At 73.2% G+C, this 57,671-nt stretch carries 40 protein-coding genes (2 of these 40 cut by a window edge); 20 read left to right on the top strand and 20 right to left on the bottom strand.

The features are described from left to right. The 3 genes in view from ACQP2H_RS18505 to ACQP2H_RS18515 are tightly spaced (each overlapping or abutting the next) and all read right to left on the bottom strand, a layout consistent with a single transcriptional unit that may run on beyond the window. Nucleotides 1-365 carry the 5' portion of a LutC/YkgG family protein gene (locus ACQP2H_RS18505; protein WP_219462952.1) on the bottom strand. It extends 157 nt beyond the left edge of the window, so 365 of the gene's 522 nt are visible here — the first part of the coding sequence; it begins with the start codon at nucleotides 363-365; the stop codon falls past the left edge of the window. Further along, complete coding sequence (locus ACQP2H_RS18510) at nucleotides 355-1,806, bottom strand: lactate utilization protein B (RefSeq protein WP_219462954.1); 1,452 nt, start codon at nucleotides 1,804-1,806, stop codon at nucleotides 355-357. The genes ACQP2H_RS18505 and ACQP2H_RS18510 overlap by 11 nt, the downstream gene beginning before the upstream one ends. After that, nucleotides 1,803-2,489 carry a (Fe-S)-binding protein gene (locus ACQP2H_RS18515; RefSeq protein ID WP_208566784.1) on the bottom strand — a complete coding sequence of 229 codons (687 nt, stop codon included), beginning with the start codon at nucleotides 2,487-2,489 and terminating at the stop codon, nucleotides 1,803-1,805. Before ACQP2H_RS18515 ends, ACQP2H_RS18510 begins: the two co-directional genes overlap by 4 nt. 201 nt (nucleotides 2,490-2,690) lie before the next feature. On the opposite strand from ACQP2H_RS18515, the gene ACQP2H_RS18520 reads away from it, so the two are divergent. Continuing rightward, the gene (locus ACQP2H_RS18520; protein WP_219462955.1) at nucleotides 2,691-3,428 is read left to right on the top strand and encodes an SDR family NAD(P)-dependent oxidoreductase; all 738 of its coding nucleotides are present in this window, start codon (nucleotides 2,691-2,693) and stop codon (nucleotides 3,426-3,428) included. A 162-nt stretch (nucleotides 3,429-3,590) separates the two neighbouring features. Here the strand turns inward: ACQP2H_RS18520 and ACQP2H_RS18525 are convergent, their stop codons facing one another. Beyond that, nucleotides 3,591-4,430 carry a fumarylacetoacetate hydrolase family protein gene (locus ACQP2H_RS18525; protein WP_219462958.1) on the bottom strand — a complete coding sequence of 280 codons (840 nt, stop codon included), beginning with the start codon at nucleotides 4,428-4,430 and terminating at the stop codon, nucleotides 3,591-3,593. A gap of 71 nt (nucleotides 4,431-4,501) precedes the next feature. On the opposite strand from ACQP2H_RS18525, the gene ACQP2H_RS18530 reads away from it, so the two are divergent. After that, nucleotides 4,502-5,152: a hypothetical protein gene (locus ACQP2H_RS18530; protein WP_219462961.1), complete on the top strand. Its 651-nt coding sequence runs from the start codon at nucleotides 4,502-4,504 to the stop codon at nucleotides 5,150-5,152. 163 nt (nucleotides 5,153-5,315) lie between these two features. On the opposite strand, the gene ACQP2H_RS18535 is transcribed toward ACQP2H_RS18530, so the two are convergent. Beyond that, entirely contained in the window at nucleotides 5,316-6,245 is a 930-nt protein-coding gene (locus tag ACQP2H_RS18535) for a sulfite exporter TauE/SafE family protein (RefSeq protein ID WP_208566788.1), read from the bottom strand. Nucleotides 6,246-7,080: 835 nt separating this feature from the next. Here ACQP2H_RS18535 and ACQP2H_RS18540 point away from each other — a divergent pair. The 12 genes from ACQP2H_RS18540 (at nucleotide 7,081) to ACQP2H_RS18595 (ending at nucleotide 30,517) form a co-directional block, all read left to right on the top strand. Then, nucleotides 7,081-14,985 (top strand): SDR family NAD(P)-dependent oxidoreductase, encoded by a 7,905-nt coding sequence (locus ACQP2H_RS18540; protein ID WP_357534235.1) that lies wholly within the window; start codon nucleotides 7,081-7,083, stop codon nucleotides 14,983-14,985. A gap of 52 nt (nucleotides 14,986-15,037) precedes the next feature. Continuing rightward, complete coding sequence (locus ACQP2H_RS18545) at nucleotides 15,038-20,026, top strand: beta-ketoacyl synthase N-terminal-like domain-containing protein (protein ID WP_433228227.1); 4,989 nt, start codon at nucleotides 15,038-15,040, stop codon at nucleotides 20,024-20,026. A gap of 59 nt (nucleotides 20,027-20,085) precedes the next feature. After that, on the top strand, nucleotides 20,086-20,394 hold the full coding sequence (locus ACQP2H_RS18550; protein ID WP_208566792.1) for an acyl carrier protein: 309 nt from the start codon (nucleotides 20,086-20,088) through the stop codon (nucleotides 20,392-20,394). A gap of 2 nt (nucleotides 20,395-20,396) precedes the next feature. Continuing rightward, entirely contained in the window at nucleotides 20,397-21,221 is an 825-nt protein-coding gene (locus ACQP2H_RS18555; protein WP_433228228.1) for an alpha/beta fold hydrolase, read from the top strand. Between the two features lie 26 nt (nucleotides 21,222-21,247). Then, on the top strand, nucleotides 21,248-22,210 hold the full coding sequence (locus tag ACQP2H_RS18560; RefSeq protein WP_219462966.1) for a sulfotransferase domain-containing protein: 963 nt from the start codon (nucleotides 21,248-21,250) through the stop codon (nucleotides 22,208-22,210). Between the two features lie 89 nt (nucleotides 22,211-22,299). Continuing rightward, nucleotides 22,300-24,129 (top strand): hypothetical protein, encoded by a 1,830-nt coding sequence (locus ACQP2H_RS18565; RefSeq protein ID WP_357534466.1) that lies wholly within the window; start codon nucleotides 22,300-22,302, stop codon nucleotides 24,127-24,129. Between the two features lie 191 nt (nucleotides 24,130-24,320). Beyond that, complete coding sequence (locus ACQP2H_RS18570) at nucleotides 24,321-25,316, top strand: extracellular catalytic domain type 1 short-chain-length polyhydroxyalkanoate depolymerase (RefSeq protein ID WP_357534233.1); 996 nt, start codon at nucleotides 24,321-24,323, stop codon at nucleotides 25,314-25,316. A gap of 83 nt (nucleotides 25,317-25,399) precedes the next feature. Next, the gene (locus ACQP2H_RS18575; protein WP_219462968.1) at nucleotides 25,400-26,560 is read left to right on the top strand and encodes an ABC transporter ATP-binding protein; all 1,161 of its coding nucleotides are present in this window, start codon (nucleotides 25,400-25,402) and stop codon (nucleotides 26,558-26,560) included. Beyond that, entirely contained in the window at nucleotides 26,557-27,384 is an 828-nt protein-coding gene (locus tag ACQP2H_RS18580; protein ID WP_307799143.1) for an ABC transporter permease, read from the top strand. Before ACQP2H_RS18575 ends, ACQP2H_RS18580 begins: the two co-directional genes overlap by 4 nt. Nucleotides 27,385-27,444: 60 nt before the next feature. Continuing rightward, nucleotides 27,445-28,302 (top strand): 3'(2'),5'-bisphosphate nucleotidase CysQ, encoded by an 858-nt coding sequence (locus ACQP2H_RS18585; protein ID WP_357534231.1) that lies wholly within the window; start codon nucleotides 27,445-27,447, stop codon nucleotides 28,300-28,302. Further along, complete coding sequence (gene cysD / locus ACQP2H_RS18590; RefSeq protein WP_208566797.1) at nucleotides 28,299-29,213, top strand: sulfate adenylyltransferase subunit CysD; 915 nt, start codon at nucleotides 28,299-28,301, stop codon at nucleotides 29,211-29,213. Before ACQP2H_RS18585 ends, cysD begins: the two co-directional genes overlap by 4 nt. Continuing rightward, nucleotides 29,213-30,517, top strand: coding sequence for a sulfate adenylyltransferase subunit 1 (locus ACQP2H_RS18595; protein ID WP_357534229.1), 1,305 nt, complete (start codon nucleotides 29,213-29,215; stop codon nucleotides 30,515-30,517). The genes cysD and ACQP2H_RS18595 overlap by 1 nt, the downstream gene beginning before the upstream one ends. Nucleotides 30,518-30,576: 59 nt before the next feature. Here the strand turns inward: ACQP2H_RS18595 and ACQP2H_RS18600 are convergent, their stop codons facing one another. From ACQP2H_RS18600 to ACQP2H_RS18640, 9 genes are all read right to left on the bottom strand, one after another. Further along, a complete protein-coding gene (locus tag ACQP2H_RS18600; protein ID WP_219462975.1) occupies nucleotides 30,577-32,136 on the bottom strand; it encodes an FAD-dependent monooxygenase in 1,560 nt (519 codons plus the stop codon). Nucleotides 32,137-32,406: 270 nt separating this feature from the next. After that, nucleotides 32,407-33,027, bottom strand: a complete 621-nt coding sequence (locus tag ACQP2H_RS18605; RefSeq protein WP_219462978.1) for a TetR family transcriptional regulator — start codon at nucleotides 33,025-33,027, stop codon at nucleotides 32,407-32,409. 68 nt (nucleotides 33,028-33,095) lie between these two features. Further along, complete coding sequence (locus ACQP2H_RS18610) at nucleotides 33,096-34,088, bottom strand: DUF916 domain-containing protein (protein ID WP_219462981.1); 993 nt, start codon at nucleotides 34,086-34,088, stop codon at nucleotides 33,096-33,098. Nucleotides 34,089-34,101: 13 nt separating this feature from the next. Then, nucleotides 34,102-34,641, bottom strand: coding sequence for a hypothetical protein (locus tag ACQP2H_RS18615; protein ID WP_433228233.1), 540 nt, complete (start codon nucleotides 34,639-34,641; stop codon nucleotides 34,102-34,104). Between the two features lie 57 nt (nucleotides 34,642-34,698). Continuing rightward, the gene (locus tag ACQP2H_RS18620) at nucleotides 34,699-35,229 is read right to left on the bottom strand and encodes a hypothetical protein (RefSeq protein WP_219462985.1); all 531 of its coding nucleotides are present in this window, start codon (nucleotides 35,227-35,229) and stop codon (nucleotides 34,699-34,701) included. A 120-nt stretch (nucleotides 35,230-35,349) separates the two neighbouring features. Further along, on the bottom strand, nucleotides 35,350-37,626 hold the full coding sequence (gene katG / locus ACQP2H_RS18625) for a catalase/peroxidase HPI (RefSeq protein WP_433228235.1): 2,277 nt from the start codon (nucleotides 37,624-37,626) through the stop codon (nucleotides 35,350-35,352). Nucleotides 37,627-37,649: 23 nt separating this feature from the next. Further along, a complete protein-coding gene (locus ACQP2H_RS18630) occupies nucleotides 37,650-38,078 on the bottom strand; it encodes a Fur family transcriptional regulator (protein ID WP_219462990.1) in 429 nt (142 codons plus the stop codon). A 314-nt stretch (nucleotides 38,079-38,392) separates the two neighbouring features. After that, the gene (locus ACQP2H_RS18635) at nucleotides 38,393-39,433 is read right to left on the bottom strand and encodes a LacI family DNA-binding transcriptional regulator (protein ID WP_219462991.1); all 1,041 of its coding nucleotides are present in this window, start codon (nucleotides 39,431-39,433) and stop codon (nucleotides 38,393-38,395) included. 10 nt (nucleotides 39,434-39,443) lie between these two features. After that, the gene (locus ACQP2H_RS18640; RefSeq protein WP_219462993.1) at nucleotides 39,444-41,051 is read right to left on the bottom strand and encodes a glycoside hydrolase family 43 protein; all 1,608 of its coding nucleotides are present in this window, start codon (nucleotides 41,049-41,051) and stop codon (nucleotides 39,444-39,446) included. 765 nt (nucleotides 41,052-41,816) lie between these two features. On the opposite strand from ACQP2H_RS18640, the gene ACQP2H_RS18645 reads away from it, so the two are divergent. Then, nucleotides 41,817-44,663: a glycosyl hydrolase family 95 catalytic domain-containing protein gene (locus tag ACQP2H_RS18645; protein WP_219462995.1), complete on the top strand. Its 2,847-nt coding sequence runs from the start codon at nucleotides 41,817-41,819 to the stop codon at nucleotides 44,661-44,663. Nucleotides 44,664-44,779: 116 nt separating this feature from the next. Next, the gene (locus ACQP2H_RS18650; RefSeq protein ID WP_357534219.1) at nucleotides 44,780-46,441 is read left to right on the top strand and encodes a cellulose binding domain-containing protein; all 1,662 of its coding nucleotides are present in this window, start codon (nucleotides 44,780-44,782) and stop codon (nucleotides 46,439-46,441) included. A gap of 132 nt (nucleotides 46,442-46,573) precedes the next feature. Here the strand turns inward: ACQP2H_RS18650 and ACQP2H_RS18655 are convergent, their stop codons facing one another. Continuing rightward, nucleotides 46,574-47,452 carry an SGNH/GDSL hydrolase family protein gene (locus tag ACQP2H_RS18655; RefSeq protein WP_208570836.1) on the bottom strand — a complete coding sequence of 293 codons (879 nt, stop codon included), beginning with the start codon at nucleotides 47,450-47,452 and terminating at the stop codon, nucleotides 46,574-46,576. Between the two features lie 388 nt (nucleotides 47,453-47,840). Between ACQP2H_RS18655 and ACQP2H_RS18660 the strand changes: the two genes are divergently transcribed. The 4 genes from ACQP2H_RS18660 to ACQP2H_RS18675 all read left to right on the top strand — a co-directional run bounded on the left by ACQP2H_RS18660 (nucleotide 47,841) and on the right by ACQP2H_RS18675 (nucleotide 54,568). Then, the gene (locus tag ACQP2H_RS18660; RefSeq protein WP_433228237.1) at nucleotides 47,841-49,394 is read left to right on the top strand and encodes a cellulose binding domain-containing protein; all 1,554 of its coding nucleotides are present in this window, start codon (nucleotides 47,841-47,843) and stop codon (nucleotides 49,392-49,394) included. Nucleotides 49,395-49,737: 343 nt separating this feature from the next. Then, nucleotides 49,738-51,048 (top strand): cellulose binding domain-containing protein, encoded by a 1,311-nt coding sequence (locus ACQP2H_RS18665; protein WP_357534215.1) that lies wholly within the window; start codon nucleotides 49,738-49,740, stop codon nucleotides 51,046-51,048. Nucleotides 51,049-51,345: 297 nt separating this feature from the next. Then, the gene (locus tag ACQP2H_RS18670) at nucleotides 51,346-51,717 is read left to right on the top strand and encodes an ArsR/SmtB family transcription factor (RefSeq protein ID WP_219463000.1); all 372 of its coding nucleotides are present in this window, start codon (nucleotides 51,346-51,348) and stop codon (nucleotides 51,715-51,717) included. Between the two features lie 748 nt (nucleotides 51,718-52,465). Continuing rightward, the gene (locus tag ACQP2H_RS18675) at nucleotides 52,466-54,568 is read left to right on the top strand and encodes a HelD family protein (RefSeq protein ID WP_357534212.1); all 2,103 of its coding nucleotides are present in this window, start codon (nucleotides 52,466-52,468) and stop codon (nucleotides 54,566-54,568) included. A gap of 104 nt (nucleotides 54,569-54,672) precedes the next feature. Here ACQP2H_RS18675 and ACQP2H_RS18680 read toward each other — a convergent pair whose 3' ends face one another. The 5 genes in view from ACQP2H_RS18680 to ACQP2H_RS18700 are tightly spaced (each overlapping or abutting the next) and all read right to left on the bottom strand, a layout consistent with a single transcriptional unit that may run on beyond the window. After that, the gene (locus ACQP2H_RS18680; RefSeq protein WP_307799991.1) at nucleotides 54,673-54,981 is read right to left on the bottom strand and encodes a DUF2470 domain-containing protein; all 309 of its coding nucleotides are present in this window, start codon (nucleotides 54,979-54,981) and stop codon (nucleotides 54,673-54,675) included. After that, nucleotides 54,978-55,655, bottom strand: coding sequence for a heme oxygenase (biliverdin-producing) (locus ACQP2H_RS18685; protein ID WP_357534210.1), 678 nt, complete (start codon nucleotides 55,653-55,655; stop codon nucleotides 54,978-54,980). The genes ACQP2H_RS18680 and ACQP2H_RS18685 overlap by 4 nt, the downstream gene beginning before the upstream one ends. Continuing rightward, a complete protein-coding gene (locus ACQP2H_RS18690; RefSeq protein ID WP_357534208.1) occupies nucleotides 55,656-56,564 on the bottom strand; it encodes a heme ABC transporter ATP-binding protein in 909 nt (302 codons plus the stop codon). It abuts the gene before it with no gap. Then, a complete protein-coding gene (locus tag ACQP2H_RS18695) occupies nucleotides 56,561-57,658 on the bottom strand; it encodes a FecCD family ABC transporter permease (RefSeq protein ID WP_219463004.1) in 1,098 nt (365 codons plus the stop codon). Before ACQP2H_RS18695 ends, ACQP2H_RS18690 begins: the two co-directional genes overlap by 4 nt. Next, nucleotides 57,655-57,671: the 3' end of a heme/hemin ABC transporter substrate-binding protein gene (locus ACQP2H_RS18700; RefSeq protein WP_357534206.1), read on the bottom strand. 1,000 nt of this gene lie beyond the right edge of the window; only the last 17 of its 1,017 coding nucleotides appear in the window; its start codon lies off the right edge, out of view; the stop codon is at nucleotides 57,655-57,657. The genes ACQP2H_RS18695 and ACQP2H_RS18700 overlap by 4 nt, the downstream gene beginning before the upstream one ends.

The following is a 57,671-nucleotide window of genomic DNA, read 5'->3' on the forward strand; positions in this document are numbered from 1 at the left end:
ACGATCTGCGCGGCGCGGACCACGCAGACGTGGTGGTCGGGGACCAGGGTCAGCAACCGGCGGCCCTGGGCCGCGCCCCCGTCGAGGACCAGGGTGCCGGTCTCGGCGACGGCGAGTGCGCAGCCGGTGAGCACGGACAGGCCGGGGGCGTCCAGCTCGGTGGCGGTGAGCGTGTCGCCGGCCAGGGTGGGCGGGCCGAGCCGGGTGGTCCACTGCGGTGGTGTCCCGGGCGGCAGCACCACGGCGGTCGCCCCGGCGAGCAGGGTGGCGAGCAGCCCGGGCAGTTCCGCCGGGGTGCAGGGGTGCACCCCGGCGTGGTGGTCCCCGGCCCGGGCGACGAAGAGCGCGGTCAGCTCAGGAGTCATGGGTGCGGTGCCACCAGTCGCGGAAGGACTCCTCGGCGGGCAGTGGGGCGTCGCGGTGCGTCGTCCACGCCGACAGGGGCCACGGGGCGCGGCGCAGCCGCCCGTCGTGCCGCCGGCCCAGCACCCGCAGGGGCCGGCCGCCGGAGCGGGCCGCCCGCAGCGCCGCCCGCCACCGCCGACGGTCACGCATCGTCCAGGCGAGCCACGCCATCGCCACGCGTTCGGCGGCCGGCTTCGGCCCCGTCTGGCGCAGGTGGACCAGGATGGCCGGGATGTCGATCTTGACGGGGCAGACGTCGTAGCAGGCCCCGCAGAGCGTCGAGGCGTACGGCAGGGTCGCGTTGTGGCCGGCGTCCTGCCCGGTGAGCTGGGGCGACAGGATCGCCCCGATCGGCCCGGGATAGACCGAGCCGTAGGCGTGGCCGCCGACCCGCTCGTAGACCGGGCACACGTTCAGGCAGGCCGAGCAGCGGATGCAGCGCAACGCCGCCCGGCCCACCGGGTCGGCCGCCACCCGGCGTCGGCCGTTGTCCAGCAGCACGACGTGCAGCCGACGCGGCCCGTCGCCGGGGGTCACCCCGGTGAAGATCGAGGTGTACGGGTTCATCCGTTCGCCGGTCGACGAGCGCGGCAGCAGCCGCAGGAAGTCACCGAGATCGGCGAAGCGGGGCAGCAGCTTCTCCACCCCGACCACGGCGATCAGGGTGTCCGGCAGGGTCAGGCACATCCGGCCGTTGCCCTCGGACTCGACGACCACCAACGAGCCGGTCTCGGCCACCGCGAAGTTGGCCCCGCAGATCGCCACCCGGGCCGCCAGGAAGGTACGCCGCAGATAGTCCCGGGCGGCACCGGCCAGCACCGCCGGATCGTCCGAGTCGGCGTGGAAGCCGGGCATCCGCCGGGCGAACAACTCCCGGATCTGCCCCCGGTTGTAGTGGATCGCCGGCACCAGGATGTGCGACGGGGTGTCGTCGGCGAGTTGGACGATCAGCTCGGCCAGGTCGGTCTCCACCGCCGTCACCCCGGCCGCCGCCAACGCCTCGTTGAGGCCGATCTCCTGGGTCGCCATCGACTTGACCTTCACCACCTGGTCGACGCCCTGCGCCCGGACCAGGTCGGTGACCACCGCGTTGGCGGCGGCGGCGTCCGTGGCGTGGTGCACGGTCGCCCCGGCGGCGGTGGCCGCCCGCGTGAACCGGTCCACCAGCTCGGGCAGCCGGTCGAGCACGTCGTCCTTGACCCGGGCCGCCCGGTCGCGCAGCTGCTCCCAGTCGGGCACCTCGGCCACCACCGCGGCCCGCTTCTCCCGGATGGTGCGGGTGGCCCGGCCCAGGTTGGCCCGTAGTTGGGCGTCGCGCAGCGCACCGGCCGCCGCCCGGGGGAACGGGGTGACGGCCACGATGGGCAACTGCCGGCCCGGCGGGGGGTGTCGGGTGCTCATCCCACCGCTCCGGCCCCGGTCGCGGCGAGGATCTCGGCGTAGTGGACGGGTCGCGGGGCGCCGGGCCGGCGGGCCAGACCACCACCGATGTGCGCCAGGCAGGAGCTGTCGGCGGCGGCCAGGTAGTCGGCCCCGGTGGCCACCGCGTGGGCGCACTTGTCGGCGAGCATGGCACCGGAGACGGCGGCGTTCTTGAGCGCGAAGGTGCCCCCGAAGCCGCAGCACTGCTCCGGCTCGGGCAGGCCCAGCAGTTCCAGGTCACGCACCGCGCCGAGCAGCCGCAGCGGCCGGTCGCCCAGCCGCAGCATCCGCAGCCCGTGGCAGGTCGGGTGATAGGTGACCCGGTAGGGGAAGCGGGCCCCCACGTCGGTGACCGCGAGCACGTCCACCAGCAGCTCCGACAGCTCGTACACCGGCAGTCGGGTGTGCGCCCGCAGGTGGGCCACGCAGGAACCGGACGGGGAGACGACGACGTCGTGGCCGGCGAACGCCGCCTCGGTGCTCTGCTCCAGCGCGCGGGCCGGGCCCGGATAGCCGGTGTTGGCGTGCAACTGGCCGCAGCAGCTCTGCCCGGCGGGAAAGGTCACGGTGTGGCCGAGCCGCTCCAGCACCGTCACGGTGGCGATGCCGACGCGCGGGAAGAGCGCGTCGTTGAGGCAGGTGACGAACAACGCGATGCGCACCGTGCCCCCTCACCGCTCCCGGCCGCGATCGAAGAAATCGTATATGATCTATGGCGTCCGGTGCGAGGTGCGATGTGCTGCGGTCCCGGCGGCCGGGCGGGCGGCTGGCCCGCCGATCGCCACGGCACACCGGCCCCGGTGGACGTCCGGTGCGGGTGGGGCGTCCGCCGGTCCCTGTCGCCCGTGCTACGAGGTGCCGAGATGACGGATTTCCACGGTCTGGTGGCGGCGGTCACCGGCGGCGGTTCGGGCATCGGCGCGGCGGTCGCCGACCTGCTGGCCGCGCGTGGGGCCCGGGTCGCCGTCCTCGACCGCGACCCCGGTGCGGGCGGCGGGCACCTGCGGCTCACCGCCGACGTCACCGGCCCGCTGGACGGGGTCATGGACCGGGTCGCCGCGACCCTGGGCGGTCTCGACGTGCTGGTGAACTGCGCGGCGGTCAGTGCGGTGGGGGCGGTGGAGGCCGCTGACGACGCCGAGTGGCACCGCTGCCTCGACGTCAATGTCGTCGGGGTCGCCCGGGCCTGCCGGGCCGCCCTGCCCCACCTGCGGCGTTCGACCAGCGCCGCCATCGTCAGCATCACCTCGATCGCGGCGACGGCGGGGCTGGTCGACCGGGCCGTCTACTCCGCCACCAAGGGTGCGGTGCACGCACTCAGCCTGGCCATGGCCGCGGACCTGGTGGGCGACGGCATCCGGGTGTGCACGGTGGCGCCGGGCACGGTGGACACCCCGTGGGTGACCCGGCTGCTCGCCGGGGCCGGGGACCCGGCCGCGGAGAAGCGCCGGCTCGCCGCCCGGCAGCCCACCGGCCGGCTGGTCACCGCCGACGAGGTCGCCCAGGCGGTGGCCTTTCTCGCCTCCCCGCTGTCGGGGGCGACCACCGGCACCGCGCTGGCCGTCGACGGCGGCATGTCGGGCCTGCGGCTGGTCCGCTGATCCGGGCGGACGGCAGGGCCACCCGGGCAGCGGTCGCCGGCTCCCGTCGGGCCGGTGCCCGCTCCCGTGGGGCTGGCGCCCGGCTCCCGTCGGACCGGTGCCCACTCCCGTCGGGCCGGTGCCGGCCCGTCAGAATCGCCGGCAGCGGCTCCCCGCCGCCGGTCAGGCCGCCGCCATGGTGACCCGTTGCCGGCCCAGCCCGTCCACCTCGACCTCCACCACGTCACCGGGCCGCAGGTAGGGGAACCGGCCGGACAGGGCCACCCCCTCCGGCGTACCGGTGTTGATCACGTCACCGGGGTCGAGCACCGTGTACTGCGACAGGTGCCAGATCAGGTACGCCACATCGAAGACCATGTCCGAGGTGCGGGAGTCCTGCCGGGGCTCGCCGTTGACCCAGGAACGCAACCCGAGATCCTGCACGTCGGCGATCTCGTCCGGGGTGACCAGCCACGGGCCGAGCGGCTGGAAGGTCTCACAGGACTTCCCCTTGGACCACTGGCCACCGGAGTCACGCAGCTGGAAGTCGCGCTCGGACACGTCGTTGGAGACCAGGTAGCCGGCGACGTGGGCGAGGCTCTGCGCGGGCGACTCCAGGTAGCGGGCCCGCCCGCCGATGACCACGGCCAGCTCGACCTCCCAGTCGGTGGCGGTCGCGCCCCGGGGCACCAGCACGTCGTCGTACGGGCCGACCACCGTGTTGGGTGCCTTGTAGAAGATGATCGGGGTCTCGGGCGGGGCGGCACCGGACTCGGCGGCGTGCGCGGCGTAGTTCTGCCCCACGCAGAGCACCGCGCCGGGCCGGGCCACCGGCGGACCGACCCGCAGGCCGGTGACGTCCACCTCCGGCAGGTCGCGGGCCGCCCGGACCCGGGCCGGGCCGTCGGAGGCGAGGAAGGCGGCGTCGATGTCCGTGGTGAGCGGGGACAGGTCGTAGTGCCGGCCGTCGGCGTGCAGCACCGGCCGCTCCGCGCCGGCCGGGCCCACCCGCATCAGTTTCATCCGGTCCCCCTCCACTGACGACAGTGCACGCTATCCTGCCCGATGCCACTGCGACCGGGGACGAGGCACACATGGATCCGCAACCCAGCACGGGGTTACGGCAGGCGGTACGCACGGGTGCGCTGGTCCTCGCGGGCCTGCTGACGGCGACCGGTTGTTCGGGCACCGCCGAGCCCGTCGCCGCGAGGTCGGCCGGGGCGTCGCCGCCACCCCCCGACCCCGCCGTGCCGCGGTTGGACAAGCCGACGACGGTGCTGGGCACCTGGAACGAGTCGCTCGACCGGCGACTGACCATGGTCGCCCAGAGCACCATGTCAGGGCTCAAGCCGCTGCTCGACGGTGAGCCGGGCAGCGCGGTGGGCACCGCCTACATCCCGGTCAAGGAGGAACACTCGGCCGAACTCGGGCTGTACCGACCCGGCGACCGTCGGGTCGTCCTGCTCAGTGGGGTCTCCGGCACGGTCCCCGACCCCGAGCGGGCCCTGGACCAGATCTTCGCCCGGCTCACCGCCATCACGGATGTGACGCCGGTGCCCCCGGGGCCGGTCGGTGGGTCCGCCCGCTGCGGGCACGGCCGCAGCGGGGGTGTCTGGTTCGACGTCTGCGCCTGGGCCGACCGGCACACGCTCGGTGTGGTCCACCTCGCCGACTTTCCGCAGACCGCCCAGCCGCAGGAGATCTTCCGGCAGATCCGGGCCCAGACCGAGCACGCCGCGCCCTGAACCACGCCCACCGGCGGCACCACGGTCGGCGGCCCGACCCCAGCAGCAGTCGCCGGCCGGACTGCGACGCCCGGGGTTGCCGGCCGGACTGCGACGCCCGGGGTTGCCGGCGGCTCCCCGACCTGCCCGGGGCCGGGAGATCGGGGAGCCGCCGGCCGCCCGGTCAGCTGGACGTGGTGGCGGGTTCCCCGGCACCGGCCTCCGGTCCGACGGCGACCGGGGTGGCCTGCCGGTCGGCCAGGTGCCGACGCAGTGACCAGGTCACCGCGGCCACCCAGAGCACCACGACGATCAGGTAGCTGGCGTAGCGGACGGCGTCCGGCGCACCGATCCAGTCGCTGCGCAGCAGGGTCCGGATGTTGGTCAGGACGATGACCCCCCCGACGGCGGAACCGAGCACGCGGGGCGGGACCAACCGGACGAGCCAGGCGGCGATCGGCGCGGCGATCATGCCGCCGAGCAGCAGCGCCCCCACCCAGCCGAAGTTGATGTTCTCCGAGCCGATGCCGACCAGGAAGCCCAGGCTCGCGGCGACCGCCACCAGGAACTCGCTGGTGTCGATCGAGCCGATCACCCGGCGGGGCTCCAGTCGGCCGCTGGCCAGGATCGCGGGCGTGCCGACCGGGCCCCAGCCCCCGCCACCGGTGGCGTCGACGAAGCCGGCGACGAGCCCCAGCGGCCCGAGGAAACGCTTGCGCAGGGGCAGCCCGACCCGGTCGCGGGGCAGCCCGGCGACGGTGAACCGGATCAGCACGTAGAGGCCGAGGGTGAGCAGGATCAGCGACATGATCGGGGCCGCGGTCGCGGTGGAGAGGCTGGACAGGAAGGTCGCGCCGGCGAACGCCCCCACGGCGCCCGGCACACCGACCCGGCGGACCACCGTCCAGTCGACGTTGCCGAACCGCCAGTGCGCGGCACCCGAGACCAGGGTGGTGCCGATCTCGGCCAGGTGAACGGTCGCCGAGGCGCTGGCCGCGCCTGTGTTGAGGGCCAACAACAATGTGGTGGATGTCACGCCGTACGCCATCCCGAGGCTGCCGTCGACCAGTTGCGCACCGAGGCCGACGAGGGCAAGAAGAAGCAGGCTACGCACAATTACCGCCGATCCGGAAGGTGAATGGGGAAAGTCGGCCCGGCTAGGGCGGATCACCGTGGCGGTGACGGACGTCCCGGCTGGTCGGGGCCTGTACGGGGGTGGGCACCGCTGGCGGAATCCCCCGCAGATCGCTTGCGCCGACCCGCAGGAGGGGGATCGGCAGACAGCGCGTGAAACGTTCGTTAAGTGAGTACGTCGACTGTCGTCAAAGCTTGGCGTTTGACCAGCCCAGAGCCGTTATCGGCGACACCGGCGGGGCATCTTCGCGCGGCCGGTGGTCACCGCCGAGGTCAGCGGCGATGGGCGAGGCGGGAGCCCGGGTGACCGACACCCCGCCCCCGACCAGGGATTCTAATGATCGAAGCCAATCTCACCTCGCCTCACGAATGCCATATCAAATCGATGGGTAATGACGGCAAGAATGCCGATACGGATCTTTAATGTTCACCGCAATCCATGGCAAGGCCCGTTCCACATCGTGGGATGCGCGGCGAGTTGATCTCCGCTACCAGGAGGTTCTCGATCAGCAGAAAACAGTTTGGAAATAAACCCGCAAATGAACTGGCAACTCACCGTGGCACGATCTGGCGACAGCGTCGACTCACCGGCCGACATTTTGCCTGGTGACCCCGAGGGCATATCCGGTAGCCTTGGTAGGAAATCTTCACCGCGGCGGCTCCGACGGTTGGATTTAACCGGGATGTAACTGAGCCACACTAGATTGTGACTCAGCGCGACATTGACTGCCGCAAATCAGAACCGCGCTCGCTGGCGTTCGGCCGGCAGATCCCCCCGTCACCACGCGATCCTTCGCGACCGAAGTGGGAGCCCGATGAGTAGCGCACCGTACACGCGTGACCTGATCCTGGTCGTCAATCCTGTCGGCGTCCTGGAACCCGGCCCACGGATCACGGCCGCCACCACCGCCGGTGGTGGGCGCGGCATCATCGACCTGGCCGCCGGCGACGACTGGTCGTTACGGGCACTCACCCGGGCGGCGAACTGGTCGGCCGACCCGATCGGCATCCGGGTGCCCGCCGGCTGCCGGGCCACCCCCGCCGACGTGGCACGCGCCGCGGCCGGCCGGGTGGATCTGGTCGTGGTCGAGCCGGCGAGCCCGTGGCCGCTTGCCGAGATCACCGGGCACCACCGGGTGCTCGTGGAGGTCACCAGCCGGGCCGAGGCGCACGCCGCAGCGGCGGCCGGGGCACACGGGCTGATCGCCCGGGGAATGGAGGCCGGCGGCCGGGTCGGCGAGCTCAGCTCGTTCGTCCTGCTCCAGCAGCTCGTCGCCGACGACACCCTCGACCTGCCGGTCTGGGTGGCCGGCGGGATCGGCCCGCGGACCGCCGGCGCCTGCCTGGTCGGCGGCGCGGCCGGCGTCGTCCTGGACACCCAGCTCGCCCTGATGCCCGAGTCGGAACTCCCGGCCGACGTCCAGGCCGTGATCCGGCGGATGGACGGCTCGGAAACCGTGCTGCGCGACGGGGTCCGGGGCATCCGCCGGGGCGGGCCGCACCAGGCCGACGCCGAACTGCTCCCCGTCGGCCAGGACGGCTGGCTGGCCGCCGCCTTCGCCGACCGCTGGCCGGACACCGCCGCCGCCGTACGCGGCATGCGCGCGGCGATGCTCGACGCCGTCGACGGCCCGGACGCCGCCGACCTGCTCCAACCCGGTGCGCCCCTGGCCGAGGCCCTCGGGGTGCGGGTGCCCGTCGCCCAGGGCCCGATGACCCGGGTCAGCGACGAGGCCGCCTTCGCCGCCGCCGTCGCCGACGGCGGCGCGCTGCCGTTCATCGCGCTCGCCCTCAACTCCGCCGACCAGTGCCGCCGGATGCTCACCGAGACCGCCGCCCAGCTCGGTGACCGCCCGTGGGGCGTCGGGGTGCTCGGTTTCGCCCCCGAGGAGCTGCGCGCCGCCCAACTGGCGGTCATCCAGGAGATCCGGCCCGCCTGCGCGATCATCGCCGGTGGCCGCCCACCGCAGGCCCGCGCCCTGGAGGAGCAGGGGATCAGCACCTTCCTGCACGTGCCCTCCCCCGGCCTGCTGCGCCAGTTCCTGCGCTCCGGCGCCCGTAAGTTCATCTTCGAGGGCGCCGAGTGCGGCGGGCACGTCGGACCCCGGGCGAGCTTCCCGCTGTGGGAGGCCCAGCTCGCGGTGCTCGACGAGCACCTCGACACCGACCCGGCCGCCGGCGCCCAGCTCCAGGTCTTCTTCGCCGGTGGGGTGCACGACGCCCGGTCGGCCGCGATGGTCGCCACGATGGCCGCGCCGCTGGCCCGCCGGGGCGCCCGGGTCGGCGTCCTGATGGGCACCGCCTACCTGTTCACCGCCGAGGCCGTGACCCACGGCGCGGTCCAGCCGTTGTTCCAGCGTGAGGCGCTCACCGCCGAGCACACCGCGCTGCTGGAGACCGCCCCCGGGCACGCCACCCGCTGCCTGCACACCCCGTTCGTCGACGACTTCCACCAGTTGCGCAACCAACTGGAGGGCGCCGGGGCGGAGAACCGCGAAGTGTGGGAACAGTTGGAGCTGCTCAACGTCGGCCGGCTGCGGATCGCCAGCAAGGGCCTGCGCCGCTCCGGCGACGTCGTCGAGTCCGTCGACGAGAGCGTCCAGGCCAGCGACGGCCTGTTCATGGCCGGCCAGGTCGCCGTACTGCGCAACACCGCCACCACCGTCGCCGCGCTGCACGACGAGGTGACCACCGAGGTACGCGGCTTCCACGCCGACCGGCTCGACGCGCTGCGGGCCCGGCTCACGCCGCCGACCGCCGACCTCGACGAGTCGCCCGCCCCGCTGGACATCGCCATCGTCGGGATGGCCTGCATGCTGCCCGGCTCCCCCGACCTGGACAGCTTCTGGCGTACCGTGCTCAGCGGTGTCGACACCGTCACCGAGGTGCCGGCCGACCGCTGGGACACCGACCACTACTACGCCCCCGAGGTCGGTCCGGGGCAGACCGGCCGGATCAGCGTCTCCAAGTGGGGCGGGTTCATCGACCCGGTGCCCTTCGACGCCATCGGCTACGGCATTCCGCCGGCCGCGCTGAGCAGCATCGACCCGACCCAACTGCTCGCCCTGGAGGTCTCCCACCGGGCGCTGGTCGACGCCGGTTACGCCTACGACGCCCCCGGCGCGGACCACGCCCGCACCGGCGTGGTCTTCGGCGCGGAGGCCGGCAGCGACATGGGACACGCGCAGACCCTGCGCACCATGCTCCCGGCGTACCTCGGTGAGGTGCCCGAGCAGATGCAGGAGCTGCTGCCCACGGTCACCGAGGACAGCTTCCCCGGCGTGCTGGCCAACGTGATCGCCGGCCGGGTCGCCAACCGGCTCGACCTGGGCGGGCCCAACTACACCATCGACGCGGCCTGCGCCTCGTCCCTGGCCGCGATGGACGCCGCGTGCAAGGAACTGGTCGCCGGGGACAGCGACCTGATGATCTGCGGCGGAGCCGACCTGCACAACGGGGTCAACGACTACCTGATGTTCACCTCGGCGCACGCGCTGTCCCCCACCGGCCGGTCGCGCCCCTTCGACAGCACCGGTGACGGGATCGCCCTCGGCGAGGGCGTCGCCTGCGTCGTACTCAAACGGCTGGCCGACGCCGAACGCGACGGCGACCGGATCTACGGCGTGATCAAGGGGCTCGGCGGGGCCAGCGACGGGCGGGCCCTCGGCCTGACCGCGCCGCGCCCCGACGGGCAGCGCCGGGCCCTGGACCGGGCCTACCACCGCACCGGCATCTCCCCCCGGGAGGTCGGGCTGGTCGAGGCGCACGGCACCGGCACGGTGGTCGGCGACCGCACCGAACTGGAGACGCTGACCCGGATGTTCGTCGAGTCCGGCGCCGAACCGGGCAGCTGCGCGCTCGGCTCGGTGAAGTCCCAGATCGGGCACACCAAGTGCGCCGCCGGCCTGGCTGGGCTGATCAAGGCGACGCTCGCCCTCTACCACGGCGTCCGGCCCCCCACCATCCATCTGGAACGACCCAACCCGGCCTGGCACCCGCAGCAGAGCCCGTTCGCGTTCTTCACCGAGGCCCGCCCGTGGCCGGTGCCGGCCGCCGAGCGGATCGCCGGGGTCAGCGCCTTCGGCTTCGGCGGCACCAACTTCCACGTCGTGCTCAGCGCCTACCCCAACGCGGCGGAACCCCGGCACGCGCAACGGATCTGGCCGGCGGAGCTGTTCTGCTTCCGGGGCACCGACCGGGCCGCCGCCCACCAGGGCGTCCGGCAGCTGCTGGAGAGCCTGGCCGCCGACGGGACCGGCAACCGGTCGGGTCGGCTGGCCGAGCTGGCCGCGTCGGTCGCCGCCAAGGCCGCCAACCGGCCCGGGACGACCCAGGTCGCGGTGGTCGCCCGCGACCTGGCCGAACTGGAGACCCTGCTGCACCGGGCGCTGGCCGGCGAACACGACCCGGTCCGGGGCCTGGTCCAGCCGACCGGGGTCGACCCGGTCGGGCCCGGTCAGCTGGCGTTCCTCTTCCCCGGCCAGGGCAGCCAGCGCCCCGGCGCGCTGGCCGAACTCTTCGTCGCCTTCCCCGAGCTGCGGCACTACCTCGAACTCGACCCGGCCGCCGCGGAGCTGCTCTTCCCGCCGGCCGCCTTCGACCAGGACTCCCGCCGCGCCCAGGACGACCGGGTACGCGACACCCGGACCGCCCAACCGGTGCTCGGCATCGGCGGTCTGGCCATGGACCACCTGCTGCGCAGGCTCGGGGTCCGCCCCGACATGACCGCCGGCCACAGCTACGGCGAACTCGTCGGCCTCTGCGTCGCCGGGGCGTTCGACGCGGCCACCCTGCTCGACCTGAGCCGGGAACGGGCGGCGGCCATCCTCGGCGCGTGCGGTGAGGACCCGGGCACCATGGCGGCCGTCACCGCCACCGCCGACCAGGTCGCCCAGGTGCTCGCCGGGGCCGGCCTGACCAGCGAGGTGGTGCTGGCCAACCGGAACGCGCCGCAGCAGGTGGTGGTCTCCGGCCCGACGGCGAAGGTACGGGCGGCGGTGGTCGCGCTCAAGGAGGCCGGCCTGTCGGCCCGGACCATCCCGGTGGCCTGTGCCTTCCACAGCCCGGTGGTCGCCGGGGCGGTGGAGACCTTCGCCGAGGTGCTCGCCGCCCGGCCGATCGCCGAGCCCCGGATCCCGGTCTGGTCGAACCTGACCGCCGCCCCGTACTCCGGTGACGCCGGCCAGGTCCGGCACCACCTCGCCGAGCAGATCGGCGCACCGGTGCGCTTCGTCGAGCAGGTCGAGGCGATGTACGCCGCCGGCGCCCGCCTCTTCGTCGAGGTCGGCCCCGGTCAGGTGCTCAGCCGGCTGGTGCAGGCGGTCCTCGGCGACCGGCCGCACCGGACCGTCGCCTGTGAACGCGGTCCGTCCGACGGGCTACGCGGATTCCTGATCTCGGTGGCCGAACTCGCCTGCGCCGGCGCACCGGTCCGCCCCGACTGGCTCTTCCACGGGCGGGTCGCGGACGACACCACCACCACCGCTCCGAGTCGTCGTCCGCTGTGGACGGTCGACGGTCAACTCGTCCGGGACCAGCACGGCAACTGTCTTCCCGGTGGCATGACCCCACCCCGACGGATCAAGGAGTTGTCGATGACCCCCGCCAACGGCACCGCCACCACCCCCGGCACCGCCACCGGCACCGTCCGCGCCCCCGAACCGGTGACCGTCCGCGAAGTCCGGACCGTCACCGTCCCCGAGCCGGCGGCCGTCCGGGACATCCGGGGCGAGCTGCTCAGCGAATACCTGCGCACCACCCGCGAGATGATCGCCACCCAACGCGACGTGATGCTCGCCTTCCTCGGCGACTCCGGTGACGGCGGCGGTCGGGTGGGCGGGCAGCCCACCGAGACGTACCGGGTCGAGCAGTACCCGGCGCTGCCGGCCGGCCCGGCCCCGACGCCCACCCCGGCCCCGGTGCCCGCCCCGGCGGCGACGCCCGTGGCGACGCCCCGACCCTCGGTGACGCCGGCGGTGGCTCCGCCTCCCACCCCGACCCCCCGGGCCGTGGCGGCTCCGGCAGCGATGCCCGCCGTGGCGGCGTCGAACGGCGGCACGGCGCTGGCCACCGCGCCGGTGATCGAAAGGCCCGCGCCGGTCACCCCGGACCTCGTGCCCTCCTTCCCCACGGTCGGTGGTGTCGTCCCGGCTGCCGCCCCGGCGGGCGTGGTCGTGGCTCCGGCCGGGCCGGGCATCGCCGAGTTCCAGCAGGCGATCCTGGCGGTGATCAGCGAGCGCACCGGCTACCCCGTCGACCTCATCGAACTCGACCTCGACCTCGAAGCCGACCTCTCCATCGACTCCATCAAACGCGCCGAAGTCGCCGGCGAGGTCGCCCAACGCCTCTCCCTCAGCGTCGAAGGCGACGAGAGCGAACTCGAAGACCTCGTCAAGGCCCGCACCGTCCGCGCCATGGTCACCTGGCTCGACGAGAAGATGAGCGGCACGGTCACCGCCACCGCCACCCTGACCGCCGCGCTGCCCTCCGGCGACCAGGTCGGCGTGACCGCAGCGGACTTCCAGCAGGCGATCCTGGCGGTGATCAGCGAGCGCACCGGCTACCCCGTCGACCTCATCGAGCCCGACCTCGACCTCGAAGCCGACCTGTCCATCGACTCCATCAAACGCGCCGAAGTCGCCGGCGAGGTCGCCCAACGCCTCTCCCTCAGCGTCGAAGGCGACGAGAGCGAACTCGAAGACCTCGTCAAGGCCCGCACCGTCCGGGCCATGGTCACCTGGCTCGACCAGAAGATGAGCGGCACCATCCACGTCTCGTCCACCACGACCGGCCCGCTGGCGGCCACCCCCGCCGGGGCGCTCCCCGCCGCCCCGGTGGCGCTGCCCGCCGCCGCCCCGGCCGGGCCGGTCGCGCCCGCCGGTGCCAGCCTCGCGGACTTCCAGCAGGCGATCCTCACCGTCATCAGCGAGCGCACCGGCTACCCCGTCGACCTCATCGAACTCGACCTCGACCTCGAAGCCGACCTCTCCATCGACTCCATCAAACGCGCCGAAGTCGCCGGCGAGGTCGCCCAACGCCTCTCCCTCGCCGTCGAAGGCGACGAGAGCGAACTCGAAGACCTCGTCAAGGCCCGCACCGTCCGCGCCATGGTCACCTGGCTCGACCACAAGATGAGCGCCACCGTCACCGTCACCCCGACGGTCGCCGTCGCCGCCGCACCGCCCGCCCCGGCGACCGTCGCCGCACCGGCCGCCGTCGCCGCCCCGCCCGCCGCACCGCCCGCGCCGACCGAGGTCGGGGTGGGGATCGCACCGAAGCGACTGGTCGCCCGGGAGAGCACCCAGGCCGGCCAGCAGCTCGACCCCGCCACCACGCTCACCGGAATGCGCTTCCTGATCACCGGGGGCGGCCCGGTCGGGGCGTACCTGGCCGAACTGCTCGGGGCCCACGGTGCCGGCGGCCAGCTGGGAGTGCTCGACAGCGAGCAGGCCGACCAGGGGTTCGACGGGGTGCTGGTGCTCGACGGGTTGACCAACCTCGACGAGCCGCTGCTGCCCGACGTGTTCCCGCTGTTGCAGCGGGCCCTGGCCGCCGGGCCGCGCTGGCTGCTCGCCGCCGGGGCACAGGACGTCACCGGCGCGGCCGACGGCATGCCCGGCCTGTTCCGCACGATCGCCCGGGAGTACCCGGGGCTGACCGCCCGCTTCGTGGCGGTCGACCCGGCCGCGTCGCCGGAGGTCCTCGCCCGGCAACTCCTCGACGAACTGCTCACCGCCTCCGACGCCCCGGTGGTCGCCCGACGCGGCACCGACCGGTACGTCGCCGACCTGGTCCCGGTCGAACTGGGCGCGCTGGCCGCCGGGGGTGCCGGACCGGCCGGTGACGGGGTCTCCGAGGCGGCCGCGATCGGCCTGGAACGCGACTCGGTGGTGGTGCTGATCGGTGGGGCGCGGGGCATCACCCCGTGGTTCGCCCGGGCGCTCGCCTCCGCCACCGGCTGCCGCATCGAACTGGTCGGCCGTACCCCGTTGCCGACCGGCCCCCAGGACCCGGAGCTGGCCGCCGCCACCGACCGCGCCGCGCTCGTCGGTGTGCTGGCCCGGCGCGGGTCGTCCTCGCCGGCCGAGATCTCCCGCACCGCGCAGGCGATCCTGGCGGCCCGGGAGGTGACCGCGACCATCGCCGAGCTGACCGAGCTGGGCGGTGAGGTCCGCTACCACGCCCTGGACGTCCGGGACGCGGCGGCGACCAGCGCGCTGCTGGCCGGCATCCACGCCGAGTACGGCCGCCTCGACGGCGTGGTCTACGCCGCCGGGATCATCGAGGACAAGCTGATCGCCGAGAAGGACCCGGCGTCGTTCACCCGGGTCTTCGACACCAAGGTCGACGGGGCGCGGGGCCTGCTGGCCGGCCTCGACGCGCTGCCCACCGCGCCACGGTTCCTGGTCTTCTTCGGCAGCATCGCCGCCGCCTACGGCAACCGGGGCCAGGCCGACTACGCGGCGGCCAACGACGCGCTGGACGCCATCGGCACCCGGTACGCCGCCCGGACCGGGGTGCGCTGCGTGACCGTCCACTGGGGTCCGTGGGCCCCGGGCGTCGGCCACGGCGGCATGGTCACCGCCGAACTGAGCCGGGAGTACGCCCGGCGCGGCATCGGCCTGATCGACCCGGAGGAGGGCGCGCTGGCCCTGCTGCGCGAGCTGGCCTGGGCCGACCCGTCGGTCACCTCGGTCGTCTACACCGCCTCCGGGTGGTGAGGGTGTCGATGCCTCGTCCCGCCCCCACCCGCCCCATCCGTCGGAGGAACCGATGAACAACGGCGCCGCTGCGCCCGGCCAGATCGCGATCGTCGGGATGGCCGCCCTGATGCCCTCCGCCGGTGACCTGGAAAGCTACTGGCGCAACCTGATCGGCGGGGTCGACGCGATCACCGACGTCCCCGCGCACCGTTGGGACGAGGAGTTCTACGACCCGGAGCAGTCCCACCGGGCCGACCGGATGTACTGCCGGCGCGGCGGGTTCGTCGACGAGTACGCCACCTTCGAGCCGCTGCGGTTCGGGGTGATGCCGGCCTCCGTCGGCGACATCGAGCCGGACCAGCTGATCACGCTGGAGGTGGCCGCCGCGGCGATCGACGACGCGGGCGGCGGCGACCGGCTCCCGGCCCGCGACCGGATCGGCGTGATCCTCGGCCGGGGTGGCATCCTCAGCCCCGCCCAGGCCCGCTACGCCCAGCGGGTGCGGATGTCCAGCCAGGTCGTCAGCATCCTGCGGGAGCTGATCCCCGATGTCGACCCGGCCCGGTTGGAGCTGCTGCGCAAGAAGTTCGACGAGCGGCTCGGGCCGTACCAGCCGGAGGGGACGATCGGTCTGGTGCCCAACCTGGCCGCCTCCCGGGTGGCCAACCGGCTCGACCTGCGCGGCCCGGCGTACACCATCGACGCCGCCTGCGCCTCGTCGCTGATCGCCGTCGACCAGGGCATCACCGAGCTGGTCAACGGTCGGCTCGACGCGGTGCTCGCCGGTGGCGTGCACCACGTCCACGACATCAGCTTCTGGTCGGTGTTCAACCAGCTCCGGGCGTTGTCCCGGCAGGGGGAGATCCGGCCGTTCGACGCCGCCGCCGACGGCCTGCTGATCGGCGAGGGCACCGGTGTGGTGGTGCTCAAGCGGTACGCCGACGCGGTGCGCGACGGCGACCGGGTCTACGCGGTGATCCGGGGCAGCGGGGTGTCCAGCGACGGCAAGTCGGCGAGCATGTTCAACCCGGCGGTCTCCGGTCAGGTGCTGGCGATCCGCCGGGCCTGGGAGGCCGCCGGGCTCGACCCGACCGCCCCCGACGCGTTGGGGCTGCTGGAGGCGCACGGCACCGGCACCCCGACCGGGGACGCCGCCGAGCTGACCACGGTGGCGGAGGTGTTCGGCCCGTACACCGGTGGGCCGCGTCCGGTGATCGGCTCGGTGAAGTCGATGATCGGGCACACCATGCCGGCCGCCGGGGTGGCCGGCCTGATCAAGGCCGCGCTCGCCGTGCACCGGGGGGTGCTGCCGCCCACCCTGCACTGCGAGACGCCGCGCAAGGAGATGGCGGCGACCCGGTTCGCGCCGATCGACACCGCCCGGCCGTGGGAGAGCGACGGGCCGCGCCGGGCCGGCGTCAACGCGTTCGGGTTCGGTGGGATCAACGCCCACCTGATCATCGAGCAGGCCCCGGTGTCGGTGGGCGAGCCGGTGGTGGGGCTGACCGCCCCGGCCGCCGGCCGGGCCGTCGTCGACGAGCCGGACCAGGTGCTCTGGCTGGCCGCGTCGGACCCGGCCGGGCTCGCCGACCTGCTGGACCGCGACGACCAGGAGGTACGCCGGATCGGCGTCGAGCTGGCCGCCCGCTCCGGCGGGGAGGCCCCGCCGCAGACCCGGCTGGGCATCGTCAACCCGACGGACAAGCTGCTCGCGGTGGCCCGCAAGACGGTTGCCCGGGGGCAGGCGTGGCGGGGCGGGCGGGACATCTGGTTCAGTCCCCGGCCGCTGCTCGGCCCGGGGGCGGGCAAGCTCGCCTTCGTCTTCCCCGGCCTGGAGGCGGAGTTCGCCCCCCGCACCGCCGACCTGGCCGCCCACTTCGGCCTGCCGGACCGCGAGTGGTCCGCCGCCGACCTGGGCCGGCACGGCGCCGGCCTGATCGAGGTGGGCAAGCTGCTCGACGACGCCCTGGCCCGGATGAGCGTACGACCCGACGCGGTCGCCGGGCACAGCATCGGCGAGTGGACCGCCGCCGCGGTCAGCGGCCAGATCAGCACCGCCGCGATGGACGAGTTCCTCGACCTGTTCAACGCCGACTCGGTGGAGGTCTCCGGCTACGTCTTCGCCGCCGTCGGGGCCGGCGCGGACCGGGTCGCCCCGCTGCTCGGCGACTACCCGGGGGTGGTCCTGTCGCACGACAACGCTCCGGCGCAGTCGGTGGTCAACGGGCCGGAGCCGCAGGTCGACCGGCTCGTCGAGGCGCTGCGTACCCGCAACATCCTGTGCCAGAAGCTGCCGTTCCGGTCGGCGTTCCACACCCCCGCCTTCGCCGACGGGCTCACCTCGATCGGTGCCGCCCTGGGCCGCTGGGAGGTGCACCCGACCCGGATGCCGGTCTGGTCGGCGACCCTGCACGCGCCGTTCCCCGCCGACGAGGAGGAGGTCAACCGGATCTTCGTCCGGCACATGATGGAGCCGGTCTGGTTCCGGCAGACCGTGGAGGCGATGTACGCCGCCGGGTTCCGGGTGTTCCTCCAGGTCGGCGCGGGGCAGCTCGCCTCGCTGATCGGGGACAACCTGCGCGGGCGCGACCATCTGGCGATGCCGGTGAACACCGCGCACCGCAGCGGGTTGAACCAGCTGCGCCGGGTCGCCACCGCCCTGTGGGTGGAGGGGGCCTCCCCGGATCTGGGCGCGCTGACCCCGGCCGATCGGACGGCGGCCACGACGCAGCGCCGTACCCCGGATGCGGCCGGCACCGACGGCCCGGCGAAGCCCGGGGTGGGCACCGGCCGACGCGGTCCCCGGATGAAGCTCGACCTCGGCGGGCCGCTGGTCCGCCTCGGCGCGGACGCCGCCGGCCTGCTCGGCGTGACCGCGTCGCAGGACGCTCCGCTGTCCACCCCGGGCAACGGAAACGGCGCGGCCCGGCCGGCCGTGGTGCCCGCCACGGTCACCCGGCCGACCGCCGTGCCCGCTGCGGTCACCCGGCCGACCACGGTCACCCCGCCGGCTGCCGTGCCCGCTGCGGTCACCCGGCCCGCCGCCGCACCGCCGCCGGTCACCGCACCGCCGCCGGCCGTGGCACCGACGGCCGCACCGGTCCCGGTCGCCCGGGTGGCCGGACAGCCGGCCGCCGCCACGCCGGCCGGTGCTCCGGCCGCCGCGCTGGACGCGCTGAACCGGCTCTCCGGCGGTTCCAGCGCCGCCGCCGAACTCGCCGCCCTGCTGCGGGAGAACACCCGGGGCACGGCCGACGCCCCGACGGCCACCGGTGGCAACGGCACCGCGACGTCGGCCCGACCCGCGACCGCCCCCACCGGGCGGCCACCCACCACGCCGACCGGGATGCCGCCCACCACGCCGATGGCGAAGACGCCCACCGTGCCGACGGCGCAGACCGCCACCGTGCCGACCGGCAACCGGCCGGTGACGCCGGCCGCCCCGGTCCGCCCGGCGACCGTCGCAGCGGTCGGCGCGGAGATCGGTCGGATCACCCGGCGGATCTCCCTGGAAACCATGCCCTACCTGCTGGACCACTGCTTCTTCGTGCAGCCCGACGACTGGCCGGACCCGGAGGACCGGTGGCCGGTGGTGCCGGCGACCGCCCTGGTCGCGCACATGATGGAGGCCGTGGAGCAGCTGGTGCCCGGCGTCCCGGTGGTGGCGGTGCACGACGCCAAGTTCAACCGGTGGCTGATCGCCGAACCGGCCACCGACGTGGAGATCGTGGTCCGCGCGGCCGGCCCGAACCGGTACGCGGTCGCCTTCGCCGGGTACGCCCGGGCGACCATCGAGGTCGGCACGGCGTACCCGACGCCGCCGCCGGTCTGGACCCACGACCCGGCCACCGAACGCCCGCCCACCCTCGGCGCCGCCGAGATGTACGCGGAGCGGCTCATGTTCCACGGCCCGCAGTTCCAGGGCGTGACCGAGGTGCACGCGCTCGGCGACATGCACGTACGCGGCATCGTCACCGCACCGGTGCCCCCGGGTGCGCTGCTGGACAACGCCCTGCAGCTCATCGGCAACTGGCTGATCACCACCCAGCCGTTCCGGACCGTCGCGCTGCCGGTCGGTCTCGGCCAGGTGCGGTTCTACGGTCCGCCACCGCCGGCCGGTCGGGCGTTCGAGTGCGTCGCCCGGGTCCGCGTCATCGACGACGGCAAACTCGTCGCCGACACCCAGCTCAGTTACCAGGGCCGGGTGTGGTCGGAGATCGAGGGGGCGGTGGACCGGCGGTTCGACAGCCACCCGCAGGCCCGGGTCGCGGAACGGTTCCCCGAGCGGCACCCGATGTCGCTGTTGCAGCCCGAGGGCTGGACGATGGCCTTCGACTGCTGGACCGACCTGGTCACCCGGGGCATGGCCGCCCGGGGCATCCTCGGCGGGGCCGCCTACGCCGAGTACGAACGGCACCCGGCCAAGACCCGCAAGCAGTGGATGCTGGGTCGGATCGCGGCCAAGGACGCGGTGCGGGCCCGGCTCTGGGAGGACGGCCACACCGACATCTACCCGATCGAGCTGACCGTCGGCAACGACCCCGACGGCCGGCCGTGGGTGCGTGGGCGGCCCGGCCGGGGCCTCGGCGACTGTGACGTCTCGCTGGCGCACTGCGCGGAGATCGGGGTGGCGATCGCCCGCCGCCGGGCACCCGACGCGGTGCCCGGGTCCCCCGGCGTCGGCATCGACGTCGCGGAGGTCACCGAGCACCCGGAGAGCACCTTCACCTTCGCCCTCACCCCGGCCGAGCTGACCCTGCTGACCTCCCTCGCCGGCACGGACGTCGAGGCCCGGCGGTTGTGGTTCACCCGGTTCTGGGCGGCCAAGGAGGCGGTCGCCAAGGCCGAGGGCACCGGGCTGGACGGCTCGCCGCGCCGGTTCCGGGTCTACTCGGCCACCGACGTCGGGATGACCGTCCAGATCGGCGGACGGGCCTACCGGGTCGGTCACCGGGACGTGGCCAACCCCGAGGACCTCCCGCCGCGCCGTTACGTCGTGGCCTGGACCTGGGGGCCGGAGCCGGCACCCGCCACCCCGCCCGGGGTGTCCCGGCCGTGACCCGGCACCCGGTGCGCAGCACCGCCCAACCCATCCGATCAGCAGAAGGAGCAACGATCATGCCCGCGGCCCAGGACACCATCCTCGCCGAGCTCACCGAGATGATCGACGCCGTACTGGGCGACTTCGCCGACGACCAGGTGGTCACCATGGACACCACGTTCTCCGGTGACCTGGGGATGGAGAGCATCGACGTGGTCGCGCTCGCCGGTCGGCTCCAGTCCCGCTACGGCGACACGGTGAACTTCGCCCACTTCGTCGCCAAGCTGGACCTGGAGACCGTCCGGGAGTTGAAGGTCGGCCAGCTCGTCACGCACATCGCCGAGTCGCTGGGGCAGGCCGACGAGGTCGGGGCGGGCAGCCGGTGACCATGGTCCGGGCGAACGGGATCACCCTGCACACGCAGCGGCTCGATCCCCCCGGTCCGGCCGTCGACGGCCGGACCGGGCCGACGCCGACCGCCGTGCTGATCCACGGGATGGCCTCGGACACCATGGCGAGCTGGTACTTCACCCTGGCCGAGCCGCTGTCCCGGGCCGGCTTCCCGACCGTCCTGTACGACCTGCGCGGCCACGGGCGCAGCGAGCGCCCCGCCACCGGGTACGCCCTGGAGGACTTCGTCGACGACCTGGCGGCGCTGCTGGCCGCCCTGGACGTCACCGGGCCGCTGCTGTTGCTGGGCAACTCGTTCGGCGGGACCATCGCGTTCGGGTACGCCGCCCGGCACCCCGAACGGGTGGCCGGCATCGTGACCGTGGAGTCCGCGCCACCGGTCCCGGAGTGGATGCGCCGGGTCCGTGAGCGGCTGGCCCGGGTCGCCGACCGGCTGCCCCGGGCCGGGGCGGTCACCGAGATCGGGGCCCGGCGGGGCCGGGTCGCCGCCCAACGGGCCGCCGAGACGCACCGGATGCTCACCGACACCAGTCTGGCGCAGGAGTTGCCGGCGAGCCCGCTGCCGACGGCCGGGGCGCTGGCCGCGATCGACTGCCCGGTGCTCTGCCTCTACGGCGGCGACTCGGCGGTGGTGGAGCTGGCCCCGACGGTACGCGGGCTGCTGCCGCAGACCCGGGTCGTGGTGCTGCCCGACCAGCGGCACACGGTGCTGATCGACCGGCCGGAGGAGGTGCGCCGGCAGGTCTTCGCCTGGCTCGCCGAGGACTGCTCACTCGACGTGGCCCAACCCACCACCGCATGACGACGCGACACGCAGGAGGAGTACCGATGGATACCCCGATCACCGGCCGGTCGATCATCATCAGCAACGGTCGGTGCGGCTCCACGCTGCTGTCCGACCTGATCCACGAGGAGCCGGACACCCTGTCGGCCCAGGAGTTCTTCATGTCGGTCGCGCCGTGGGCGCGCAGTGCCGAGGTGCTCACCGGCGCCGAATACTGGGCGGTGCTGGCCAGCCCCAAGGCGGAGCTGTCCACGCTGTTCCGGATCGGCCTGCCGCCGAAGGAGGTCCGTTACCCGGCCACGGGCCGGTGGGCCGACCGGCTCACCGAGCTGCCCCGCATCCTGGCGATCACGCTGTCGAAGCTGACCCCCGACCCCGATGCGCTGTTCGACCAGCTCGCCGAGCGGGTGCCGCAGTTCCGCACCCAGACGGTGGCCCAGCACCACCACGACTTCCTGGATCTGCTCGCCGTGCTGACCGGCAAGACCCGGTGGGTGGAACGCTCCGGCGGCTCCAGCCACGTGGCGCCGTACCTGCTGCGGGGGTTCCCGGACTGCAAGGTCGTCTACCTGACCCGCAGCTGGGAGGACACCGCCCGGTCGATGAGCCGGCACTCGTCGTTCCAGCTCATCCAGTTGCGGGTGGAGTTCCTCGGCCGGTGCGGTCTGGACCCGTTCCGGGTCGGCGCGGACCAGGCGGTGCCGGAGGACCTCCAGCCGTACCTGCCGGACCGGTTGACCGCCGACGCGCTGCGCGAGCGGGGCCAGGACCTGCGCCGTTACCTCGGGTTGTGCGCCTTCATGAGCAGCCAGGCCGACCAGGCGCTGCGGGACGTGCCCCCGGCGCACCTGCTGCGGATGTCCTACGAGGACCTGGTCGCCGACCCGGTGGCCGAGCTGACCGGTCTCGGCCGGTTCCTGGACTTCCCCGACCCGTCCGGGTGGGCCGAGCGGATGGCGTCGCGGGTCGTCGCCCCGGCGCCCCGGAAGCTGCCCGCCGCCGTCTAGGCGGTCCCTGTGTGTCCCTGCCCGCTACCGGGTCCGGTCCGCCGGGCCCGGGAACGGGTGTCCACCTTCCTTCGAAAGAGAGATTGTTGGTGAATCCACTCCGGTTCTCCGCACGGCGGTTGTCGACCGCCGTCGCCGTACTCGGACTCGGGTCGGTGTTGGCGGTTCCCTCGGCGGCGCTCGGTGCGCCACTCGACGCCGCCGACCCCGGCAGCGCGGCCAGCGCGGCCGGCGCGCAGCAGAGCAGCCCGCAACTGCTCGCCAAGGCTCAGCCGGACGAGTGCTTCGCCGGGATCGGGCTGCCGTACCCGGCCGGGCCGCCGTGCGCCGAGGGCAAGACCAAGGTCAACCAGGCGTACCTGTGGGGGATGACCCGGGTCGGCAAGATGCTGTGGTTCGGCACCGGAGCGAACGTCAACTGCCTGACCAGCGGACGGGCCCTGCGCAACACCACCCCGACGGTCAACGACGACTGGGTCTGCGAGTACGGCGAGAGCCAGGTCGCCAAGCGCAACCCGCAGTTGCCGCCGATCCTCGGTGACCACCGTCAGCCGCGCCTGTACACCTATGACACCCGCGCCAACAAGCTGACCGAGAAGACCGACCTGGTGAAGGCGGCCTCCACCGAGGACTCGAACCGGTTGCAGACCACTGCGGGCATCCGGGCGGCCGGCAGCTTCAACGGGGTGGCCCTGCTGGGCGGCCCGGCGCTGGGCACCAGCGTCAACCTGTTCGCGTTCGACACCGACACCGGCGCGTTCCTCGGCTCCCGCAACTTCCCCATGTACGGCAACATCCGGCACTTCACGGTGGCCGGTGACGCCCTGTACGCCGGGGTGGGTGTCGGGGCCAACGGGGGTGAGCGCGGCAACGTGCTGCGCTGGACGGGCAGCAAGTCCGACCCGTTCGCGTTCACGGTGGTGGCGAACCTGCCGGCGCAGGCCGCCGACCTCACCGTCCACCAGGGGCGGCTGTTCGTCACCACCTGGCCGGGCTCCGACGCCGAGCTGGCCGGCCCGACGGCTGGTTCGGCCGCCCCGCCGCCGAGCATCGCCGCGGTCTGGATGAGCCCGCTGCTGGCCTCGGGCGCCCCGGGGCTCAACCCGGAGGACGCCGACGGCTGGCAGCAGGTGTGGAACGTGTCGGAGTACGAGCCGGACCCGGTGGTGGCCCGCGCGTACGCCCTGGGTGGCCTGGCCTCCTACGGCGGTTTCCTGTACTGGGGCACGATGCACGTGCCGATGAAGGCGACCACGGTGCACATGTCGACCTACCCGCCGGTGGACGAGGCGGCGGCGCAGGCCACCATCCAGAACACCCAGCGGTCGATCAGCATCTACCGGGGCCGCAACTTCGGCTCCCACTTCGAGAAGGTCGAGCTGTTGTACGGCGCGACCGAGCTGCCCGCGTTCGACCCGGCGGCCAACAACGGGGTCGGGGCGTGGGCGTTGCAGCCGACGCACCAGACGCCGAAGTTCGGCCCGCCCGGTTTCGGTAACCCGTACAACAACTACACCTGGAAGATGGTGGTGGCCGGCGGGAAGCTGTACGTCGGCACGATGGACTGGAGCTACCTGGCCAAGGAGCTGGGCAAGGAGACCGCCGCCGAGTTGGGCCTGTCACCGGCGTTGGCCGACGACCTGGCCCGGGCGCCGATGGACGCGGCCGGGATGCGCTCCAGTGCCCTGCCGGAGGCGGTCTACGGCGGTGACCTGTACGCCTTCTCGTCGCCGACGAAGCCGGCGACGACGGTGGACAACACCGGGTTGGGCAACTACCTGAACTACGGCATCCGCAACATGGTCGCCGACGGTCCCACCCTCTATCTGGGGATGGCGAACCCGATGAACCTGCGGGCGGACCCGACCGACGACGTCCCCGAGGGTGGTTGGGAACTGCTCCGGCTCCGGGGCTACTGAGCTGAGGCGTCGGCCCGGTGACCGCGTCGTCGCCGGGCCGGCGGCCTCCGCCGTCCCTTGCCCAATCCTGGCGCGTCCCTGACGTTGCTCGAACATTCCCGGGCGAAAGTATTGATATGATGCCTTTTACCGTTTTTCGCCCTGAAGTCGGGCAGCACTCCGCCCGGCCGGGCCGGTCGGCTCGTCGGCTCGTGGGGGCGCTCGCCCTGCTCGTCGCGCTGACCGCCCCCGCCGGATGCAGCCCCCGCCGCGAGGACGCCACGCCCACCGGCGGCACCACCCCGCCCGCCAGCGCCGCACCCTCCGCCGACGCCCGGCCGGACGTCGCCGTCGGCAGCTCCACGCACACCATCACCGTGGACGGGCGGGAACGCAGCTACCGGCTCTACCGGCCCGCCTCGGCCGACCTCAGCGGGCCGGTCCCGCTGGTGGTGATGCTGCACGGCGCGGCCGGCACCGGCGAGCAGGCCGAGCAGGCGTACGGCTGGACGGCCCAGGCCGACCGGGACGGCTTCCTGGTGCTGTTCCCGGACGGGCTGAACCGGGCCTGGGCCATCGGTCCACAGTGCTGCGGCGCACCCGCCCGGGAGGGCGTCGACGACGTCGGCTTCATCACCGAACTGGTCACCACCGTCGGCCGGGAGCTGCCGGTCGACCCGGCCCGCCGCTACGTCACCGGGATCTCCAACGGCGGGCTGCTGGCGTACAAGCTGGTCTGCGACACCACGACGTTCGCCGCGATCGGCGCGGTGGCCAGTACCCTCACCGGGCAGTGCGCCGATCCGAAACCGGTCTCGGTGCTGCACATCCACGGCCGCCAGGACCAGACCATGCCGTACGCCGGTGGCCCCGGCCGCCGGGACAACGGCGGCACCGGCCGCAACCCGGTCAAGATCGACGGTCCGCCCACCACCGAACTGGCCGCCCGCTGGCGCTCCGTCGACTCCTGTGGCGCACCGAAGGTGACCACCGACGGGCCGGTCACCCGCACGACGGCGAACTGCGCCCAGGGCCGCGCCGTCGAGCTGATCACCGTCGCCGACGCGGGACACCAGTGGCCCGGCGGACGGCCCAACCCGCCCCGGGCGGAGAAACTGCTCGACCTCGATCCCCCCTCCACCGCGCTGAACGCCACCGACACCATCTGGCGGTTCTTCGCCGCGCACCCCCAGCCCTCCGGCGGCTGACGGCACCACCACCGGCCCCGGCTGCTGACGGCACCACCCGCCGGCCGGGGTCGGTACCCGCACCCCACAGGACAGGAGTTGAGATGCCCAGCAGAGACGGGCCGGCAGTGGTCGAGGTCGACGACCTCGTCAAGCGTTATCCCCGCGCGGACACCAACGCGGTGGACGGGCTGTCGTTCACCGTCGCGCCGGGCGAGATCTTCGGGCTGTTCGGGCCGAACGGGGCCGGCAAGTCCACCACCGTCGGCATCCTGACCACCCGGCTGCGGGCCACCGGCGGCCGGGTGGTGGTCGGTGGGGTCGACGTGGGCCGGGACCCGGCCGCCGCCCGCGCCCAGCTGGCCGTGGTGCCGCAGCACAACAACCTGGACCGGGCCCTGACCCCCCGGCAGAACCTGGTCTACCACGCCACCTACCACGGGGTACGACGTCGGGAGGCGCAGGCCCGCGCCGCGGAGTTGCTGGAGCGGTTCGGTCTCACCGAACGGGCCGACCGGCGGATCGAGGCGTACTCGGGCGGGATGGCGCAGCGGTTGATGATCGCCCGGGCGCTGACCCACGAGCCGACGGTGCTCTTCCTCGACGAGCCGACCAACGCCCTCGACCCGCAGACCCGCCTGTTGATCTGGGGGCAGCTGCGCGAGCTGCGGGCCCGCGGGGTGGCGATCGTGCTGACCACCCACGCGATGAACGAGGCGGCCCGGGTGGTCGACCGGGTCGGCATCGTCGACCACGGCCGGCTGCTCACTCTCGACACCCCCACCAACCTGGTCCGGGGCCTGGCCGGGGACGCGCTGCTCGACCTCACGGTCACCCCGGCCGGCGGGGACGACCCGGACGCGCTCTGCGCCGCCCTGGGCGAGCTGACCGGCGTACGCAAGGCGGAACGGTTGGCGACGCCGACCGGCCCGCCCGGCGGGCGACCGGGCGGGCTGGCCGGTGTCGGTGCGGGTGGTGCCGCGATGTTGGCCGCGCTCGCCGCCGGTGGTGGTGGGCGGCCCGGTGGCGGCCGGTTGGCCGCCCTGGCCGGGGCGGGTCTGCTGGGGCGCGGCGGCGGCGCTGCGGGCAACGGCGGCCGGGGCCGGCTGCGCATCCGCCTGCACCTGGCCGGCGATGCCGCCACCCTGCTCGGCCCGGCGGTGGCCGCGCTGGCCGCCCGGTCGGCGGCGGTCAACGCGGTCGACATCAGCGAACCCAGCCTGGAGGACGTCTTCATCGAACTCACCGGAAGGCAACCGAGGTGACCGCTCTCGACACCCCGACCCCACTGCGCCCGGCCACCGAGCCGCGCTCCCGCCCCGGCACCGGGCGGGTGTTCGCCGCGGTGCTGCGCCGCGACCTGATGGTCACCGGCCGGGAACTGTGGGTCATCCTGGTGCAGGTCGGGTTGACGCCGCTGTTCATGCTCTTCGTCTTCGACACCGTCCTGGGCAGCCAGGGCCTCGTCGGGCGCGGCTTCGCCGACGTCTTCCTGCCCGGCATCATCGCGCTGGCCGCTCTCACCACCGCGTTGCAGAGCGTGGCCCTGCCGCTGGTGAAGGAGTTCGGCTTCACCATGGAGATCGAGGACCGGTTGATGGCGCCGCTGCCGACCGGGTACGTCGCGATCGGCAAGCTGGTGATCGCCACCATCCGGGGGCTGCTCGCGGCCGTGCTGATCTATCCGCTCGGGGCGCTGATGGTCGGTTCCGCGCCGTGGCGGCCGGCGGGGCTGCCGCTGGCGTTCGTGGTGGCGCTGCTCGGGGCGTGGATCGGCGGGGCGATCGGGATGAGCCTGGCCACCACCCTGCCGGTGCAGCGGATCAACGTGACCTTCTCGGTGATCCTCACCCCGATCATCTGGACCGGCTGCATCCACTACCCGTGGCCCCGGCTGTCGTCGGTGCCCTGGTACCAGGTGGTCACCGCGCTCAACCCGATGACGTACGTCTCGGAGGGGGTGCGCGGGGCGTTGCTGCCCGGCGTGCCGCACCTGCCGGGGTGGGTGTGCCTGACCGTGCTGACCGGGGTGGCCGTCGTGCTGACCTGGGTCAGTGTCCGCTGCTTCAACCGTCGGGCGATCCAGTGACCAGCCGCGCCCGGCACCGCACCCGCACCACGCCCGTTCCCGACAGGTCGAGGAGTTGCCATGGTTGACCCCACCATCGCCGAATCCGACGCGGCGCTCGCCCGCCGGCTCGCCGTCCTCGCCGGTGAACTGCTGCTCCGGGTACGTGCCACCCACGGTCACGCCGATCCCGCCGCGTTGAAGGCCGCCGGTGACCGGGCGTCGCACGACTTCCTCCGGGCCGAGCTGGCCCGGTGGCGGCCCGCCGACGCGGTGTTGTCCGAGGAGGACGAGGGCTCGCGGCTGGTCGACGGCGGGGACCCGGTGTCCCGCCGGACCGCCGACCGGGTGTGGATCGTCGACCCGTTGGACGGCACCCGGGAGTTCTCCGAGCCGGGGCGTGCCGACTGGGCGGTGCACGTGGCGCTCTGGGCCCGCGACGCGGCCACCCCGCACGGGTTGGTCGCCGGGGCGGTCGGGTTGCCGGCGCAGAGTCGGGTGCTGGCCACCGACGATCCCACCGCACCGCCGCCCCCGCCTGGCGGGGTGATCCGGCTCGCGGCCAGCCGCAGCCGTCCCCCCGCGTTCCTGGCCGCGCTGGCCGAGGAGGTCGGCGCGGAACTGGTGCCGATGGGTTCGGCGGGGGCGAAGATCGCGGCGGTGGTGACCGGTGAGGTGGACGCCTACATCCACGCCGGCGGCCAGTACGAGTGGGACTCCGCCGCACCGGTGGCGGTGGCCACGGCCGCCGGGTTGCACGCGTCCCGCATCGACGGTTCCCCGCTGACCTACAACGAGGCGGACCCCCGGCTGCCCGACCTGCTGGTCTGTCGCGACGAGCTGGCCGAGCCGCTGCTGGCCGCGCTGCGACGGCAGCTGGCCGGCACGGCGGTCCCGTCCGGTTCCCCCGTCCCCCACCCCGGAAAGGACCCGAGATGAGCAGCGGATCGGCTGCGTACCAGGTCTCCCAGCTCGACGAGCTGGAGGCGGAGAGCATCTTCGTGATGCGTGAGGTGGTCGCCGAGATGGAGCGGCCGGTGCTGCTCTTCTCCGGTGGCAAGGACTCGATCGTGATGCTGCGTCTGGCGCAGAAGGCGTTCGCCCCGGCCGGCATCCCGTTTCCCGTGATGCACGTCGACACCGGGCACAACTTCCCGGAGGTGCTCGACTACCGCGACCGGCGGGTGACCGAGTTGGGTCTGCACCTGATCGTGGCGAGTGTCCCGGAGGCGCTCACCCGGGGCCTGGTCCGCGAGTCCGGTGACGGGATGCGGAACCGGATCCAGACGCCTGTGTTGTTGGACGCGGTGGAGAAGCACCGGTTCGACGCGTTGTTCGGTGGGGCGCGGCGGGACGAGGAGAAGGCGCGGGCGAAGGAGCGGGTGTTCTCGTTCCGGGACGAGTTCGGGCAGTGGGATCCGAAGAATCAGCGGCCGGAGTTGTGGTCGTTGTACAACGGTCGGCATCATCCGGGTGAGTCGATCCGGGTGTTTCCGTTGTCGAACTGGACCGAGTTGGACATCTGGCACTACATCGCGCGGGAGCGGGTGCCGTTGCCGTCGATCTACTACGCGCACGACCGTGAGGTGATCGAACGCGACGGCATGTTCTACGCCGTCAACGAGTTCTTCACCCCCCGCGCCGGCGAGGAACCCTTCACCGCCCGGGTGCGGTACCGCACCGTCGGCGACGCGTCGTGCACCGCCGCCGTCCGCTCCGACGCGGACACGGTGGAGAAGGTGATCGACGAGGTGGCCGCGACGCGGATCACCGAGCGGGGTGCGACCCGGGGCGACGACCGGGTCAGCGAGGCCGCCATGGAGGACCGCAAGCGGGAGGGCTACTTCTGATGAGCACCGACATGCTGGCACCGGCCGGTTCCCCGGCCGAGGCCCGACCGATGGACCTGCTGCGGTTCGCTACCGCGGGGAGTGTGGACGATGGTAAGTCGACCCTGATCGGTCGGTTGCTGTATGACACGAAGTCGTTGTTCACCGACCAGTTGGCGGCGGTGGAGGCGGTCAGCGCGGCCCGGGGTGACGAGTACACCAACCTGGCGTTGCTCACCGACGGTCTGCGGGCCGAGCGGGAGCAGGGCATCACCATCGACGTGGCGTACCGCTACTTCGCCACCCCCCGGCGCAAGTTCATCATCGCCGACACCCCCGGGCACACCCAGTACACCCGCAACATGGTCACCGGCGCGTCCACCGCGGACCTCACCCTGGTGCTGGTGGACGCCCGTAAGGGCCTGGTGGAGCAGTCGCGGCGGCACGCGTTCCTGTGTTCGCTGCTGCGGGTGCCGCACCTGGTGTTGTGCGTCAACAAGATGGACCTGGTCGACTACTCCCAGGACGTCTTCGAGCAGATCGCCGACGAGTTCACCGCCTTCGCGACCAAACTCGACGTGCCCGACCTGGCGGTGATTCCGGTGTCGGCGTTGCAGGGTGACAACATCGCCACCCGCGCCGACACCATGCCGTGGTACGAGGGTCCGTCGCTGCTGCACCACCTGGAGCACGTGCACATCGCCTCGGACCGCAACCTGGTCGACGTCCGGTTCCCGGTGCAGTACGTGATCCGCCCCCAGTCGACCACGGTCACCGACTACCGGGGCTACGCCGGGCAGGTCGCCTCCGGGGTCCTCAAGCCCGGCGACGAGGTGATGGTGCTGCCGTCCGGCTTCACCAGCCGGATCGCCTCGATCGACACCGCCGACGGCCCGGTCGACGAGGCGTTCCCCCCGATGTCGGTCACCGTCCGCCTCGACGACGAGATCGACGTGTCCCGGGGCGACATGATCTGCCGGCCGAACAACACCCCGACCGTCTCGCAGGACATCGAGGCGATGGTCTGCTGGATGGACGAGACCCGCCCGTTGGAGGTCGGCGGCCGGTACGTCGTCAAGCACACCACCCGGACGGCGCGCGCCATCGTCCGCGAGCTGCACTACCGGCTCGACATCAACACCCTGCACCGGGACGAGAGCAGCACGTCGCTCGCGCTCAACGAGATCGGGCGGATCCGGTTGCGGACCACCGTGCCGTTGCTGGCCGACGACTACCACCGCAACCGCACCACAGGCGGTTTCGTCATCATCGACGAGACCACCAACCGCACCGTCGCCGCCGGCATGGTCATCCAGCGGGACTGACGCCGCACCACGCACCGGCCGGCCCGGCACCTCCCCGCCGGGCCGGCCGACCCCGGCCTTCAGGACCGGTCGGCGCGCGGCGGGCCGAACCAGCGGGTGAGCGCGGCCCGCAACCCGTCGCGGTCCGCGTCGTCCCGGGTGGACTGCCAGGCCACGTAGCAGTCCGGACGCAGCAGCAGCGCGGTCGACGTGCCGTCGCCGGGCGCGTCGGCCGCTGCGGTGTCCAGGGCGAACCGCCCGGTGACCACGTCGACCCGGTCCCGCCACGGCCCGGCCACCTCGGCCAGCTCGCCGGTGGGGTCGAGCAGCAGCGCACGGGCGGTCCGGGTCAGCCCGGCCAGCCGTACCGGGCCGGCGTCGGTGTGCCACACCAGGTCGGGTGCCCAGCGCCCGACCAGCGGCCCGCCCGGCGTCCCCGTCTCGTAGCGGATGTCCGCGCCGGCCAGGAGGGCGGCGACGTGGGCGGCGTTCTCCGGCCGGCTGAGCAGCTCGCCGAGGAGCACCCGCAGCGCGGTGACGTCACTGCCCGGGGCGATCAGCGCCGACTGGGCCTGCGTCGACATGGTCACCCGACGCGCCACCGGGCGACGCTCCGCCTCGTACGAGTCCAGCAGCCCGTCCGGGGCCCAGCCGTGCAGCTGCCCGGCCAGCTTCCAGCCCAGGTTCACCGCGTCCTGGAGGCCGAGGTTGAGTCCGGGCCCGCCGATCGCGGAGTGGACGTGGGCGGCGTCGCCGAGCAGCAGCACCCGCCCGGCGCGGTACCGTTCGGCGAGCCGGGTGTTGCCCCCCACCAGGCGGCGCAGCAGGTGCGGCCCCGGGCCGGCCGGCGGATCGATCGGCACGTCGACCCCGAGCACCCGGGCGACACTGGCCCGCATCTCGGCGAGGGTGAGTGGCCCGTCGAACTGCCTCGCGTCGGGCCACTCGATCGTGCTGAGGCCCGCCGGACGCCCGGTGAAGGGGGCCCAGGCGATCAGTCCCCGCTCGGTACGGGTGTGCCGGAACGGTGCGACGGTGCCGTACCCGGGAATCGCGAGGCCGCCGGTCGACGCGTCGATCAGCTCCGCCGGCAGGCTGACCTGGGCGGTGCGGGAGACGGTGCGATCCGTCGACACGCCGGGGAAGTCGATCCCGGCCAGCCGGCGGACGACGCTGTGCCCGCCGTCCGCGCCGACCAGGTAGCGGCAGCGCAGGGTCGTGCCGTCGGAGAACGCGACGCGTACGTCGTCGGCCCCCTGGGTCAGCCCGGTCACCTCGTGCCCCCGGCGGACCTGCACGCCCAGTTCGGCGGCCCGTTCGGCGAGCACCCGCTCCAGGTGGGCCTGCGGAACCTCGATCAGGTGCAGTGGGTTGTCCGGCACCGCCCGCAGGTCCAGCGGCAGCGCCCCGAAGACGAACCCGGGCGCGGGCTGTGGCGGTGCCGGATCGTCGACCAGACGGTGGTGCAGGCCGCGCCGGTCGAGCATCCGAACCACCTGTCCGACCAGTCCGTTGGCACGCTGCTCGGTGGTGGGTGCCGACAGCCGCTCACACACGACGGGCCGAACGCCGGCCAGGGCCAGTTCGATGGCGAGCAGGAGGCCGTTCGGGCCGGCACCGACGATTACGACATCGATCATCGCAAGATCCTTTCGGGGGCAGGGTGGCCCCGCTCGCCGGGACGGCGGCGGACCATGGGCAGGACAGGACACCCCGACGGCCTCGGGGTGGACGCGGTGAGCTGCGGTTCAGAGCGGGCGGTCGTCGCGGTGCGCGGATGATGCCGGCGTACGGTCGGGCCGGCGCGCGTGGGTCAGGCCGGCGTGCGCATGGTCAGGGATGCACGGTCAGCGGTGACGCGGAGAGCGGGCCGGGGCAGGGACATGGCCGAGGCAGGGCAGGGGATGCGGTCATCGTGGTGTGGGCGCCGGCAGGCCGGCGGCGAGTTGGGCCAGCGCGTCGGGGAGCAACCGCTCCATCGGAACGGGCGGATCGGCACGCAGGTAGTGCCGGATCGCCGCGTTCACGGCGGCGGTCACACTGGCCGCGACGAGATGGGGATAGAGGTCGCGTCCCAGGTCGGTGCCGGTGCGTTCGGCGACGGCTGCGGCCAGGTCGGCCTCGGCGATCGCGCTGGCGCGCAGCATCTCCGCCTGCAACGCCGGCTCGGCGAGCATCACCGCGAGCCCGTCGACCCACTCGGCGTGCGCGCCCGGTGGCGACTGGGCGACCTCCGGGCCGGGGGTGAACCGGGTCAGCGTCGCCTCGACCAGCGCCGCCCAGAGTGGTTCGCCGGCCGGCCGCTGGCGCAGCGCCTCGGCCACCCGGCGACTGCGGTCGAGATGCCGGAAGGCGATCGCCTCGGCCTTGCTGGAGAAGTAGTTGTTGAACGTTCGCGGGGAGACGCCCACGGCCTGGGCGATGTCCTCCACCAGCACGTTGTCGAAGCCCCGGGCCACGGTCAGCCGGATGGCCGCCCAACTCAGCGCCGCCCTGGTCTCGATCTTCTTGCGCTCACGGAGGCCGCTCATGTGACCACCGTACAGGAAAGTGCGCACCACGCAATATTACGTGGCGCGCACTTTCACTGTCGATCCGCTCAGGCGGGTAGCGCCTGCCGCGACCGGCCTCGACGGCGGAACACGTAGCCGGTGAACAGGAGCAGGACCACGGCCGACGCGACGAAGCCGCCGGTGAGCACCAGTCCGGAGCGGTCCGTGCTGGTCGCGGCGGCGGCCGTCGGCCCACCGAAGGAGACCGTGCCGGTCGCGGTGCGCTTGGTCCACCCGCTGGCGAGGTCGAGCCGGGCGGCCCACGGGCCGTCCGGCAGTCGGGGGTCCAGCACCACGCGTACGGTGGTGGTGGCGCCGAGGGCGAGCGTGTCCGCCTCGGCGCGCACCGGCCCGACCGACAGCCCACCCGGGCCGTCGGTGAGGCGTAGCTGGCCGGCGAGATCCAGCGCCCGCTGCCCGGTGTTGCGCACCTCGGCGGTCACCACCGGTGCGCCGTCGCCGTCGCGGTCGCCGGTGAGCCCCGACACCTCGAAGCCCGACGGCGGCTCGCCGCCCGGCCCGACCGACAGGTACACCCGGATTCCGGCCCGACCGATGTTGCGGACGTTCGCGCCGTCGGTGGTGGACACCTCGGCCCAGATGACCGCGTACCGTTCCCCGGCGGATGCCTTCTTCGGCACCGTGATGGTCACCGTGAGCACCGCCTCGTCGTCGGGCTCCAGCTCCACCTCGTCGCGGTCGACGGTGATCCAGCTGCTCAGCTCGTTGGGCGTCCGGTCGGGTGCGAAGACGAAGCCGGTGCGGTCGATCTCGGCGGCGGCGGCGTAGACGGCGATCTTCCGCTCGACCTCCGAGACGTTCTCCACCACGATCCGCCGCCTGATGGTCGTCCCGGGGTGGACGTGGTCGACGATGTACTTGTGCGCGCGGCTGTCGTCGCGCCGGTTCACCGGGGCGTCGAGCAGCCGGATGCCGACCGCCGCGGCCGGCCCGCTGAAGCTCGGGCTCGGCTGCGGCGACGGCGACGCGGCAATCGCCGGTGTCCCGGCCGCCACCAGGACGGTGACGGCCAGGATCACGACACGGAGTCGGTCAGGCCACCGAATGGGTGATCACCCCCGAGTAGAGTCCGCCGACGGCTGCGGGTGGAATGGTGATCCGGAGGCTGGGGTCCCAGGTGGCCGAGTTGTTGCCGCTGCCGGAGGTCTTGGAGAAGGCCGTCCGGGGCAGGTTGAGCGTCACCGCGTCGGCCACGGTGGGTTGACCGGGCACGAAGGTGCCGGTGCCCGTGGTGGACAGCGCCGGCCCGGACCAGTACTCCACCAGGTTGGGCAGGATGGTCTCCTCACCCGAGCCCGCACCGGTGGTGAACGAGGTGCTGGTGACCGACGCGGTCCAGGTCGCCGAGAGCGCCGCCCGGCCGTCCGTGACCGTGACGTTGCCGAGCGAGCCGGTGATGGTGGAGCCGGCGAAGGCCGCGCCCAGGTTCACCGAGGCGGGCACGGCGATGTCCAGGTTGGCGGTCGACACGGTGAAGGTGACGATGGTGTCGCCCGACGGGGCGGCGGCGGCGGGCGACGCTACGGCGAGCACCGCCGCCCCGGCGGCCAGGGCGAGCAATGACTTCTTCATGCCTCCACGCTAAACACTCAAAAAAGCCCATAGGTTGCATTAGCGTCAAATCACCCATTAGGCGACAGAGTGTGTGATGGTGCCGGAGTAGACGCCCGTCACCGCTCCGGCGGGGATCGCCACGCGGAGGGTGGGCGCCCAGCTCACGCTGTTTCGCTGGTTGCCCGTGGTCTTGCTGAACGCGATCCGTGGCACGGTAAGCGTCACCGCCTGGGCTGCGGTGGCCTGACCAGGCACCTTGGTACCCCCACCGTTCTGCTTGGTCACCGGGCCCGACCAGTAGGAGACCTGGGTGGTGGCGATGGTCTGGGCCGGGCCACCCCCGCCGGTGATGAACGCCGTGGCGGACACGGTGGCCGTCCAGGTGTTGGGGTTGGTCGTCCGGGTGTCCGCCACGGTGACGGTGCCCAACGAGCGACTGAGGGTGGTCCCCGCCAGGCCCGCACCGAGGCTGGCCGTAGGGGGCACGGTGATGTCCAGCCCGACCACCAGCGCCATCGCCTGCACACGGGCGACGGGTGCCACGCCGGGCGGCGCGACGCCACCGACGAGCAGCAACGGGCTGACCAGGGCTGCCAGGAAATACACGGAAGAGACTATATGGCGCTTTGGCAGCTTTTGTCCAATATGAAGTGGGTCACCCGCCCCCGAACCGGAACGGGCCCCGGCCGATCGTCGATCGGCCGGGGCCCTTCAGGGAACCTGGGGTCAGGACAGGTCGAACCGGTCCAGCTCCATGACCTTGGTCCAGGCCGCCACGAAGTCGGTCACGAACTTGGTGCCCGCGTCCTGGCTGGCGTAGACCTCGGCGAGGGCCCGCAGCTGGGAGTTGGACCCGAAGATGAGGTCGACCGCGGTGGCGGTCCACTTCACCTCGTCGGTGGCCAGGTCCCGGATCTCGTAGACGTGCTCGTCGGACTCCGACGCCCGCCACCGGGTGCCCGGCGAGAGCAGGTTGGCGAAGAAGTCGTTGGTGAGCACGCCCGGCCGGTCGGTGAGCACGCCGTGCGCCGTGCCGCCGACGTTGTTGCCGAGGGCCCGCAGACCGCCGACGAGGACGGTCATCTCCGGCGCGGTCAGGTTGAGCATGTACGCCCGGTCGATGAGCAGCACCTCCGGCTGGGTCTTCTCACCCGGACGCAGGTAGTTGCGGAACCCGTCGGCCCGCGGCTCCATCACCGTGAAGGACTCGACGTCGGTCTCCTCCTGGCTGGCGTCGGTGCGGCCGGCCCGGAACGGCACGGTCACCTCGACACCCGCCTCGCGGGCCGCCCGCTCCACGGCCGCCGAGCCGGCCAGCACGATCAGGTCCGCGAGGGAGATCTTGGCCGCACCGGCGGCGTTGAACTCCCGCTGGATCCCCTCCAGCGTGCCCAGCACCGTCGCGAGCTGCTCGGGCTGGTTGACCTCCCAGTTGCGCTGCGGTTCGAGCCGGATCCGCGCGCCGTTGGCGCCACCGCGCTTGTCGGTGTGCCGGAAGCTCGCGGCGGAGGCCCAGGCGGTGCTGACCAGCTGCGCGGTGCTCAGGCCGGAGTCGAGCACCTTCGCCTTGAGGCCGGCGACGTCGGCGTCGGACACCAGCTCGTGGTCGACGGCCGGCAGCGGGTCCTGCCACAGCTGGGGCTCGGCGACCCAGGGGCCGAGGAAGCGGCTGACCGGGCCCATGTCGCGGTGCAGCAGCTTGTACCAGGCCTTGGCGAACGCCAGGGCGAACTCGTCCGGGTGCTCCAGGAAGCGCCGCGAGATCTTCTCGTACGCCGGGTCAACGCGCAGCGACAGGTCGGTGGTGAGCATCGTCGGCTTGTGCTTCTTGGCCGGGTCGTGGGCGTCCGGGATGATCGCCTCGGCGTCCTTGGCGACCCACTGCTTGGCCCCGCCGGGGCTGGTGGTCAGCTCCCACTCGTAGCCGAAGAGGATCTCGAAGAAGCGGTTGCTCCACTGCGTCGGCCGGTCGGTCCAGGTGACCTCCAGACCGCTGGTGATGGTGTCGCCGCCCTTGCCGCTGCCGTGGGTGCTCAGCCAGCCCAGGCCCTGCGCCTCCAGCGGGGCGCCCTCGGGCTCGGGGCCGACGTGGTCGTCGGCGATGCCGGCACCGTGGGTCTTGCCGAAGGTGTGGCCGCCGGCGATGAGGGCGACGGTCTCCTCGTCGTTCATCGCCATCCGGCGGAAGGTCTCCCGGATGAAGTGCGCCGCCGCGAGCGGGTCGGCGTTGCCCCGGGGGCCCTCCGGGTTGACGTAGATGAGGCCCATCTCGGTCGCCCCGACGCCGGCCGACATCTCACTTTCGGAGGCGTAGCGCTCGTCGCCGAGCCAGGTGTCCTCCGGACCCCAGAAGATCTCCTCCGGCTCCCAGACGTCCTGCCGGCCGAAGCCGAAGCCGAAGGTCTTGAAGCCCATCGACTCCAGGGCCACGTTGCCGGCGAGCACGAGCAGGTCGGCCCAGGAGATCTGCTGGCCGTACTTCTGCTTGACCGGCCAGAGCAGCCGGCGGGCCTTGTCCAGGTTGGCGTTGTCCGGCCAGCTGTTCAGCGGCGCGAACCGCTGCCCGCCGTCACCGGCACCCCCACGGCCGTCCTCGATCCGGTACGTGCCGGCGGCGTGCCAGCTCATCCGGATCATCAGGCCGCCGTAGTGGCCGAAGTCGGCCGGCCACCAGTCCTGCGAGGTGGTGAGCACCTCGGTGATGTCCCGCTTGAGCGCCTCGACGTCGAGCTTGGCGAACTCCCTGGCGTAGCTGAAGTCCTCCCCCAGCGGGTTGCCCTTGGCCGAGTGGGCGTGCAGGACCGAGAGGTCGAGCTGGTTGGGCCACCAGTCCCGGTTGGTACGCGGACGCCCACCGGTCTTCGGCGTCGGCGAGTCGATCGCCGGGTTCTCGCTCTCGCTGCCGTGCGCGGTCACCGAGTCGTGCGCGACCGGGCAACCGGCCGCCGCCTTCTGGTCCACGCCCTGCGCGCTGGCGGGAGCGTTGTCCTGGGTGTCGCTCATGTGCTTCCTTCCGAACTGGTGGATCACTGGGAGGTGCGGTCGGCCGCGCAGTCGGGGCAGGTGCCCCAGTAGACGACCTCCGCCTCGTCGACCACGAAACCGTGATCGTCGGAGGCGGTGAGGCAAGGAACGTGACCGACGGCGCAGTCGACGTCGGCGATCGCACCGCAGGAGCGGCACACGACGTGGTGGTGGTTGTCCCCCACCCGTGACTCGTAGCGGGCGGTCGCCCGCCCCGGCTGGATGCGGCGCACCAGGCCGGCGTCGGTGAGCGCCCGCAGCACGTCGTAGACCGCCTGGTGGGAGACCGTGGGCAGGTCGGCCCGGACCAGCGCGATCACCGTGTCGGTGTCGACGTGCGGGTGGTCGCGCAGCGCGGCGAGCACGGCCAGTCGGGGCCGGGTCACGCGCAGCGATGCCGCCCGCAACTGTGCCTCGAGGTCGGCCGTCATGGCACGACCCTAGCCCGCTGTTCTGGAACAAATCAAGTTTAGCTGCGGCGCGTCGACCCATGTCCCCCCACCGGATGACACCGGCGGGCGAATCGGGCAAACCGGCAACCCCCGGCGGCACGGGCACCGGCCGACCCCCGGCAGCACAGGAACAGGGCGACCCCCGACCGCACAGGCACTGGGCGGACCGGCAGCACAGGCACAGGGCGGACCGGCAGCACAGGAGCTGGGCGGACCGGCGGGGCCGCCACCGCCCGGGACCGACAGCACCTGTTGCCGACGGCACGGCGCACGGGTCCGCGACCCGCCCGGGGTCAGCGGGACCGTGGTACGGCGGTGCTGCCCCGCACCACGAGCGAGGTGCCGAGTTCGTAGCGGTCCTGGGTGAGCGGGTGGCCGTCGGCCAGGGTCAACGCGAGCCGGGCGGCGGTGGCCCCGATCTCCCCGAACGGCTGCCGCACCGTGGTCAGCGGCGGCGCCAGCCAGGCCGCCTCGTCGACGTCGTCGAAGCCCACGACGCTGAGCTCGTCGGGAATCCGCAGTCCGACCTCCCGGGCCGCCGCATAGACGCCCAACGCCTGCAGGTCGTTGCCGCAGACGACGGCGGTGGGCGGCTCCGGCCGGCCGAGCAGCTCGGCGGCGAGGCGTCGGCCCTCCTCGAAGGTGAACACCCCGCCGCGTTCGAGGCGCTCGTCGAATGGGACACCCGCGTAGTCCAACGCGGCGCGGAAGCCGTCCCGGCGGGCCCGCGCCGACAGGTCCCCGACCGGACCGTTGAGCACCCCGATCCGCCGGTGGCCGAGATCCAGGAGATGCCGGGTGGCGGACAGCGCCCCGCTCCAGTTGCTCGACCCGACGGCGGGGACGGGAAACAGGTCGCCGATCGGATCGACCGCCACCAACGGAATGCCGGCGGCGCTGAACCGCGCCCCGTCCTCGGCTGTGAGAAGCGAGAACACCGTGATCACGGCGGCCGGTTGGCGCAGCAGCAGCGACTCCACCCAGGGCTGCCCGGCCCGCAGGCGGTGGTGCACGTCGGTGAAGCCGACCGTGTGGTCGCGGGGGCCGGCGACCTCCTGGACCCCGCGCAGGATCGGCATGGCGATCGAGGAGAGCATCTGGTGGAAGACCACCTCGATGCAGGGTGCCACGCCACCGGCCGGTCGGCGGCGGTAGCCGTGGTCGCGTAGCAACGCCTCCACCCGCTGCCGGGTCTGCTCGCCCACCCCCCGGCGGCCGTTGAGCACCTTGGACACCGTCGGCGGGGACACCCCGGCGAGTTCGGCGATGGTGGCGATGGGCAGGTCGCCCCGCCGGGGCTTGCGCGAGCCACGGCGTCGACCTTCCTCGATCACGGGACGAAGTCTACGGTGCGGGCTCCACCGACGGCCCGGTAGCGCCCACGGGCCCGGCACCGGCGCGCTCCGCCACCGGCCGGTACGCGAACCAGTCGAACGCGGCGCTGCCCTGCGTGACGTACATGCCGATGACCCGGCCGGTGAAGCCGGCGGCGACCTCGGTGGACAGGTAGCGCCCGTCCAGTTCGGCCAGCACGGTCGGGCCGGTCGGGCCGGCCACCTCGAAGGTGACCATGTCGCAGCCGGCGGCGCGTACCCCCCGGGGTGCGGTTCCGGCCGCCAGTTCGGCGGCGGACGTCACGGTCGGCGGGAAGACGTCGTCGGTGCGGGTGGCGATCGTCAGCACGAGCGGGCCCGGCGGCACGGCACGGGTGGCGAACACCTGCCGGAACGGCCCGACCCGGCCGACGACCCGGACCGTGCCGGCCCCTACCTCCAGGTCGTAGTGGTGCGCCTCGTCGATCCGGATGGTGAGCCCGGCGGTGCCGTCGCCCGGGTCCACCCGGACGCTGGCCCGGCAGTCGTGGTGCCGTTGCCGCAGCGCCACGATCGTCGCGCCGGCCAGGTCTAGCGTCGCGCCCTCGGCATGCAGGGTGAGCCAGCCCGGCCGGGCGGTCAGCGACCAGGAGTCGGCGGGTCGGCGGCGGGGCGAGATCCACTCCGGTGCCAGGGTGGTCGCGTCGAAGTCGTCGTGGTGGTCGCCCGGGTCGGGCGGGGCGGCACCGGCCGGGGCGCTGCCGGCGGGTGCCACGGTGAGCTCCTCGACCGGGTCGACGACCGGCCAGCCGTCGACCCAGCGCACCGGGGCGAGGAAGGTCTCGCGGCCGAGGACGTGGTAGGGCGGCCAGTGGCCCTTGGCCCGGATGCCCAGCAGGACCAGCCACCAGCTGCCGTCGACGGCCTGGACCAGGTCGGCGTGCCCGGTGGCCTGCACCGGGCGGTCACTGCTGCGGTGGGTCAGGATCGGGTTGGTGGGCGCGGGGGTGAACGGGCCGCGCGGGCTGCGCGAGCGGGCGACGGAGACGGCGTGGCCGGTGTGCGTGCCACCCTCGGAGAGCAGCAGGTACCACCAGCCGTCGATCCGGTAGAGGTGCGGCGCCTCGGGGTACTGGCCGCCGGTGCCCGACCACAGCGCGATCGGGCCCTCCAGCACCTCCCCCGTCTCCGGGTCGATCCGGTAGGCGTCCACCCCGGAGGTGGTCAGCCAGCAGTTGCCGTCGTCGTCCCAGGCCAGCGAGGGGTCGACGTGCGGCAGGTCGAGATAGACCGGGTCGGACCAGGGGCCGTCGGGGTGCGGCGCGGTGACGATGAGGTGCCGCCCCAGGCTGACGTTGGTGGTGATCAGCCAGAACCGTCCGTCGTGGTGGCGCAGGGTCGGCGCGAAGATGCCCCGGGACGCCTCGGCGTCCGGGGGCAGTTCGCACTGGCCCGGCCGGTCCAGGATGTTGCCGATCTGCCGCCAGTTGACCAGGTCACGGCTGTGCAGCAGGGGTACGCCGGGGAAGTACTCGAAGCTGGAGCAGACCAGGTAGTAGTCCTCGCCCACCCGACAGACACTCGGGTCGGGGTGGAAACCGGGGACGACCGGATTGCGGTAGGACGGTCCGGCGGACACCGGGCATCACCTCCCTGAGGGGAATTTCACCACAGTGGACGGTGCCTGTGGGCCCGCGACGCTGCCACGGTCCAGAAATGTTTGCGATAACATTTCGCGACCCGAATGCTACGGAAGACCCGCCCGGGGTTCAAGGTCCCCGGCTGCCGGCACACCCCCACCCCCGGCGGCGCACCCACCGGCACCCCGCCAGGACAGCGCCCTGAGCTGGCAAGAAACCCCGCACCCCGGGCCCGAGTCGGTAGCTCCCCCGACGGCACCGGGCGTCCACCCACCCGGCGCGACGGGACACGGCCGGCCGGCCGGACCGCCGGCACCCGGCAGGAACATTCGCGCAACATGGCCGTCATATCTTGACGGGACCCCGCGAATCCACGAGAGTCCATATAAGGCGAGATGGTGCGCCGCCGGGAGCTCGACGCGCCGTCACGGCATTCGCGGATGTCGACGTCAGGGTGCGAGGGGCCGCACCTGTTAACGCTCACAGCGGCGTATCCCGTCGCCGGCTGATCGAAACACCGACTCGGGCCGGTTGGCGATCGGCCGTGTCCCCGTCCCGGGACCACGACGACGGCCGTCCCACCCTGCCCTGCGGTCGGACCACCACTGCGTAGCACCGACAGGAGTCATGCCATGGCACGACGTCCGGCCAGCACCGATGCGCCGGCCACGGCGGGCCGGGCGTGACGGTTGAGCACCCGGCCCGGCGGCGACGCCCGTCCCCCCACCCGCACCCGTCCCTGATCCGCACTGCTGGGAGTGATCATGTCTGAAGTGACCCGAAGGAACGTCCTCAAGGCAGGAGCGGCAGGGGCCGGTGCCGCGCTGGTCCCGGTCGCCTGGACCGCCACCGCCCGCGCCGACTCGGTCGCACCGCCCCAGGTGTTGGCCGCCAACGACCTGGCCCTGTGGTACGACGAGGGAGCCGGCACCGACTGGCTCCGCGCGCTGCCGATCGGCAACGGACGGCTCGGCGCGATGGTGTTCGGCAACGTCGACACCGAGCGGCTCCAGCTCAACGAGGACACCGTCTGGGCCGGCGGCCCGTACGACTCGGCCAACACCCGGGGGGCGGCCAACCTGGCCGAGATCCGGCGGCGGGTCTTCGCCGACCAGTGGACCTCGGCGCAGGACCTGATCAACCAGACCATGATGGGCAACCCGGGCGGCCAGCTCGCCTACCAGACCGTGGGCAACCTGCGGCTGGCCTTCGGCTCGGCCAGCGGGACGAGCCAGTACGTCCGGACCCTCGACCTGACCACCGCCACGGTCACCACGACCTACCTGCTCAACGGGGTACGGCACCAGCGGGAGGTGTTCGCCAGCGCAGCCGACCAGGTGATCGTGGTGCGGTTGACCGCCGACCGGGCCAACGCGATCACGTTCTCCGCCACCTTCGACAGCCCGCAGCGCACCACCGTGTCGAGCCCGGATTCCGCCACCATCGGGCTGGACGGCATCTCCGGCAGCCAGGAGGGGGTCACCGGCTCGGTGCGGTTCCTGGCCCTGGCCAACGCCGCCGCGACCGGTGGCACGGTCAGCAGCTCCGGGGGCACCCTGCGGGTGTCCGGGGCCACCAGCGTGACCATCCTGATCTCGATCGGCTCCAGCTACGTCAACTACCGCACCGTCAACGGCGACTACCAGGGCATCGCCCGCACCCGGCTCAACGCCGCCAAGGGCGTCGCCATCGAGCAGCTGCGCAGCCGGCACCTCGCCGACTACCAGGCGCTGTTCAACCGGGTGAGCATCAACCTGGGTCGGACGGCCGCGGCCGACCAGACGACCGACGTACGGATCGCCCAGCACGCGAGCAGCAACGACCCGCAGTTCGCCGCGCTGCTGTTCCAGTTCGGGCGGTACCTGCTCATCTCGTCGTCGCGGCCGGGCACCCAGCCGGCGAACCTGCAGGGCATCTGGAACGACTCGCTGACGCCGTCCTGGGACTCGAAGTACACGATCAACGCGAACCTGCCGATGAACTACTGGCCGGCCGACACCACCAACCTCGCCGAGTGTTTCCTGCCGGTCTTCGACATGGTCAAGGACCTGACGGTGACCGGTGCCCGGGTCGCCCAGGCGCAGTACGGCGCGGGTGGCTGGGTCACCCACCACAACACCGACGCCTGGCGGGGCGCGTCGGTGGTGGACGGGGCGCTGTGGGGCATGTGGCAGACCGGTGGCGCGTGGCTGGGCACCCTGATCTGGGACCACTACCTGTTCACCGGTGACCTGGGCTTCCTCCAGGCCAACTACCCGGCGCTCAAGGGCGCCGCGCAGTTCTTCCTCGACACCCTGGTCGCCCACCCGACGCTGGGTTACCTGGTGACGAACCCGTCGAACTCACCGGAGCTGCCGCACCACTCGAACGCCAGCGTCTGCGCCGGGCCGACGATGGACAACCAGATCCTGCGGGACCTCTTCGACGCCGCCGCCCGCGCCAGCGAGACCCTCGGCGTGGACACCACCTTCCGGTCGCAGGTACGCACCGCCAAGGACCGGCTGCCCCCGAACCGGGTGGGTTCGCGGGGCAACGTGCAGGAGTGGCTGGCCGACTGGGTGGAGACCGAGCGGAACCACCGGCACGTCTCGCACCTGTACGGACTGCACCCCAGCAACCAGATCACCAAGCGGGGCACCCCGTCCCTGTACGAGGCCGCCCGCAAGACCCTGGAGTTGCGGGGCGACGACGGGACCGGCTGGTCCCTCGCCTGGAAGATCAATTTCTGGGCCCGGCTGGAGGACGGCGCCCGCGCCCACAAGCTGCTGAAGGACCTGGTGCGCACCGACCGGCTCGCCCCGAACATGTTCGACCTGCACCCGCCGTTCCAGATCGACGGCAACTTCGGCGCCACGTCCGGCATCGCCGAGATGCTGCTGCACAGCCACACCGGTGAGCTGAACGTGCTGCCCGCGCTGCCCAGCGCCTGGCCCACCGGCCAGGTCGCCGGCCTGCGGGGGCGCGGCGGCTACACCGTCGGGGTGGCGTGGAGCAGCGGGCAGCCCGACGAGATCGGTATCCGCGCCGACCGCGACGGCACGCTGCGGGTGCGGTCGCGGCTGTTCACCGGCAGCTTCACCCTCGTCGATGTCGCCGACGGCAGCGCACCGGCCACCACCCGCCCGGAGACCGACGTCGTCCAGTTCACCGTCCGCGCCGGGCACACCTACCGGGCGGCCCGGCCGGGCGTGACGCCGACCCCGACGCTGACTCCGACCCCCACGCCGACCACCCCCGTCCCGACCACCCCGCCGCCGACGACCCCACCGCCGACGACCCCGGTCCCGACCACCAGCTCGCCCGCACCCTCGGGAGCACGGGCGACGTACGCGGTGACGGGCTCGTGGTCGGGTGGCTTCCAGGCCGAGGTCACCGTGACCGCCGGCGCGACCGCGATCCGGGGCTGGACGGTGTCCTGGACGTTCCCCAACGGACAGACCGTCAGCCAGATCTGGGGCGGGTCGCACACCCAGAGCGGCGCGAACGTGACCGTGAAGAACGTCGACTACAACGGGGCGCTGGCCGCCGGTGCCTCCACCACGTTCGGCTTCATCGGCACGGTGAGCGGCACCAACAACGCGCCGACGAACCTCACCTGCACCACGAGCTGACCGGCACCGGACGTGTCGTCGCCGCCTCGCTCCGCCCCCGGGCCGGCCGAGGTGGCGACGACGCGTCCCGCCCCCTGCCGGCACACATGATCCCCGAGTGGAACGGACGGAAGAACATGAGAAGACCATCTACCCGCAGGCGTCGCCTGCTGACCGCCCTGGCGGCCGGGCTGCTGCTGGTGGCGGGCCCGGCGGTGGTGCTGCGGACCTCCCCGGCGCTGGCCCTGGACAACGGGGTGGCCCGCACCCCGCCGCTGGGGTGGAACAGCTGGAACACCTTCGGCTGCAACATCAGCGAGGCGCTGATCCGGCAGATGACCGACGCGATGGTCAGTTCCGGCATGAAGGACGCCGGCTACCAGTACGTCGTGGTCGACGACTGCTGGATGAACCCGAACCGGGACTCGGCCGGCAACCTCCAGGGTGACCCGACCCGGTTCCCCTCCGGCATGAAGGCGCTCGGCGACTACATCCACGCCCGGGGGCTGAAGTTCGGCATCTACCAGGCGCCGCTGGACAAGACCTGCGCCCAGTACTTCAACTCCTACCCCGGCGCCACCGGCTCCCAGGGCCGCGAGGCCCAGGACGCCCGGCAGTTCGCCGCCTGGGGCGTCGACTACCTGAAGTACGACTGGTGCTCGCCCAGCGGCAGCATCGACGACCAGGTGCGGGCCTTCGCCAAGATGCGCGACGGGCTGGCCGCGGCCGGTCGACCCATCGTGCTGAGCATCAACTCGAACAGCATCCACTCCAAGACCGGGCCGCAGCGCAACTGGGGCGACGTGTCGAACATGTGGCGCACCACCGAGGACATCACCAACACCTGGAACAGCGGCCAGACCAACGGCTACCCGATGGGCATCCAGAACATCGTCGACGTCACCGTGCCGCTCGCGGCGCGGGCCAAGCCCGGCGCGTTCAACGACATGGACATGATGGAGGTCGGCCGCGGTGGCATGACCGACACCGAGATGCGCAGCCACTTCGCGCTCTGGGCCATCCTGGCCTCACCGATGATCGCCGGGAACGACCTGCGCAACATGAACGCGGCGACCCAGACGATCCTGAAGAACGCCAATCTCCTCGGCATCAGCCAGGACCCGCTCGCGCTCCAGGCCAGCCAGGTCTCCTTCGACGGCACCCGCCGGGTGCTGGCCAAGCGGCTCGCCAACGGCGACGTCGCCGTCGCCCTGTTCAACCAGGGGACGGCCGCCACCACGATCAGCACCACCGCCGCCGCGATCGGGCTGTCGGGCGGCTCGTTCACCCTGCGTGACGCGTGGGCCAACACGACCAGCACCACCTCCGGGGCCATCTCGGCCAGCGTGCCGGGTCACGGGACGGTCGTCTACCGGGTCAGCGGCGCGACCAGCACCCCCACCCCGACCACCCCGCCCCCGACGCCCACCACGCCGGCCCCGACCACCCCGGCCCCGACCACGCCGCCGCCGTCGACCGCGTCCTGCCAGGTCACGTACGCGATCAGCAGCCAGTGGCCGGACGGGTTCCAGGCCGAGGTGATCGTCCGCAACACCGGCACCACGGCGGTCGACGGCTGGAGCCTGCGCTGGTCGTTCGCCAACGGCCAGCAGCTCAACCAGGCGTGGGGTGCCACCTACACGCAGAGCGGGGCCCAGGTCACCGCCACGAACGTGGGCTGGAACGGCACCATCAGCCCCGGTGGCAGCGCCAACTTCGGCTTCATCTCCAGTTGGTCCGGCGGCAACGCCAAGCCGACCGGGTTCACCCTCAACGGCCAGGAATGCGCCGTGGCCTGACGGGTGTCCCCCGCAACGGCGGGCCCCCCGGTCATGACGTCGGCCCCGACTCCGGGATCCGACAGCTCAGGACCGGGGGGTCCCCGCCGGGCGGACGCACCGCCGTACCGGCGTGAGCAGGGTGCGGTCAGTTCAGTCGTCCAAGGTGGCCAGCAGTGCGGTGGCCATGCCCTGCTCGCCCCGGGCGTTCGGGTGGAAGGGCGCGGCGGCGTTCTCCGGCAGCAGCCCCTCCACCCACCGGGTGCCGCTGCTCTTGCAGGTGTCGCGTCCGATCGACGGGGTGTAGACGTCGGCGTAGACGGCGTCGTTGGCGGCGGCGGCACCGGCCAGCATCGCGTTGAGCGACTTGGCCACCCCCCGCAGGTACGGCACGTCCTGGTAGGCGATCGGGACCAGTGGCCAGCAGCCGTACCCGGAGTCCGGCACGATCGCCGGGTATCCGAGCACCACGATCCGCGCGCCGGGCGCCGCCTGGCGGACCGCCTGGAGCACGGCGGTCACCTTCGGCGCGGTGGCGGTGATCCGGGCCTGCAACTGGTCGGTGCCGCCGGCGGTGTAGAGGTTCTTGCACGGCGAGCCGAGCGGACTGCTGAAGCTCGCCTGCGCGCAGTCGCCGATGATGCTGGAGAAGCCGATGTCGTTGCCGCCGATCTGCACCGTCACCAGGGCGGTGTCCGGGGTGACCGCGGTGAGCTGCGGGGGCAGCGTGCCGCTGCCGTAGCGGATGTCGTCCGTGGTGGCCCCGGAGCAGCTCACGTCCGTGAACGACGAGGAGCCGGCGGACGCGGCGACCAGGGACGGGTAGTTGCGGTTGGAGCGCAGGCAGTTCCGGTCGACCTGGGTGGGGATCAGCGGACCGGACGTGTACGAGTCGCCGAGCGCGACGTAGCGGCCGGTGGGGACGGCGGCGGTGGCGGGCGCGGCGGCGACGGACAGCACACCGGCGGTGGCCGCGGCGAGCGCGACCGTCCGGGTGGCGGCCCGCAGCAGCGGCAGACGGGGACGGGGCATGACGCCTCCAGGGCAGATCACGGGGGTGGTGCCGCGATCCTGCCGCTGCCGACGCCCGACGTCAATATAGATGGATCTCGCTAAATTTCCGGTCCGGGTACGGCCGGGACGCCACCGGCCGACGCCCCGCACGACGACCGTCTCGATTGACGGACGTGAAAGCCGGGCGGGATAATGCCTGCGGAGCCGGGCTGGCTGCGGACGAGACACCGCACGACACCAACAGACGCGAGTCGACCGACGGCGGATCAGGGCCGTTGGCGGCACGCCACCACCCGGCGCATCCCCTCGACGCCTGCGCGGCCACCGCCCCGAACGGGAGATCCGGTGCAGCCGCCCCGAACCACGGCCGACAACAGTCGCCGCCACCCTCGCGGAAGGACCATCGATGCGACTCACCCGTTCCCGGTTCCGGTTGGCGGTGTCGCTGTTCGCCACCGCCACCGTCGCCGCCACTGCCGCGCTCGTCGGCACCGTACCCGCCCAGGCAGCTGCCGGCTGTCGGGTCACCTACACGGTCACGAACCAGTGGCCGGGCGGGTTCGGCGCGAGCGTCGACCTCACCAACCTCGGCGATCCGCTCACCGGTTGGCGGCTGACCTGGTCCTTTTCCGCAGGGCAGGTGATCGACCAGCTGTGGAACGGCACGGTGACCCAGTCCGCCGGTCGGGTCACGGTCACCAATGCCGGTTGGAACGGCACCCTCGGCTCCGGGGCGAGCACCCAGTTCGGCTTCGGCGCCTCATGGAACAACGCGGCGAACCCGGTGCCTGTCGACTTCGCCCTCAACGGGGTGCCGTGCACCGGGCGTACCACCAGCCCGACCGCGCCGCCCACCACCGCACCACCGACGACCACGCCGCCCACCACCGCACCACCGACCACCGCACCGCCGACCACCGCGCCGCCGGCATCCGGGGCGCTGGACCAGACGTCGACGGTCGGGCGGGTCAAGGCGGTCGGCAGCAGCGCGCAGTACACCTGGCCCGGCGTCTACTTCGAGGGCCGGTTCCGCGGCACCGGGGTCGGGATCGTCCTCAACGACGCGCAGAACGACTACGTCGTGCAGATCGACGGGGCGACCGTCGCCACCCTGGTCACCCCGGGTCGGACCACCTACTGGGTGCGCAACCTCGCCAACACCGAGCACACCGTACGACTGGCCAAGCGCACCGAGAGCCCGTGGGCCGCCGGCGAGTTCGGTGGTCTGGTCGCCGCCTCCGGCGGTGCGATCCTGGCCAGACCCGCCCCGCGCAGTCGGCAGATCGAGTTCATCGGCGACTCCTGGACCGCCGGGTACGGCAACATGTCGACCACCCGGGACTGCAACAGCAACGGCGGGGTCACCCGCAACTCCAACGCCGACGTCACCTTCGGCGCGCTGACCGCGCAGAGCCTGAACGCCGACTACCAGCTCATCGCCTGGTCCGGCCTCGGCATGGTGCGCAACTACAACGGTGGCGGCACGGACAACTTCCGCACCTACTACGAGACCGATCTCCAGGCCCTGTGGAACAGCACGACGTGGCAGAACCCGGGCACCTGGAAGCCGCAGCTGGTCGTGGTCGGGCTGGGCATCAACGACTTCTCCACCGCCCTCAACCCCGGTGAGCGCTGGTCCACCGTCGACCAGCTCGCCGCCGACTACCGGACCGCCTACCTGGCGTTCATCGACAAGCTGCGCAGCCGGTACGGCCCCGACACGTTCATCGTGCTCACCTACCCCGACCTGTCCCCCACCACGGCGCTCGCCAGCTCAGTCCAGCAGATCGTGCAGACCCGCACCAGCCGGGGCGACACCCGGATCCGCTCGCTCTACTACGACGACAACGCGCTGGGGCTGGACAAGCTCGGTTGCGACTGGCACCCCTCCCGCCGCGACGACCAGCTCCTCGCCGGCGCGCTCACCCGGTTCGTCAACACCCTGCCCCTGACCTGGTGAACCACCCTCCCGGCTGACGCCGGCACGGGCCCACGACGACGGGGCCGGCGATGCGGACCGGTCCGCGTCGCCGGCCCCGTCGTCGCGCACCCGGTGCCCGCCTGGCCGGGCTCCGGACCGGCACGCCTCGGACCCGCTCCGTGGCCACCACCGACCGCCCGCTCGTTGACATCATACGTCATACGGATTACGTTCGTAATCATCGATGAATGTGAACGCCTGTCCCGATCCGGTGACCCACCACCGGCGCGACCGGGTCACCCCACGACCGCCGCCGTCCGCGCCGGGCAGGCGGGCAAGTCACACCCCCCACCACCACGCTGACGTCGAAGGAGTTCCCCTGATGTCGAGACACCGACTCGCGGCCGGCATCGTCGCGGCAGCGGCGACGCTCGCCCTCACGCTGGGCGGTGCCGCGATCACCGCCGGAGCCAGCCCGCCCGCGTACGCCAACGACGTCACCCCGCTCGCGGCGACCGCCGGCTGCGGCAAGGCACCCACGCTGACCAGCGGCAACCGCACCATCTCCAGCGGCGGCCAGAACCGCTCGTACATCCTGCGGATCCCCGACAACTACGACCGCAACCACCCCTACAAGCTGATCTTCGGCTTCCACTGGAACGGTGGCACCGCCAACGACGTCGACTCGGGCGGCACCAGCGGCTATCCCTGGTCGTACTACGGCATCCGGGCGCTGTCGAACAACAGCGCGATCTTCGTCGCACCGCAGGGCATCGGCAACGGCTGGGCCAACAGCGGCGACCGGGACCTGACATTCGTCGACGACATGATGCGCCAGATCGAGTCCGCCCTGTGCGTCGAGACCACCCAGCGGTTCGCCATGGGCTTCAGCTACGGCGGCGGCATGAGCTACGCCATCGCCTGCGCCCGCGCCACCGTCTTCCGCGCCGTCGCCGTCTACTCCGGCGGCCAGCTCAGCGGCTGCAACGGCGGCACCCAGCCGATCGCGTACATCGGCATCCACGGGCTGCGGGACAGCGTGCTCCCCATCGCGACCGGGCGGTCGCTGCGCGACCGGTTCGTCCGCAACAACGGCTGCACCCCGCAGAACCCGCCGGAGCCGGCGCAGGGCAGCCTGACGCACACCATCACCTACTACTCGGGCTGCCGGGCCGGATACCCGGTCGCCTGGGCGCCGTTCGACGGCGGGCACGCCCCCAACGCCGTGGACGGCACCGCCGACCCCTACGCGCCCGGCGAGAAGTCCTGGACCCGACCGGTGGTGTGGAGCTTCTTCACCCAGTTCGACGGCACGACGCCGCCCACCACGCCGCCGCCGACCACTCCCCCGGCCACCCCCACCACTCCCCCCGCGACCCCGACCACGCCACCGCCCGGCGGTAGCGGCTGCTCCGCCACCGTCACGGTGAACCAGTGGACCGGGGGCTTCACCGCCTCCGTACGGGTCACCGCCGGCTCCTCCGGCACCACCGGCTGGACCGTCAGCACGACCCTGCCCGGTGGCGCGAGCGTCACCAACACCTGGAACGCCACCGCCAGCGGCAGCACCGGCACGGTGCGCTTCACCAACGTCAGCTACAACGGCCAGCTCGGTGCCGGCCAGGTGGCGGAATTCGGCTTCCAGGGCAACGGCAGCGGGTCCGGGCTGACACCCACCTGCACCGCCCGCTGACCCGCACCGCCCGCCGGCCGCACCGCCCGCTGACCCGGGCCGCCCGCCGGCCGCACCGCCCGCTGACCCGGGCCGCCCGCTGAACGGACCGGCCGCTGAACGGCTGCGCCACCGGGAAGCGGCAGGCAGGCGACCCGGGGGCGGGGGCACGGGAGTGACGTCCTGTGCCCCCGCCCCCGGGTGTCGTCCACTCCCACCACGGCGGGTCGGCCGACTCGCCGGCAGGAGTCACCCGATCCGCGAATTCGTGCCGGCCGATTGTCGATCCAGCGGTCGGACGGGGCACTTGCTGCCATGATGGCGGACGTGGGAGCTGCGAAAATCAATACACCTGTGGTCTCGCCGCTGGCCGGCGAGCCGATCAAACGTGCCGACGCGGAACGGCTCGCGGGAGTGCTGAAGGCATTCGCCGACCCGGCCCGCCTGCGACTGCTCAGCCTCATCCAGTCCGCCCCGGAGGGCGAGGCGTCCGTCACCGACCTCACCGCGCCGCTCGGCCTGTCCCAGCCGACGGTCAGTCACCACCTGCGCATCCTCACCGAGGCCGGGTTGATCGAACGCGAGAAGCGCGGGGTCTGGGCGTACTACCGCACGGTGCCCACCGCGATCAGCGCGATCGCCGACCTGTTGACCCCGCCCCGCAAACGGGCGACCAGGAAGACCCGCTGACGGCGGGTACCGCAGCGAGCACGATCCCGGTCCGCAGCTCGACGGACCACCCGACCCAGGCCGACCCCGACCGATCCCCGTTCGGTGACGGACCCCCGGTCACACCCGGTCCGCCGCGGCCGGCACCGCAGCCGCGCCCGGGTCCCACCCGTCCGACGACAGGGTCGCGCCGGGATGCGAGCAGGTCGGACACCGGTGATCAAGCCACCGGCGGACGCCACAGGTCGCCCGGCCCCCCGGGAACGGTCCCCCGGACCAGGTGCTCCGGCTCGGTGAGGTGGGCGTAGAGCAGATCCAACACGGCCCGGCTCGCCGCCGGGGAGACACTGAAGACGTGTGACGTCGAGCCCGGGTTGACGAAGATGCCGCCTTGTGCGCCACCAGGGCCGCGCGCACGGCGGCGAGTTCCGCGTCGGTGCCCCGGTCGAGGTCGAGCCCGGCCAGCCGGGCGGCGCAGTGCGGCCCGGGCGGCGTGAGGGCCAACCAGGTCTCAGCCAAGCAGTGGCCCACGCCGTGGAACGAGTGATCGTCCGACCGGGGCCGCCGGGGCGGCGTCCGGCCGGTGAGATGGGGGGTCGCGTCGCAGCGCTCGATCCCGGAAACGGAGCATCCGTCTCCTGCCGCCACATTCATCATATGCGCCGGTCAAGCCGCCCAGATCGTCCCGGATAACGATTTTTGCCCCCGGGGACCGCGCCTACGCTCGACCGGTCCACGCCGGACCGGCCGGCGGGAGAACGGGGAGCACGTGTCCGAGACAGCCCGGCAGATCGCCATCGAACAACAGGTGGTCGACGCGGTGTACGCCCGCCTGGAGGTCATGCGAGCGCAGGCCAGACAGCTGAACGAGGAGGGGCACCGGCGGGCCGGCGGCGGACCGGTCGCCGGCCTGGTCGAGCGGGACGCCATGGTGCTGGGTGCCGCCACCCGGCTGTCCGATCTCGACGACCAGGAAGAGGGCATCGTCTTCGGCCGGCTCGACTTCGACGACGACGAGACGTACCGGATCGGTCGGTTGGGTGTCCGCGACGCCGACCGGGAGCCGCTGGTGGTGGACTGGCGGGCCCCCGCCGCCGCACCGTTCTACCGGGCCACCCCCGGCGAACCGCTCGGGGTCACCCGTCGCCGTGTGATCACCTGCGCCGGGCGTACCGTGGTCGGCCTCGACGACGAGGTGCTGTCGACCACGCCCGTCGACGGGGTGGTCGGCGAGGGTGCCCTGCTCGCGTCGCTGACCCGGGAACGTGGCGCACACATGCGCGACATCGTCTCGACCATCCAACGCGAGCAGGACGAGGCGATCCGGGCACCGACCCACGGGGTCACCCTGATCACCGGCGGTCCGGGGACCGGCAAGACGCAGGTGGCCCTGCACCGGGCCGCCTACCTGCTCTACCGCGACCGGGGCCGGTTCGCCGACGGCCGGGTGCTGGTGGTCGGCCCGTCCACGGTGTTCACCGCCTACATCGGCCGGGTGCTGCCCGGTCTCGGCGAGGACAGCGTCCACCTGCGCGCGATCGGTGAGCTGTTCGACGGTGTCGTGGCGACCCGACGGGACAGCGCCGAGGTGGCCCGCACCAAGGGTGACCTGCGGATGGTACGGGTGCTGACCGACCTGGCCTGGGACACCCCGCCGAACGTGCCGGACCGGCTGTGGGGTCTCGACGCCGACGACCTGGCGCGCGCCCGCCGGGAAATCCGCCGCCGGTGCGAGGCCGCCGGGATCGCCCCCAACGCCGCCCGGCCGCAGGCCGCGACGGTGCTGGCGGAACTGCTGGACGGCCGGGAGGTCCCCGACGCCTTCCTGACCGCCTGGTGGCCGGCACTGACCCCGCAGGACGTCCTCCCCGCCCAGCGGGGCGGATGGTCGGTGGACGACGTCCCGCTGCTCGACGAGCTGGCCGAGATCCTGGGCCGGCCGCCACGGGTCGCCGAGGTCCGGCCCGAGTGGCAGCGCCGGGAACTGGGCAGCGGCACCCGGCTGGCCGAGACCTTCGTGCTCAGCCCGAGCCTCGCCGACGGGTGGCAGCTCTTCGCTCCCGGCCTGGCCACCCCCATGGCGCAGTCCGGGCAGTCGCTGGACAGCGGCCACTGGGGTGCCCAGCGCTGGGCGGCGGCGATCATCCTGCGGGAGGGCCACCAGGTGGTGGGCTGGGTCGACGGCTTCGACCCGTACGGCGAGGAGGGCTACGTTCCGGTGCTGGCCGAGCCGCTGCCGGTGGCCGAGGCCGAGGATCCCGTCGAGGACGCCTACCAGCACGTCATCCTCGACGAGGCGCAGGACCTGTCGCCGATGGAGTGCCGGATGATCGCCAGACGGGCCGAGTACGCCTCGATGACCATCGTGGGCGACCTCGGTCAGGCGACCCATCCGCTGGCCTGCGGCTCGTGGCCGGAGCTGGTGCAACGGCTCGGCAAGCGGACCGCCCGAACGCTGGACCTGCCCACCGGCTACCGGGTGCCCGAGGTCATCGCCGACTTCGCGGCCCGGGCCCTGCCGCCCGGCATCGCCCCGACCCGGTCGTTCCGGCCCGGCGGCAGCCTGGAGATCCGCCGGGTCGACGACCTCGCCGCGGCCGTGGCCGGGGAGACCGGGACCGTCATCGCCCCCGACCACCTGGCCGACGCCCTACACGCGGTCCCGGTCAGCCAGGTCAAGGGCCTGGAGTACGACCGGGTGGTGCTGGTCGAACCCGCCGACATCGTCGCCGCCGAACCCCGGGGCATGAACCGGCTCTACGTCGCCCTGACCCGGGCCGTCGGAGAACTGGTGATCCTGCACAGCAAGCCGCTGCCGGAGCAGCTGAGCCGTCCGGCGGCGCCCACCCCACCCCACCCGGGCACGACCTGACCGGGTCGGCCCCGCCCGTGGGGCCGGCCCGGCGCGGGCCGGCCCCGCGACGCCCCACCGCCGGGTGCTCAGCCGGCCCGGCGCGGTGGCACGCCGGCGGGTGCTCAGCCGGCCCGGCGCGGTGGCACGCCGAGCGCGGCGCACGCCTGCTCGTACATCCGGACCACCTCCCGGCGGATCTCGGCCCGCTCGGTGAGCCGGTGGGCGAACGGAACCCGCACCGGCACCTCGATGTCGTCGAGGGTGACGGCGAAGTCCATCCCGTCGGCGTCCAGCCCGGTCACCCGCGCCCGGCTGGCGTCCGGGCAGCCACCGAGGGTGCGGCAGATCAGCAGCGCGTCCCCGGCGTGGTCGTCGTTCATGTGCCGGCTGACCGCGCGGACGACGTCGGCGTCGAACGGCTGCCCGGTCACGCCACCGCCTCCGTGGCGTCCGGGCCGTCCGGCACGTGCCGGGCCAGGGCCGAGAAGACCGCCATGTTGTGCCGGTACGCCACCAGCACCTCGTCCAGCAGCGCCGCCTCGTCGGCCGCGCTCATCGGCAGGGCGTCCAACCGCGCCCGGTACGCGTCCTTGTACGCCTTCGGCCGGGTGATCTGGTCGAAGGCGTAGAACGCCACTCCGGACCCGTCGGTCAACCCGTACCGCCGGGACACCGCCCGTCCGATGTACAGGCCGCCGGAGAGGTCACCGAGGTAGCGGGTGTAGTGGTGGGCGATGAACCGTACCGGGGAGGTGCCGCAGACGGCCCGGATCCGGTCGGCGTAGGCCACCGTCGCCGGGTTCGGCGCGGTGCGCGACGCCCAGTCCGGGCCGACCAGCCGGCTAAGGTCCGCCTCCAGCGCGGGCAGCCGGGTCAGCGCGTCGTCGACGAACCCACCGGCGAGCGGGTCGTCGCGCATCACCCCGGCGACCGACTCCAACGCCTGGTAGAGGGCGTGGTGCTGGACCACCAGGTCGACGTAGCCGGCGAGGTCCAGCTCACCGGCGACCAGCGCGGAGACGTAGCGCTGGCTCTCGGCGGCGGCGTGGGCGCCCTGGGTGGCGGCCCGCAGCCGGGCCGAGAACGGCATGGGCGGGGTGTCCATCTATTCCTCCGTGAGGGGGGTGTTCCGGGCGGGGCCCCGACGGCGGGGCACGACCAGCGGCAGGCGGGTGTCGGGGTGCGGCACGACCTCGATGTCGTGCCGGTAGACCTCACTGAGCAGGGGCGCGGTCAGCACCGTGTCGGGGGGGCCGGCGGCGCGTACCCGCCCGTCGGCGAGCAGGGTGATCCGGTCCGCGTACGCCCCGGCCAGGGCGAGGTCGTGCAGCACGACCACCACCGCGTCGCCGGCGTCGGCGCGGTCCCGGGCGATCCGCATGACGAGCTCCTGGTGGTGCAGGTCGAGGGCGGCGGTCGGTTCGTCGAGCAGGAGCACCCCGGCCTGCTGGGCCAGCACCCGGGCCAGGGCGGCACGGGCCTGCTCGCCCCCGGACAACGACGGGAAGGGGCGGGCGGCGAACCGGATCACGTCACAGCGTCGCATGGTCTCGGCGACGACCGCATCGTCGTGGGCCTCTTCCGGACGGCCGGCCCAGGGTGCCCGGCCCATCCGGACCACCTCGACCACCGCGAACGGAAAGCTCAGGGTGCTGCGCTGGGTCAGCACCGCCCGGCGCATCGCCAACTCCACGGCCGACCATTCGGCCAGCGGACGACCGTCCACCTCGACGGTCCCGGCAGCGAGCGGCAGGTCACCGCTGACGGCGGCCAGCAGGGTGGACTTGCCGGCGCCGTTCGGGCCGACCAGGGCGTGCAGTTCACCGGCGCGGATGGACAGGTCGACCTGGTCGAGCACCGGTCGGCCGGCGCGCTCGACCCGGACCCCGGTGACCTGGACCCGGGTGCCGCCCGGTGTCGCCGGCGCCGGTGTCCGGGGGGCCGACCGGCGGCCGGTCAGCCGCAGCCGGACCCGTCGGCGGCGGTCCCGTTCCCGGGGGCCGTCCCCGCTCATGCCCAGCCTCCCGCGCGGTCGCGGGTGCGGCGCAGCAGCCAGAAGAAGGCGGGGCCGCCGACGATCGCGGACAGCACCCCCAACGGCAGTTCCTGGTAGTCGACGAGGGTCCGGGCGGCGAGGTCGGCGACGATGACGACGATCGCGCCGCCGAGGGCGCTGGCCGGCAGCAGCAGCCGGTGCCCGGGGCCGGCGACCATCCGGACCAGGTGCGGCACGACCAGGCCGACGAAGCTGATGATGCCGGTGAAGGCGACCGCCGCCGCGCCGAGCAGTGCGGTGACCACGATCATCCGGACCCGTAGCCGTTCCACGTCGACCCCGAGGTGGCGGGCGGACCGTTCACCCAGGGCGAGCAGGTCGAGCCGGCGGGCGTCGGCGAGGGTGGCGAGCAGCCCGACCGCGAGGCAGGGCGCGGCCAGGGCGACCGCCGACCAGTTCGCCTGGGCCAGGCTGCCGAGGTTCCAGAAGGCGATGGCCTGCACGCCCGACTCGTCGGCGACGAACATCAGCAGCCCGATGGCGGCACCGGCGACGGCGTTGACCGCTACCCCGGTGAGCACCAGGGTGACCACCTCGGTCCGGCCGCCGGAGCGGGCCAGCAGGTAGACCAGCCAGGTGGTGGCGAGGCCACCTGCGAACGCGGCGGCGGGCACCGTCCAGCCACCGAGGACGGTGACACCGGTGACGATGGCCAGCGCCGCGCCGACCGCCGCGCCCGCCGAGACGCCGATGACGCCCGGCTCGGCCAGCGGATTGCCGAACACCCCCTGCATCACCGCACCGGCACAGCCGAGCGCGGCGCCGACCACTGCGGCGAGGGCGACCCGGGGGAAGCGGACCAGCCACAGCGCGCTCTCGCCGTGCGGGGCGGCGGGCCGGGGGCCGAGGTCCAGGCCGAGGCGGTGCAGCACCGAGCCGAGCACCTCGGCCGGGGAGACGGCCACCTGCCCCCGGCCGGCGGCGATCAGGGCGACCAGCAGCAGCCCGGCGGTGAGCCCGGCGAGCAGGACCGGTCCGTGACGGCCCCGACGGCGGCGGTCGCGGCCGGCTGCGGTCTCCCCGGTGGCCGGTCGGATGTCGGTGGCGGTCACCGGGGAGTCCGGC

This window comes from Micromonospora sp. CA-248260 (assembly GCF_050942205.1).
In the GTDB taxonomy this organism is placed as follows: domain Bacteria; phylum Actinomycetota; class Actinomycetes; order Mycobacteriales; family Micromonosporaceae; genus Micromonospora; species Micromonospora antibiotica.

Bases quoted from the DNA above. Each gene is read 5' to 3' on its own strand.
- ACQP2H_RS18510 (WP_219462954.1), bottom strand. From the start codon at position 1,806: ATGAGCACCCGACACCCCCCGCCGGGCCGGCAGTTGCCCATCGTGGCC.
- ACQP2H_RS18520 (WP_219462955.1), top strand. From the start codon at position 2,691: ATGACGGATTTCCACGGTCTGGTGGCGGCGGTCACCGGCGGCGGTTCG.
- ACQP2H_RS18525 (WP_219462958.1), bottom strand. From the start codon at position 4,430: ATGAAACTGATGCGGGTGGGCCCGGCCGGCGCGGAGCGGCCGGTGCTG.
- ACQP2H_RS18530 (WP_219462961.1), top strand. From the start codon at position 4,502: ATGGATCCGCAACCCAGCACGGGGTTACGGCAGGCGGTACGCACGGGT.
- ACQP2H_RS18540 (WP_357534235.1), top strand. From the start codon at position 7,081: ATGAGTAGCGCACCGTACACGCGTGACCTGATCCTGGTCGTCAATCCT.
- ACQP2H_RS18545 (WP_433228227.1), top strand. From the start codon at position 15,038: ATGAACAACGGCGCCGCTGCGCCCGGCCAGATCGCGATCGTCGGGATG.
- ACQP2H_RS18550 (WP_208566792.1), top strand. From the start codon at position 20,086: ATGCCCGCGGCCCAGGACACCATCCTCGCCGAGCTCACCGAGATGATC.
- ACQP2H_RS18555 (WP_433228228.1), top strand. From the start codon at position 20,397: ATGGTCCGGGCGAACGGGATCACCCTGCACACGCAGCGGCTCGATCCC.
- ACQP2H_RS18560 (WP_219462966.1), top strand. From the start codon at position 21,248: ATGGATACCCCGATCACCGGCCGGTCGATCATCATCAGCAACGGTCGG.
- ACQP2H_RS18575 (WP_219462968.1), top strand. From the start codon at position 25,400: ATGCCCAGCAGAGACGGGCCGGCAGTGGTCGAGGTCGACGACCTCGTC.
- ACQP2H_RS18585 (WP_357534231.1), top strand. From the start codon at position 27,445: ATGGTTGACCCCACCATCGCCGAATCCGACGCGGCGCTCGCCCGCCGG.
- cysD (WP_208566797.1), top strand. From the start codon at position 28,299: ATGAGCAGCGGATCGGCTGCGTACCAGGTCTCCCAGCTCGACGAGCTG.
- ACQP2H_RS18595 (WP_357534229.1), top strand. From the start codon at position 29,213: ATGAGCACCGACATGCTGGCACCGGCCGGTTCCCCGGCCGAGGCCCGA.
- ACQP2H_RS18600 (WP_219462975.1), bottom strand. From the start codon at position 32,136: ATGATCGATGTCGTAATCGTCGGTGCCGGCCCGAACGGCCTCCTGCTC.
- ACQP2H_RS18605 (WP_219462978.1), bottom strand. From the start codon at position 33,027: ATGAGCGGCCTCCGTGAGCGCAAGAAGATCGAGACCAGGGCGGCGCTG.
- ACQP2H_RS18615 (WP_433228233.1), bottom strand. From the start codon at position 34,641: ATGAAGAAGTCATTGCTCGCCCTGGCCGCCGGGGCGGCGGTGCTCGCC.
- katG (WP_433228235.1), bottom strand. From the start codon at position 37,626: ATGAGCGACACCCAGGACAACGCTCCCGCCAGCGCGCAGGGCGTGGAC.
- ACQP2H_RS18630 (WP_219462990.1), bottom strand. From the start codon at position 38,078: ATGACGGCCGACCTCGAGGCACAGTTGCGGGCGGCATCGCTGCGCGTG.
- ACQP2H_RS18645 (WP_219462995.1), top strand. From the start codon at position 41,817: ATGTCTGAAGTGACCCGAAGGAACGTCCTCAAGGCAGGAGCGGCAGGG.
- ACQP2H_RS18650 (WP_357534219.1), top strand. From the start codon at position 44,780: ATGAGAAGACCATCTACCCGCAGGCGTCGCCTGCTGACCGCCCTGGCG.
- ACQP2H_RS18655 (WP_208570836.1), bottom strand. From the start codon at position 47,452: ATGCCCCGTCCCCGTCTGCCGCTGCTGCGGGCCGCCACCCGGACGGTC.
- ACQP2H_RS18660 (WP_433228237.1), top strand. From the start codon at position 47,841: ATGCGACTCACCCGTTCCCGGTTCCGGTTGGCGGTGTCGCTGTTCGCC.
- ACQP2H_RS18665 (WP_357534215.1), top strand. From the start codon at position 49,738: ATGTCGAGACACCGACTCGCGGCCGGCATCGTCGCGGCAGCGGCGACG.
- ACQP2H_RS18670 (WP_219463000.1), top strand. From the start codon at position 51,346: ATGGCGGACGTGGGAGCTGCGAAAATCAATACACCTGTGGTCTCGCCG.
- ACQP2H_RS18685 (WP_357534210.1), bottom strand. From the start codon at position 55,655: ATGGACACCCCGCCCATGCCGTTCTCGGCCCGGCTGCGGGCCGCCACC.
- ACQP2H_RS18690 (WP_357534208.1), bottom strand. From the start codon at position 56,564: ATGAGCGGGGACGGCCCCCGGGAACGGGACCGCCGCCGACGGGTCCGG.